General features: G+C 73.5%; 48 protein-coding genes (2 of these 48 cut by a window edge). 11 read left to right on the forward strand and 37 right to left on the reverse strand.

The annotated features are described in order from the left end of the window. The 12 genes in view from IE275_RS24770 to ispH are tightly spaced (at most 46 nt apart) and all read right to left on the reverse strand, a layout consistent with a single transcriptional unit that may run on beyond the window. Positions 1-309: the beginning of an NAD(P)/FAD-dependent oxidoreductase gene (locus IE275_RS24770; protein ID WP_189713596.1), read on the reverse strand. Its footprint begins 1,140 nt before the window's first position; 309 of the gene's 1,449 nt are visible here — the first part of the coding sequence; the start codon lies at positions 307-309; its stop codon lies beyond the left edge, outside the window. A 16-nt stretch (positions 310-325) separates the two neighbouring features. Next, positions 326-1,261 (reverse strand): alpha/beta hydrolase, encoded by a 936-nt coding sequence (locus tag IE275_RS24775; protein ID WP_189713597.1) that lies wholly within the window; start codon positions 1,259-1,261, stop codon positions 326-328. Positions 1,262-1,307: 46 nt separating this feature from the next. Next, positions 1,308-2,465 carry a flavodoxin-dependent (E)-4-hydroxy-3-methylbut-2-enyl-diphosphate synthase gene (gene ispG / locus IE275_RS24780; RefSeq protein ID WP_189713598.1) on the reverse strand — a complete coding sequence of 386 codons (1,158 nt, stop codon included), beginning with the start codon at positions 2,463-2,465 and terminating at the stop codon, positions 1,308-1,310. Continuing rightward, positions 2,465-4,378, reverse strand: coding sequence for a 1-deoxy-D-xylulose-5-phosphate synthase (dxs, locus tag IE275_RS24785; RefSeq protein ID WP_189713599.1), 1,914 nt, complete (start codon positions 4,376-4,378; stop codon positions 2,465-2,467). Before dxs ends, ispG begins: the two co-directional genes overlap by 1 nt. Positions 4,379-4,380: 2 nt before the next feature. Further along, positions 4,381-4,827 carry a DUF6917 domain-containing protein gene (locus IE275_RS24790; protein WP_189713600.1) on the reverse strand — a complete coding sequence of 149 codons (447 nt, stop codon included), beginning with the start codon at positions 4,825-4,827 and terminating at the stop codon, positions 4,381-4,383. Beyond that, positions 4,824-5,750, reverse strand: a complete 927-nt coding sequence (locus IE275_RS24795; RefSeq protein WP_189713601.1) for a Gfo/Idh/MocA family protein — start codon at positions 5,748-5,750, stop codon at positions 4,824-4,826. The genes IE275_RS24790 and IE275_RS24795 overlap by 4 nt, the downstream gene beginning before the upstream one ends. After that, positions 5,747-6,877, reverse strand: a complete 1,131-nt coding sequence (locus IE275_RS24800; RefSeq protein ID WP_189713602.1) for an Ldh family oxidoreductase — start codon at positions 6,875-6,877, stop codon at positions 5,747-5,749. Before IE275_RS24800 ends, IE275_RS24795 begins: the two co-directional genes overlap by 4 nt. Continuing rightward, complete coding sequence (locus IE275_RS24805) at positions 6,874-8,175, reverse strand: M20/M25/M40 family metallo-hydrolase (RefSeq protein WP_189713603.1); 1,302 nt, start codon at positions 8,173-8,175, stop codon at positions 6,874-6,876. Before IE275_RS24805 ends, IE275_RS24800 begins: the two co-directional genes overlap by 4 nt. After that, on the reverse strand, positions 8,172-9,146 hold the full coding sequence (locus IE275_RS24810) for a sugar phosphate isomerase/epimerase family protein (RefSeq protein ID WP_189713604.1): 975 nt from the start codon (positions 9,144-9,146) through the stop codon (positions 8,172-8,174). The genes IE275_RS24805 and IE275_RS24810 overlap by 4 nt, the downstream gene beginning before the upstream one ends. After that, positions 9,136-10,188 carry a Gfo/Idh/MocA family oxidoreductase gene (locus IE275_RS24815; protein ID WP_189713605.1) on the reverse strand — a complete coding sequence of 351 codons (1,053 nt, stop codon included), beginning with the start codon at positions 10,186-10,188 and terminating at the stop codon, positions 9,136-9,138. The genes IE275_RS24810 and IE275_RS24815 overlap by 11 nt, the downstream gene beginning before the upstream one ends. A 16-nt stretch (positions 10,189-10,204) precedes the next feature. Then, positions 10,205-11,236 (reverse strand): polyprenyl synthetase family protein, encoded by a 1,032-nt coding sequence (locus IE275_RS24820; protein ID WP_189713606.1) that lies wholly within the window; start codon positions 11,234-11,236, stop codon positions 10,205-10,207. Next, a complete protein-coding gene (gene ispH / locus IE275_RS24825; protein ID WP_229870528.1) occupies positions 11,233-12,156 on the reverse strand; it encodes a 4-hydroxy-3-methylbut-2-enyl diphosphate reductase in 924 nt (307 codons plus the stop codon). Before ispH ends, IE275_RS24820 begins: the two co-directional genes overlap by 4 nt. Positions 12,157-12,535: 379 nt before the next feature. On the opposite strand from ispH, the gene IE275_RS24830 reads away from it, so the two are divergent. The 7 genes from IE275_RS24830 (at position 12,536) to IE275_RS24860 (ending at position 21,654) form a co-directional block, all read left to right on the forward strand. Next, positions 12,536-13,741 carry a DegT/DnrJ/EryC1/StrS family aminotransferase gene (locus tag IE275_RS24830; RefSeq protein ID WP_373299282.1) on the forward strand — a complete coding sequence of 402 codons (1,206 nt, stop codon included), beginning with the start codon at positions 12,536-12,538 and terminating at the stop codon, positions 13,739-13,741. After that, positions 13,738-14,856 carry a DegT/DnrJ/EryC1/StrS family aminotransferase gene (locus tag IE275_RS24835; protein ID WP_189713609.1) on the forward strand — a complete coding sequence of 373 codons (1,119 nt, stop codon included), beginning with the start codon at positions 13,738-13,740 and terminating at the stop codon, positions 14,854-14,856. Before IE275_RS24830 ends, IE275_RS24835 begins: the two co-directional genes overlap by 4 nt. Before the next feature lie 29 nt (positions 14,857-14,885). Next, complete coding sequence (locus IE275_RS24840; RefSeq protein WP_189713610.1) at positions 14,886-15,701, forward strand: class I SAM-dependent methyltransferase; 816 nt, start codon at positions 14,886-14,888, stop codon at positions 15,699-15,701. Next, the gene (locus tag IE275_RS24845) at positions 15,698-16,654 is read left to right on the forward strand and encodes a UbiA family prenyltransferase (RefSeq protein ID WP_189713611.1); all 957 of its coding nucleotides are present in this window, start codon (positions 15,698-15,700) and stop codon (positions 16,652-16,654) included. Before IE275_RS24840 ends, IE275_RS24845 begins: the two co-directional genes overlap by 4 nt. An 11-nt stretch (positions 16,655-16,665) precedes the next feature. Beyond that, complete coding sequence (locus IE275_RS24850) at positions 16,666-17,967, forward strand: nucleotide sugar dehydrogenase (protein ID WP_229870530.1); 1,302 nt, start codon at positions 16,666-16,668, stop codon at positions 17,965-17,967. After that, complete coding sequence (locus IE275_RS24855) at positions 17,967-19,196, forward strand: benzoate/H(+) symporter BenE family transporter (protein WP_189713612.1); 1,230 nt, start codon at positions 17,967-17,969, stop codon at positions 19,194-19,196. Before IE275_RS24850 ends, IE275_RS24855 begins: the two co-directional genes overlap by 1 nt. Before the next feature lie 190 nt (positions 19,197-19,386). Then, a complete protein-coding gene (locus IE275_RS24860) occupies positions 19,387-21,654 on the forward strand; it encodes an ATP-binding protein (RefSeq protein ID WP_189713613.1) in 2,268 nt (755 codons plus the stop codon). A gap of 97 nt (positions 21,655-21,751) precedes the next feature. Here the strand turns inward: IE275_RS24860 and sigJ are convergent, their stop codons facing one another. From sigJ to IE275_RS24905, 9 genes are all read right to left on the reverse strand, one after another. Further along, on the reverse strand, positions 21,752-22,663 hold the full coding sequence (gene sigJ, locus IE275_RS24865) for an RNA polymerase sigma factor SigJ (RefSeq protein ID WP_189713614.1): 912 nt from the start codon (positions 22,661-22,663) through the stop codon (positions 21,752-21,754). Positions 22,664-22,686: 23 nt separating this feature from the next. After that, positions 22,687-24,414, reverse strand: coding sequence for an AMP-binding protein (locus IE275_RS24870; protein ID WP_189713615.1), 1,728 nt, complete (start codon positions 24,412-24,414; stop codon positions 22,687-22,689). Continuing rightward, positions 24,411-24,893 (reverse strand): ester cyclase, encoded by a 483-nt coding sequence (locus IE275_RS24875; protein WP_189713616.1) that lies wholly within the window; start codon positions 24,891-24,893, stop codon positions 24,411-24,413. Before IE275_RS24875 ends, IE275_RS24870 begins: the two co-directional genes overlap by 4 nt. 121 nt (positions 24,894-25,014) lie before the next feature. Beyond that, positions 25,015-26,541: an MFS transporter gene (locus IE275_RS24880; RefSeq protein WP_189713617.1), complete on the reverse strand. Its 1,527-nt coding sequence runs from the start codon at positions 26,539-26,541 to the stop codon at positions 25,015-25,017. Positions 26,542-26,689: 148 nt separating this feature from the next. After that, positions 26,690-27,340 (reverse strand): mycothiol-dependent nitroreductase Rv2466c family protein, encoded by a 651-nt coding sequence (locus IE275_RS24885; RefSeq protein WP_189713618.1) that lies wholly within the window; start codon positions 27,338-27,340, stop codon positions 26,690-26,692. Positions 27,341-27,354: 14 nt separating this feature from the next. Then, positions 27,355-27,705, reverse strand: a complete 351-nt coding sequence (locus IE275_RS24890) for a DoxX family protein (RefSeq protein WP_189713619.1) — start codon at positions 27,703-27,705, stop codon at positions 27,355-27,357. A gap of 56 nt (positions 27,706-27,761) precedes the next feature. Then, on the reverse strand, positions 27,762-28,808 hold the full coding sequence (locus tag IE275_RS24895) for a methyltransferase (RefSeq protein ID WP_189713620.1): 1,047 nt from the start codon (positions 28,806-28,808) through the stop codon (positions 27,762-27,764). 218 nt (positions 28,809-29,026) lie between these two features. Then, positions 29,027-29,956: an NADP-dependent oxidoreductase gene (locus IE275_RS24900; protein WP_189713621.1), complete on the reverse strand. Its 930-nt coding sequence runs from the start codon at positions 29,954-29,956 to the stop codon at positions 29,027-29,029. Positions 29,957-30,038: 82 nt separating this feature from the next. Then, entirely contained in the window at positions 30,039-30,515 is a 477-nt protein-coding gene (locus IE275_RS24905; RefSeq protein ID WP_189713622.1) for a luciferase domain-containing protein, read from the reverse strand. 171 nt (positions 30,516-30,686) lie between these two features. Between IE275_RS24905 and IE275_RS24910 the strand changes: the two genes are divergently transcribed. Then, positions 30,687-31,052: a winged helix-turn-helix transcriptional regulator gene (locus tag IE275_RS24910; protein WP_189713623.1), complete on the forward strand. Its 366-nt coding sequence runs from the start codon at positions 30,687-30,689 to the stop codon at positions 31,050-31,052. An 8-nt stretch (positions 31,053-31,060) separates the two neighbouring features. Here IE275_RS24910 and IE275_RS24915 read toward each other — a convergent pair whose 3' ends face one another. From IE275_RS24915 to IE275_RS24955, 9 genes are all read right to left on the reverse strand, one after another. Next, positions 31,061-31,381, reverse strand: coding sequence for a chorismate mutase (locus IE275_RS24915; protein WP_189713624.1), 321 nt, complete (start codon positions 31,379-31,381; stop codon positions 31,061-31,063). Positions 31,382-31,424: 43 nt separating this feature from the next. Further along, a complete protein-coding gene (locus IE275_RS24920) occupies positions 31,425-32,855 on the reverse strand; it encodes a class II 3-deoxy-7-phosphoheptulonate synthase (protein ID WP_189713625.1) in 1,431 nt (476 codons plus the stop codon). Positions 32,856-32,972: 117 nt separating this feature from the next. Beyond that, positions 32,973-33,653 (reverse strand): FMN-dependent NADH-azoreductase, encoded by a 681-nt coding sequence (locus IE275_RS24925; protein WP_189713626.1) that lies wholly within the window; start codon positions 33,651-33,653, stop codon positions 32,973-32,975. 131 nt (positions 33,654-33,784) lie between these two features. Then, on the reverse strand, positions 33,785-34,633 hold the full coding sequence (gene pheA / locus IE275_RS24930; RefSeq protein WP_189713627.1) for a prephenate dehydratase: 849 nt from the start codon (positions 34,631-34,633) through the stop codon (positions 33,785-33,787). 9 nt (positions 34,634-34,642) lie between these two features. Then, positions 34,643-35,047, reverse strand: a complete 405-nt coding sequence (locus IE275_RS24935) for a nuclear transport factor 2 family protein (RefSeq protein ID WP_189713628.1) — start codon at positions 35,045-35,047, stop codon at positions 34,643-34,645. A 17-nt stretch (positions 35,048-35,064) separates the two neighbouring features. Next, complete coding sequence (locus IE275_RS24940; RefSeq protein WP_189713629.1) at positions 35,065-35,985, reverse strand: NAD-dependent epimerase/dehydratase family protein; 921 nt, start codon at positions 35,983-35,985, stop codon at positions 35,065-35,067. A gap of 30 nt (positions 35,986-36,015) precedes the next feature. Beyond that, positions 36,016-38,763: a non-ribosomal peptide synthetase gene (locus IE275_RS24945; protein WP_189713630.1), complete on the reverse strand. Its 2,748-nt coding sequence runs from the start codon at positions 38,761-38,763 to the stop codon at positions 36,016-36,018. Positions 38,764-39,420: 657 nt separating this feature from the next. Continuing rightward, positions 39,421-40,101: a response regulator transcription factor gene (locus IE275_RS24950; RefSeq protein ID WP_229870532.1), complete on the reverse strand. Its 681-nt coding sequence runs from the start codon at positions 40,099-40,101 to the stop codon at positions 39,421-39,423. 672 nt (positions 40,102-40,773) lie between these two features. After that, positions 40,774-42,204 (reverse strand): Gfo/Idh/MocA family protein, encoded by a 1,431-nt coding sequence (locus IE275_RS24955; protein WP_189713632.1) that lies wholly within the window; start codon positions 42,202-42,204, stop codon positions 40,774-40,776. Between the two features lie 31 nt (positions 42,205-42,235). Between IE275_RS24955 and IE275_RS24960 the strand changes: the two genes are divergently transcribed. After that, on the forward strand, positions 42,236-43,264 hold the full coding sequence (locus tag IE275_RS24960; RefSeq protein WP_189713633.1) for a TauD/TfdA dioxygenase family protein: 1,029 nt from the start codon (positions 42,236-42,238) through the stop codon (positions 43,262-43,264). Between the two features lie 65 nt (positions 43,265-43,329). Here IE275_RS24960 and IE275_RS24965 read toward each other — a convergent pair whose 3' ends face one another. Genes IE275_RS24965 through IE275_RS24990 form a run of 6 tightly spaced genes read right to left on the reverse strand, consistent with a single transcriptional unit; the run spans position 43,330 to position 50,585 of the window. Continuing rightward, positions 43,330-44,436 (reverse strand): hypothetical protein, encoded by a 1,107-nt coding sequence (locus IE275_RS24965; protein WP_189713634.1) that lies wholly within the window; start codon positions 44,434-44,436, stop codon positions 43,330-43,332. Next, a complete protein-coding gene (locus IE275_RS24970; RefSeq protein ID WP_189713635.1) occupies positions 44,429-46,249 on the reverse strand; it encodes an NHL repeat-containing protein in 1,821 nt (606 codons plus the stop codon). Before IE275_RS24970 ends, IE275_RS24965 begins: the two co-directional genes overlap by 8 nt. Beyond that, positions 46,230-46,958 carry an SDR family NAD(P)-dependent oxidoreductase gene (locus tag IE275_RS24975; protein WP_189713636.1) on the reverse strand — a complete coding sequence of 243 codons (729 nt, stop codon included), beginning with the start codon at positions 46,956-46,958 and terminating at the stop codon, positions 46,230-46,232. Before IE275_RS24975 ends, IE275_RS24970 begins: the two co-directional genes overlap by 20 nt. After that, the gene (locus tag IE275_RS24980) at positions 46,955-47,842 is read right to left on the reverse strand and encodes a phytanoyl-CoA dioxygenase family protein (protein WP_189713637.1); all 888 of its coding nucleotides are present in this window, start codon (positions 47,840-47,842) and stop codon (positions 46,955-46,957) included. The genes IE275_RS24975 and IE275_RS24980 overlap by 4 nt, the downstream gene beginning before the upstream one ends. Continuing rightward, positions 47,839-49,758, reverse strand: coding sequence for a hypothetical protein (locus IE275_RS24985; protein ID WP_189713638.1), 1,920 nt, complete (start codon positions 49,756-49,758; stop codon positions 47,839-47,841). Before IE275_RS24985 ends, IE275_RS24980 begins: the two co-directional genes overlap by 4 nt. Beyond that, positions 49,755-50,585, reverse strand: coding sequence for a hypothetical protein (locus IE275_RS24990; protein WP_189713639.1), 831 nt, complete (start codon positions 50,583-50,585; stop codon positions 49,755-49,757). The genes IE275_RS24985 and IE275_RS24990 overlap by 4 nt, the downstream gene beginning before the upstream one ends. A gap of 208 nt (positions 50,586-50,793) precedes the next feature. Between IE275_RS24990 and IE275_RS24995 the strand changes: the two genes are divergently transcribed. Continuing rightward, positions 50,794-52,338, forward strand: coding sequence for a hypothetical protein (locus tag IE275_RS24995; protein ID WP_189713640.1), 1,545 nt, complete (start codon positions 50,794-50,796; stop codon positions 52,336-52,338). 449 nt (positions 52,339-52,787) lie between these two features. Further along, complete coding sequence (locus IE275_RS46845) at positions 52,788-56,612, forward strand: nSTAND1 domain-containing NTPase (RefSeq protein WP_189713641.1); 3,825 nt, start codon at positions 52,788-52,790, stop codon at positions 56,610-56,612. A 4-nt stretch (positions 56,613-56,616) separates the two neighbouring features. On the opposite strand, the gene IE275_RS25005 is transcribed toward IE275_RS46845, so the two are convergent. Beyond that, positions 56,617-56,883: the 3' portion of a TetR/AcrR family transcriptional regulator gene (locus tag IE275_RS25005; RefSeq protein WP_189713642.1), read on the reverse strand. The gene runs 345 nt beyond the window's last position; the window shows 267 of its 612 coding nt (coding positions 346-612); the start codon falls outside the window, past its right edge; it ends in the stop codon at positions 56,617-56,619.

A 56,883-nucleotide genomic window follows, 5' to 3' on the forward strand; every position in this document is an offset into this window, starting at 1 on the left:
GCCCGCCACCAGGAGCAGCATGTCCTGCGGCATCCGGACCTCGACCATGCCGAGGTCGCGGAGTTCGCCGAGCAGCCCGGGGAAGAGCAGCTCGAGGGAGCGCTGGCCGGCGCCCAGCAGATTGTGGGTGTGCCGGGCCTGGGGCACGCCCCGTCGCCAGCGCGGCTCGTCGGGGTAGCGGTCGCGCTCCACGAGCGTGACCCGGTCCACGTGCGGGGCCAGCGCGGCCGCCGCGCAGAGTCCGGCGAGGCTGCCGCCCAGCACCACGGCGTGGCTGCCGCCGTGCGTGCGGGCACCGAGGTCGGTCATGTCCTGCCCCTTCCTCTCACTCATGGGCCGGGCCGCGGCGGGCGAGCCACTCGTGAGCGGCGGCGTACCAGCTCGGCGCAGTGCGGTGGACGTTGAGGGAGTGGGCGGCGTCGGGGACGACGAACGCCTCCAGGTCGGTGGTGCCGGTGTAGAACTTCCGCTCGTGGGCGACGACGGACGCGGCGTCCTCGGTGGAGACGTCACCGCCGCCGAACAGCCGGTCCTCCTTCCCGACCACCAGCAGGACGGGCACCTGCACCTGGGCGGCCACCTCCGGCTGGTAGATGGCGTCCAGGGTGAAGCCCTCCCCTGCCGTCACGGTCGACTTGGTGTCCTCGTGGTAGGCGGACAGGTCGGGGTCCATGCCGGCCGGGTGTTCGTACAGGGCGGCGCGGCGGCCGGGCAGGGTGGTCAGGTAGTTCTCCGGCGGCTGCGACGGGGCGAGAGTTGCGTCGGCGGAGGCCGGGTAGAGGGCCGGTATCGCCTCCGGGTAGAGCGGGCCGAGGGCGTGCAGCAGGCCCGTGACGATCAGGGCGTCCAGGTCGTGGTGGCGGGCGGCCTCGATCAGGGCGACGCCGGAGCCGAGCGAGTGCCCGACGGCGACCACGTGGCGGAAGGCGGGGCGGCCCGGGGCGCCCTCGCGCAGGGCGGTCACGACCTGGTGCACGGCCTCGACGTTGCTCTCCACCGTGACCTGTTCGGCGGGCGGATGCTCGCTCGCGCCGGTGCCGGGGCGGTCCAGGGCGAGGACGGCGTAGCCCTCGCCGACGGCGTGCCGGGTGTAGTCGAGGGCTCCGGGAGCGGTCCAGTAGCGGCGGTCGTAGGTGAGCCCCGGCAGCAGGAGCTGCACCGTGTCGGGCGGGTCACCGGCCGGGAGGAAGAGTTCCGCGCCGAGCCGCCAGGTGGTGCCGGGGGCGTGCGGAGGGGTCACGTCGAAGCTGACGGAGCTCATACGAATTGCGCCCTTCTGCTGTGCTGGGTTGGCTGCCGCGGCGGCGTCACAGGACGGTGACGTCCGGTTCTCCGGACGGGGTGCCGTCGGCCTGCATCTGCTCGGCGATCTTCATGGCTTCCTCGATGAGGGTCTCGACGATCTTGGACTCGGGGACGGTCTTGATGACCTCGCCCTTGACGAAGATCTGGCCCTTGCCGTTGCCGGAGGCGACGCCGAGGTCGGCCTCGCGGGCCTCGCCGGGACCGTTGACCACGCAGCCCATGACGGCGACGCGCAGCGGCACCTCCATGCCGTCGAGCCCGGCCAGCACCTGGTCGGCGAGCTTGTACACGTCGACCTGGGCGCGGCCGCAGGACGGGCAGGAGACGATCTCCAGGCGGCGCTGCCGGAGGTTCAGCGACTCCAGGATCTGGATGCCGACCTTGACCTCCTCGACGGGCGGGGCCGACAGGGAGACCCGGATGGTGTCGCCGATCCCGTCGGCGAGCAGCGCGCCGAAGGCCACCGCCGACTTGATCGTGCCCTGGAAGACGGGTCCGGCCTCCGTCACGCCCAGGTGGAGGGGGTAGTCGCACTGGGCGGCGAGCTGCCGGTAGGCGTCGACCATGACGACGGGGTCGTTGTGCTTCACCGAGATCTTGATGTCCCGGAAGCCGTGCTCCTCGAACAGCGAGCACTCCCACAGGGCCGACTCCACCAGTGCCTCGGGGGTGGCCCTGCCGTATTTCTTCAGGAGCCGCTGGTCGAGGGAGCCGGCATTGACGCCGATCCGGATCGGTATGCCCGCGTCGGCGGCGGCCTTCGCGATCTCCTTGACCTTGTCGTCGAAGCGTTTGATGTTGCCGGGGTTGACCCGCACGGCCGCGCAGCCGGCGTCGATGGCGGCGAAGACGTACTTGGGCTGGAAGTGGATGTCGGCGATCACCGGGATCTTCGACTTCCGGGCGATCTGCGGCAGGGCGTCCGCGTCGTCCTGGGAGGGGCAGGCGACCCGGACGATCTGGCAGCCGGACGCGGTGAGCTGCGCGATCTGCTGGAGCGTCGCGTCCACGTCGGCGGTGAGGGTCGTGGTCATGGACTGCACGGACACCGGCGCGTCCCCGCCGACCGCCACGGAGCCCACCCGGATCTGCCGTGAGGCGCGGCGGGGGGCGAGCCGGGCGGGGACGGCGGGCATGCCGAGTGCGACGGACGCGGTCATCACACCGCTCCCTTCAGTGGGGGCCGTCCGGTGGCCTCGGCCACCGCTTCCGCGACCTGTGCGGCGATGCCCTCGCTCGTCAGGCCGCACTCCCGGAGCAGTTCGGCGCGGGAGGCGTGCTCCAGGAACCCGGTGGGCACCCCGAGCGTGCGCAGGGCGCGGGGGACGACCCGGGCGTCCCGCAGCGCCGACGCCAGCGTCTGTCCGACACCGCCGGTGCGCAGGCCGTCCTCGGCCGTCACCACGGTGTCGAAGCGGGCGGCCAGGTCCACCAGCGCCCGGGGGACGGGCTTCACCCAGCCGGGGTCGACGACCGTGCAGCCGATGCCCTGCCCGGCGAGCAGGCGGGCGGCCTCCGCACAGGCGCCGCCCAGCGCGCCGACCGCGACGAGCAGGACGTCCTCGCCGGTGCGGGCCAGTACGTCGACGGAGGTGGTGCCGTCCGGGCCGGGGATCCGTTCCTGCGCGGGCAGGTCGGGGGCGAGGGCGCCCTTGGGGTAGCGCAGCAGGGTCGGGGCGTCCTCGGTGTCGAGCGCCTCGTCGAGCAGGCGGCGCAGGGTGGCCCGGTCGCGGGGGGCGGCGATCCGCAGGCCCGGTACGGCCTGGAGCGCGGCCAGGTCCCAGATCCCGTTGTGGGACGCCCCGTCGTCGCCGGTGATCCCGGCCCGGTCGAGGACGAAGGTCACGGGCAGCCGGTGCAGGGCGACATCCATGAGGACCTGGTCGAACGCCCGGTTCAGGAAGGTCGCGTAGACGCACACCACCGGGTGCAGGCCTCCCATGGCCATGCCGGCCGCGCAGGTCACCGCATGCTGCTCGGCGATGCCGACGTCCACCACCCGTGCGGGCAGGGCGCGTTGCAGGGGCAGCAGGCCGGCGGGCTCCAGCATGGCGGCGGTCAGCGCGACGACGTCGGGCCGCCGTTCGGCCTGGGCGAGGAGTTCCTCGCCGAAGGCCGCCGTCCAGCTCGGTCCGCCGGCGGAGCTCGGCTGTCCGGGGGCGGGGGCGGCGCGTACGGCGTGGAAGCGGTCCCGGGTGTCCTCCTCGGCGGGCGCGTACCCGCGGCCCTTCTCGGTGATGCAGTGCACCACCACCGAGCCGCCGAAGGCCCTGGCGCGGCGCAGCGCCGCCTCGACGGCCTCGCGGTCGTGGCCGTCGACGGGCCCGAGGTACTTCAGGCCGAGATCCTCGTAGAGCGCCTGCGGGGTGAGGAAGTCCTTGAGGCCCTTCTTCGCCCCGTGCAGGGCGCGGTAGACGGTGTCGCCGACGGCGGGGACGCCCTGGAGGGTGTACTTGGCGCGTTCCAGGAACTCCTCGTAGCCGCGCGAGGTCCGCAGTGCCGCGAGGTGCTGGGCGAGTCCGCCGACGGTCGGGGCGTAGGAGCGGGCGTTGTCGTTGATGACGACGACCAGCGGACGGCCGGGCGCGGCCGCGATGTTGTTAACGGCCTCCCAGGACATGCCGCCGGTGAGCGCGCCGTCGCCGATCACGGCCACCACATGGCCCGGGTCGCCGCGGGTCTGGCGGGCGTGGGACAGGCCGTCGGCGTAGGACAGGGCCGTGGAGGCGTGCGAGTTCTCCACCAGGTCGTGCTCGGACTCGGCCCGGCTGGGGTATCCGGACATGCCGCCGCGGGTGCGCAGTGTGGCGAAGTCGGCGGCCCGGCCGGTGAGGAGCTTGTGCACATAGGCCTGGTGGCCGGTGTCCCAGACGAGGCTGTCGCGCGGGGAGTCGAAGACGCGGTGCAGGGCGAGGGTCAGCTCGACCACGCCCAGGTTGGGGCCGAGGTGACCGCCGTTGCGGGTCACCCGTTCGATGAGCAGCTCCCGGATCTCGTCGGCGAGCCGGTCGAGCTCCAGGGGGTCGAGGCCGCGCAGGTCGGCCGGAGACTTGAGGCGTTCCAGGAGTTCCAAGGTCAGCTCCTCGTTCCCACGGGCCGGTCGGCGCGGACGTCCGCCGTGATCTGCCGGAAGGACACCGGCGTCTCGGGACGCAGGTCCAGGTCGGGTCCGGTCACCAGGGTGTCGACGGCGATCAGCACGTTGTAGTGGTTGGGGAAGTGGCAGGAGTCGAAGCCGAGCACGGTGCCCGCGCGACGGCCGTCGACCCACACCTCGTCGCCCCGGTCGATCACGCCGGCGCCCTGGATCTCGGCGAAGCCGAGGAAGCCGACCCGGTCGACGCGGGCTCCGGGCGGACTGCCGGCCTGGTCGGTGGTGACCAGTTCGTGCACCTCGCCGGCGCGGACGCAGCGGCTGGTGAACTCCTCCAGCCGCATGCCCCGGTCGTCCCGGCGGTGGGTCAGCACCTTGACGACGGTGGCGTGCACGGCGCGTTTGGCGCCGTCCTCGCGCGGGTTCACCGGACGGCTCCTTCCGCGCGGTAGACCGCGTCGACGAGTTCGAGGGCGGCGAGTCCGTCGCCGGCGGCGTCCCGTCCGGCGCGCAGCCGGGTGTCGAAGTCGGTGAGGACGCCGACGTACTCGTGCCAGAGCGAGCCCTTGAACTCGGGGTGTCCGGCGAGCATGTCGGCGAACAGCCGGGTGCCGTCGGCGAGTTCGACGCTGACGTCCTTGACCTCCCCGTCGTAGGACCAGTCCAGCTCGACCCGGGCGGTGACGCCGAGCGTCGAGCGCAGGGCGACGGCGGCCCGGCGGTCGGTGCCCAGCTCGTCGCGGTGGACGTCGGCCCCGGTCAGTTCGACGTCGCCGAGGAACAGCCGTACCAGGTCGAAGGCGTTGGGGCCGTTGTCGGCCACGCAGCCGCCGCCGCAGCGGTCGGCGTCCAGGTACCAGCGGTCGCTGCCGGCGTGGTCCTCGATGCGTTCCAGGTAGCGGACGGTGAGGGAGCGCACGGGGGCGTCGGCGGCGGCGACCTCCTCCAGCAGCCGCAGGACGGCGGAGTTGTAGCGGCGGTGGAAGGAGGTGAAGAGGGTGACGCCTTGCTCCCGGGCCAGCGCGGCGAGGGCGCGGCCGTCCTCGACGCGGGTGGCGAGCGGCTTCTCCACGCACACCGCGAGCCCCGCGGCGAGGGCGTCGCCGCACACCGCGGCGTGCGCGTCGTTGGGGACGTTCACGACGACGGCGTCCACGGCGGCGTCGGCCAGCAGTTCGGCGTGGCCGGTGTAGCACTTGGCGATGTCGTGGAACGGCTCCAGGGCGGCGGGGCGCAGATCGCACACGGCGGCGAGGTCGACGCCGGGCAGCCGGTCGAAGGCGGCGACGTAGAACTTCGAGATGACACCGAGGCCGATGAGGCCGACCCGGGTCCGCGCGGGCCGGGTCATCGGGCCACCGCCTCGGGGAACGCGAGGCCCCGTTCGGCGGCCAGGGCGGTCAGTTCGGTGTGCTGGGCGGCGGACAGCGGTACCCCGTGTTCCCGGCGCCGCGCGGCGGTCAGCTCCTCGGGCCGGCCGGGGTAGCTCACCGGTCGGGCCGGGTCGAGGGGCGGGCAGTCCAGGAGCGTCCCGAAGAGGCCGTCGGCCTCGGCGAGGAAGTCGCCTCCGGCGCGCAGCGCGCCGGGGGCCAGGACCAGGGCGGTGAGGCCGATGTCGTCGTCCCGTCCGGAGGGCCGCCCGTCGCCGGTCAGGGCCTCCGGGGCGGGGCCGAGTCCCGCGCCGGGCACCAGCGCGGCCAGCACCTCGACCATCAGGCCGAGTCCGTAGCCCTTGAAGGCGCCGGTGGCGGGGTCGCCGCCGAGCCAGCGCAGGAAGCCCTCGCCGGTGTCCAGGGCCCCGGGATCGGTCACCGGGCGGCCCTCGGCGTCCTCGAGCCAGCCCTGCGGTATCGGCTCCCCGGCGCGGGCGGCGGCGCGCACCTTGCCGGTGGGCACCACGGTGGTGCTCATGTCGAGGACGTACGGCGGGCGGTCGCCGGCGGGTGCGGCGACGCTGAACGGGTTGGTGCCGAGCAGTGCGGCCCGGCCGCCCGGCGGGCGGGCGATGCGCTGCCGGCCGCAGTTGGAGGCGAGGACGGCGACCATGCCGCGCCGGGCGATCCGGGCCGTGTGGTAGCCGGCGCAGCCGAAGTGGGTGGCGTCGCGCATGGTCACCAGGGCGACGCCGGTCTGCGCCGCGCGGTCGGCGGCCAGTTCCAGCGCCTCGGTGGCCGCCCACAGCCCGAGGGAGCGGCGTCCGTCGAGGAGGACGGCGGCACCGGTGTCGGTGATCTTCTCCGGTTCGGCGCCGGCGTCGATACGGCCCTCGTCGAGGGCGGGCAGGTACAGCCGGGTGAGGTTGGCGAGGCCGTGCGAGGTGAGCCCGGTGAGGTCGCCGTGGACCAGCGCCTCGGCGGCCGTGCGGGCGCGTTCCCGCGGCACCCCTCGGTCGGCGAAGGCCTCGGCGGTGAAGGCCACGAGGGCGTCGTGGGAGACGGTCACCCCGTCGTGCGGCGGGGCGTCGGTCGACTGGGTCACTGTCGTGTTCCTCCCGTGGCGGCGTGGTGCCGGGCGGCGAAGCGGACGAGGACGCCGCTCACCGCCCCGGCGAAGGCATCGAGGTCGGACAGGTCGGCGTACTCCCCCGCCGCGTGCGCGTGGTTGCGGCCGAGGTCGCCGGGGCCGAGGACGGCGGTGTAGGCGCCGGGCAGGCCGGCCGCCCACAGGGCGTCGCAGGTGAACGCGGGCTCGTCGTCCGGCCACCGGCTCAGCCCGCTCTCCTTCTCCAGCAGCCGGACGGCCCAGGGGTCGTCGGCGGGCGTGAGGGCGGGCAGTCCGCGCTTGTGCCATTCGACGCGGGTGATGGCGGCGGCGTCGGCGGCGGTGCGGGCCAGGTCGTGGTGGCCGCCGTGCAGGGCGGTGAACTCCCGTAGCCCGTCGGCGACCTCGCGCTCCAGACGGGCGGCCAGGGCCCGACCCGCGGCGGAGTCGGGGTAGGAGCAGTTGAGCAGGAGCCGGCCGGTGCCGTACACCCGGTTGTGGAGGTGTCCCGTGTGCAGGCCGGCGACACAGACCTGGCCGCCGCCCGCCCGCTCCGGGAGCCGGGTGGCGAGCCGCTGGGCGAGGTGGCCGAGCAGGACGGTGGCGTTGTGTCCGGCGGCGGGACGGTCGTCGATGGCGTCGTCGCCGTCGACGCGGACGCAGGCGGTCATGGCGGCGGTGGAGCGTGGCAGCAGCCGCATCCCGGTGGGCTCGCAGAACAGGTTGAGCCGGCCGTACCAGCCGCGGCGGATCAGCGGACGGGTGCCGAACACGCCCATGGCGCCGCCCTCTTCGCCGGACACCGCCTGGACGAGCACGCGGGTGCCGGCCGCGAGGGCGGGTACGGCGTCGAGGGCGGCCCGGATCCCCGCCAGCAGGGCCACGGCGGGCCCCTTGGCGTCGATGGCGCCGCGGCCGGTGAACCGCGTCCCGTCGAAGCCGACCGGTTCGGTGCCCGCGACGGTGTCGAGGTGCACGTTGAACATCACGGTGTCCGCCTGCGGCAGCTCGGGGCCGAGCGCCAGCACGAGGGAGGGCTGTACGGCGAGGAAGCGGGGGTCCTCGTCGACGGCCCTGCGCACGGCGAGCGGCACCTGTTCGTCCGTCAGCTCGGCCGGGTCGGCGGCGGCGTGGTGCAGGACCTCGAAGCCCAGCGGACGGGCGGCCTCGGCGTAGGCCCGCTGGGCGTCCCACAGCCGGGGTTCGCCGTCGCCCTCCAGCGGTCCCGCGGTGGGCAGTTCCAGCAGGTGCAGCAGCAGGTCGCGTTCGGCGGGGCGCAGTCCGGCGCCGGTCATGGCGTGGCCTCCCCGGTCAGGCCGGCTGCCAGGGCTTCCAGGGCGCGGCCGTAGCGGACGAATTCGGCGACTCCGTCCCGGCCGGCGTCCGTGCGGCCCTCGTGGGGGCGGACGGTCCGGTGCGGCTCGATCGACCAGGTGCCGGTGTAGCCGTGGTCGAGGAGCAGCCGCAGACAGTCGGCGACCCGGCAGCCGCCCTCGCCGGGCAGGGTGTAGACGGCTTCGCCGGCCTCGGCGCGGGCGTCCTTGACCTGGACGTGGTCCACCCAGGCGACGAGTTCGGTGAGCAGGTCGTACGCCTCGTAGCCGTACGCCACCCCGTTGCCGGTGTCGAAGACGAGCCGGAGCGCCGGGCTGTCGACCTCGGCGAGCAGCCGCAGCGCGCGGGCCGCGTCGGCGCCGGCCCAGCCCGCGCAGTTCTCGTGCAGCAGGACGAGTCCGGCGTCCTCGGCCTGCCGGGCGAGGCGGGTCATCCGGTCGAGGGTGCGGCGGGCCCACTCCGGCTCGTCGAGCGGGGCGGCGGGGTCGTTGGGGTAGGACATCACGCGGATGTGGCGGGTGCCGAGCGCGGCGCACCTCGGGGCCAGGCGCTCCAGTTCGCCGCGGTCCAGCGCGAAGTCGCCGGTCACGGGGCGGGCCCAGTTGGCGATGCGGGAGTCCACGCACACGACGTCCAGGCGCGCCTCGTCCAGGGTCTGGGCGACCCGGTCGAACGCGGCGTCGTCGAGGTCGGCGAGGGCGGTGCCGTCGATGTCGCGCAGTTCCACGGCGGACCAGCCCAGCAGCCGGTGGGCCCGGACCTGACCGGCGAGGTCGGGCGCGGCCTCGTCGCCGATGCCGGCGTAGCGGATGCCGGGCGGGGGCGGGAGCGGGGACGTGGGCAGTGGCGAGGGCGTGCCCGCGGCGGACGCGGGCGGGGGCAGTGGCCCGGGGTCGCCCGCCGTGGACCGGGTTTCCGTGTCACCCCGCATGGCTCACCCGCCGTCCGGTGGGCCCGGCGGACGGGAGGGCGTCCGCCGGGCCGGGCCGCCGGCTCGCCTCCTTGGCGTCGGCGAGCAGCTCCACCACGCGGGAGGCGAGGCGCAGTTGGGGCTCCAGGGCGGTTCCGTCGCGCAGGGCGCGGTAGGTGTCGACGAAGTACGCGGACAGCGCGTCGTCGGGGAAGACCTCCCAGGTCTCGGGGTGGCCGGTGCGGCTGAACCGCAGCTGGGCGTAGTGGTCGTCCTCGGCGCCCGGGTAGTGCGCGACCGCCCGGCCGTCGGTGAACTCCAGCTGGACGCGGCGCTCGCGGACCGGGGCGGTGAGGTCGGAGACGATCCGGCTGGTCGCCGCCTGGTGGCGCACGACCAGTTCGGCGCGGCCCATGCCGGGGATGACGGTGTCGCCGATCCGCATGTCGGTCAGTTCGGCGGTGGCGAGGACGGCGTCCCCGGCGAGCCGCAGACAGACCCCGAGGGAGTGCGGGGGTTCGACGTCGAACGCGGTGGGGTGGCCGCCGTCGGCCAGGGTGCGGCTCATCCGCGGCTTGCTCTGTGTCACGTCGATGGAGCGCAGCTCACCGAGGTCGCCGTCCTCGACGAGGCGGTCGAGCCGTGCGGTCAGCGAGCTGGCCAGCCAGGGGGCGACGATCGCCAGGCTCAGCCGTTCGGCGCGGGCGAGGGCGAGGATGTCCTGGACGGCCCGGCGCTCGACCGCGAGGGGCTTCTCGACGATGATCCGGCGGAAGCCGGCGGCGGCGAGTTCGCGCAGCAGGCCGAGCCGGGCGACGGGCGGGGTGCACAGGTGGACGACGGTGCGCTCGGGGTCCAGCAGGGTGCGGGCCTCGGCGACCGAGGAGACGGGGCGCAGTCCCTCGGCCCGCGGGGGTGCCGAGGGGGCGAGCGGGTCGAAGGTCAGGGCGGGGGCCGGGTCGAAGAGATCGGTGTGCCGCCCGGCGGCGCGCAGTCTGCGCAGGACCGCCCAGTGCAGTCCGAGGCCCGCCCGCCCGAGCCCGATGATCAGTGTCCGCTCCATGCCGGTACGGCTCCTCTCAGCGGTCCCGGTACGCCACACGTGTGGTGAGTTCCGTCAGCTCGGTGCGCCAGCGCGGCACCAGGGGTGCGTCGGCCACGGCCCGGCGGGCCTGGTCGACGAGGTGCGCGATGCGCTGCTCGACCTCGTCGGCGACGCCGGTCACGACGAGCAGTTCGCGCATCCTGGCCGCGCCCTCGGGTCCCGCGGGCGCGGCGGCGAGTTCCCTGATCCGCTCGTCCCGGCGTACGGCGAGGCTGAGCAGGTAGCTCATCTTGAACCGGTCGAAGTCGAGACCGGTGGGCTTGCCGGTGTCCTCGGAGTCGCCGAAGGCGTCGATGAGGTCGTCCCGGAGCTGGAACGCCTCCCCGAGCGGCAGGCCGTACCCCTCGAAGACGTCGGCGAGGTCGGGCCGGCCCGCGAGGGCGGCGCCGAGCTGGAGGGGGCGGTGGATGGTGTAGCGGCCCGACTTGCAGACCGCGATCCAGCGGGAGAGTTCCGGGTCGGCCACCCCTTCGGCGGCGACGGCGATGTCGAGGTACTGGCCGACGGTGACCTCGACCCGGGTCTCGTCCCAGACGGCCCGGGCCGCCGCGGGCAGTGTGCGGGTGAGCCGGTCCGCGTAGACGTGCGCGAGGTCGGCGGCGAGGTTGGCGACGCCCTCGCCGTAGCGGCGGGGTTCGCCGCGCAGCAGGCGTGCCCGGTGGTCCTTGGCGTGCCGTTCGTGGGCGGTGACGGCGCCCCGGCGCAGCGGGGAGTCGTCGAGGACGTCGTCGCGCAGCAGGGCGAAGCTGTGCAGGAGTTCGAGGGCGGCGGCCGCGTCGACGGCCTGGGCCTCGCCGGGGTCGCCGCCGGCGGCGAGATGGCCGAGAAGGCAGAAGCGGGGGCGCAGCAGTTTGCCCTTGGCGGTGGTGATGGCGGTGACGGTGTCGACGAACGCGGCGCAGCGCGGGTCGACGGCGGTCCAGCGCGCGCTCTCCTGGGTCAGGACGGTGTCGATGCGCCGCTGGACGTCGTCCAGCGACCGGGTGAGGACGTCGTCGTCGCTCATGCCGTGCCTTTCAGTGCGGAGGGCAGCCCGAACACGATGTCCTCGGTGGCGGTCCGTTCGACCTCGACGGTGGCGTAGCCCAGGTCGGCGAGGCGGCGCAGCAGGGCGTCCACGAGGGTGCCGGGGGCGCTGGCGCCGGCGCTGACGCCGACCGAGTCCACGCCGGTGAGCCAGCTCTCGTCGAGGTCGTCGGGGCTGGGGAGGAGGTGGGCCGGGGTGCCGGCGTCGCGGGCGACCTCCACCATGCGGACGGAGTTGCTGGAGTTGGTGGAGCCGACGACGAGGACGAGGCCGGTGCGGGCGGCGACGGCCTTGACCGCGTTCTGGCGGTTCTGGCTGGCGTAGCAGATGTCGTCGCTGCCGGGACCGCGCAGATCGTCGAAGCGCTCCTCCATCGCCTCGATGATCTCCTTGGTCTCGTCCAGGGCGAGGGTGGTCTGGGTGAGGTAGGCGACCGGTGCGTCGCGCGGCAGGTCCAGGGCGCGCACCTCCTCGACGGTGCTGACGACCAGGGTGCGTTCGGGTGCCTCGCCGTAGGTGCCCTCGACCTCCTCGTGCTCGGCGTGGCCGATGAGCAGGATCGTGCGGCGGTCCTCGGCGAACCGCCGGGACTCCTGGTGCACCTTGGAGACGAGGGGGCAGGTGGCGTCGATCACCTGGAGTTCGCGGTCGGCGGCGCCCCGGCGGACGGCGGGCGAGACGCCGTGGGCGGAGAACACGCAGAGGGCGCCGACCGGCACCTCCTCCTCGGAGTCCACGAAGTGCGCGCCACGGGACTCGAGGTCGCGCACCACGTGTTCGTTGTGGACGATCTGCTTGCGTACGTAGACGGGCGGGCCGAAGCGTTCCAGTGCGGCCTCGACGATGTCGATGGCCCGTTGTACACCGGCACAGAAACTGCGCGGTTCGGCAAGAACCACGGTTTTCCCGCGGGAGCCCGCCGATTTTTCTGAGGTTCCGGAATTGTCCAGCGATTTCAAGGAGAGCACATCCTCTGTCACCCGCTCATCGGACACGGACTGATGCGGTGCGGCGACGCGACGGCGCTCCGGAAAACCTGCGGTGGGGCGGGTTGCCGTGTCAAGCGTCCGGCGTTCACAGCCGTGTCGCCAAGGTCGCCGACGGCATGTCACACACCCTGTTCGACCTGGTGATTCGTCGCTTTCACGACCTCGGCATGACTGATACTTGCCAGGTCCCCGCCCCCGGCGCTGACAAGGGTTTGCCATTGCCGCCGGGAAAACGAGCCGCTTAGCTTCGCACATCCATATCTCCGCCCGGTACACGGAGGATTACCGCGTGATCTCCCCTACCCGGAGCACCGATCGAAACAGCGAACCGGAAACAGAACACCCGGTTCCGTTCTTCACTCAGGCCGGCACCTTCACCGACTGTTGGCCTGATATCAATCGCCATCTCAACGAGATGTTCGACCGTGGTAAGTACTCTCACGGCCGGCAGGTCGCCGAACTGGAAAAGGCACTCGCCGAATACACCGGAGCACGCCATGTCGTGGCGGTGAACAGCGGTACGGACGCCCTCGTCCTGCTGCTGCGCGCCTGCGGGGTCGGTCCCGGCGACGAGGTCGTCGTGCCCGCCTTCAGCTTCGTCGCCTCGGCCTCCTCGGTGGCGCTGGCCCGTGCCACCCCGGTGTTCGCCGACATCGATCCGGTGACCTACTCGCTGGACCCGGAGTCCGTCGAGGCGGCCCTCACCCCGCGCACCCGGGCGATCATGCCGGTGCACCTGTTCTGGCAGCTCGCGGACATGGGGGCGCTCGGCGCCCTGGCCGCGCGGCACGGCCTGAAGGTGGTGGAGGACAGCGCGGAGGCCATCGGCATGCGCCGCGACGGCGTCCACGCCGGTCTGCTGGGCGACGGCGGTGTGCTGTCGTTCTTCCCCACCAAGACCCTGGGCGCGCTGGGCGACGCCGGGGCCGTCCTGACGGACGACCCGGAGATCGCCGAGCGGGTCGCGATCCTGCGCCACCACGGCCGGATGGGCCGCACGGTGGACCACATCGCCGGGATCTCCAACCTCTCCGGGGCCTCGGGCACCAACAGCAAGATGGACGACATCCAGGCGTCCGTGCTGCTCGGCAAGCTGCCCCGGCTGGACGCCGCGATCGCCCGGCGCGCCGAGCTGGCGACGGCGTACACCGAACTGCTGCGCGACGTGCCGGGCGTCCTCCGGCTGCCGACGGTGGCCGCGCGGGACGTACCGGCCGATCCGGTGTTCTACGTGTACGTGATCGAGGTGGAGCGGCGCGACGCCCTGGTGGAGCACCTCACCCGCGAGGGCATCGGCACCGAGGTCTACTACCCGACCCCGCTGCACCTCCAGCCCTGCTTCGCCGAACTCGGCCACCGCCGGGGCGACTTCCCGCACGCGGAGGCCGCCTGCGAGCGCACCGTCGCGCTTCCCTTCCACCCCGACCTCGGCCTCGACGACGTGCACCGGGTGGGCGAGGCCGTCCGCCGCTTCTACACGGGGGCCGCATCATGAGGACTCTGCCCTTCTTTCCCCCCGATCTCTTCGAGGAGGACCGCGAGGCGCTGCTGTCGGCCGTGCACGAGCTGGGCACGGGCGCGGCCCAGCGGTTCATCCTGGGCGAGCGGACCGCCGAACTGGAGGAGGCGCTGCGCGAGTCGACGGGCGCCGGCCACGCGGTCGCCTGCGCGAGCGGCACCGGGGCGCTGGAGCTGTCCGTGCGCGCGCTGGGCATCGGCCCGGGCGACGAGGTGATCGTGCCGGCCTTCTGCTGCCAGCCGGTGGCCAGTTCGGTGGCGAACACGGGCGCCACTCCGGTGTTCGCCGATGTGGACCCGTGGACCATGGTGCTGGACCCGGACGCCACGAAATCGCTGATCACCGAGCGCACCAAGGCGCTGATGCCGGCCCATGTCTTCTCGATCATGGCGGACATGGAGCGGCTGGGGGCGATCGCCCGTGAGCACGGTGTCGCGCTGATCGAGGACGCGGCGGTCGCCCAGGGCGCCGTCCTGGACGGCCGGCCCGCCGGCCGCTGGGGCGATCTCGGGGTGTTCTCCTTCTTCCAGGTCAAGGCGTTCGGCACGGCGGGCGAGGGCGGGGTGGTCCTCACCGACGACCCCGAACTGGCCCGGGCCGCCCGGATGCTGCGCAACCACGGGCAGGACGGCGTGCACCGCTTCCTGCACCACCGGATCGGCCAGAACAACCGGTTCGACGAGGTGCTCGCCGCCTTCCAGCTGCACCGGCTGCCCGGTTTCCCGGACCGGCTGGAGCGCCGCGCGCGGATCGCCGACTACTACACCGAGCGCTTCGAGCCGCTGCGCGAGCGCGGCGTGCTGGCCCCGCCCGCCGGGCGCAACGGCCGCTGCTACTACGTCTACTCGCTCCTCGTCGACCGCCGCGAGGACCTGCGCGCCTATCTGACGGAACACCAGATAGGCAGCCACATCTACTACCCCGTGCCGCTCCCCCGGCAGCCCGCCTTCGCACCGTGGGCGGCACCGGACGGGGCCTGGCCGAACGCCGAGCGGGCCTCGGCGCGCAATCTGGCCATCCCGATCTGGCCCCATCTGACCGACGCCGAGGTGGAGTTCATCGCCGACACGGTCTGCGAGTTCTACGCATGAGCACGCGAGAGCAGTCCAGGGAGACCGTCATGACGAGTGCGCCGGCATCGCAGAGTTACGTGTTCGACCCGGTCTGGGAGAAGGAGACCGAGCGGCTGCGGACCAACGAGGCGATCTGGGACCCCGGCACCCTGGAGCGCCTGGCCGCGCTCGGGGTGGGCCCGGGCTGGAACTGCCTGGAGATCGGGGCCGGTTCGGGTTCCGTGGCGAGCTGGCTCGCCGACCGGGTGGGCCCCGACGGCCGGGTCCTGGCCACCGACCTCCAGACCGACCGGCTGGGCGCGCTGGCACGCCTGCCGCAGGTGGACGTCGTACGGCACGATCTGCGGGAGGAGGAGCTGCCCGAGGCGGCCTTCGACCTCGTGCACTCCCGGATGGTGCTCCAGCACCTGCCCGACCGGGCCGCCGCCGTCGCCCGGATGGTGCGCGCGCTGCGGCCCGGCGGGGTGCTGTTCCTGGAGGACACCGACTCCTCCACCCTCTTCCGTTCCTTCCTGTCCGAGGACTTCCTCCAGGACGTCCGGGCCGCCGGGTACGGGCTGATGCGCGAGTCGGGCCACGATCCGCGCGGTGGTCATGTCGATCTCCAGCTGGTCCTGGCCGCCGGTCTGGAGGCGACGGCGGAGGGCCGGGCGGTGATGGTGCGCGGCGGCTCCGACCAGGCCCGGCACTACATGCTGTGGCTGGAGTTCATGCGGCCGCGCATCGTGGGCGCCGGGCTCCTGGACGACGCCCGGATCGACGCGGCCCTGGCGGATATGGCCGACCCCGCCCACCACTGGCTGAGCCAGGTGCTGATCAGCACGGTCGGCCGCAGGGCGGGCGGGGCGGAGCCGGGGCGATGACGGCGACGACCTCGGCGGCGCCGCGCCCGGGCGTACGGGAACGGGCGGGCGCCTACGCGAAGCTGGCGAAGCTCTCGTTCTTCGACTACTACCTGTGCGTCCTGGTGGTCCTGGCGCTGCTGCCCACCGCCGCCTGGGACGAGCCGCGCACCTGGTGGGTGCTGGTGCTGTTCGACGCGGGCTGGGTGGGCGTCGTGGCGGCCACGGTCGCGCTGGACGACGTCACCGGACTGCGGGACGGCAGCGACGCCCGCAACTACGACCCGACGCAGGCGCTGCGGGCCCGGGACCGCAAGCCGCTGCTCGACGGCCGGCTCACCCTGCGGCAGGCGCTGCGCTTCGGCTGGGGCTGTGCCGCCGCGGGCAGCGCACTGTGGGCGCTCACCGCGCTGGTCGCACCGCACCGGCCCTGGTGGGCGCTGGTGGCCGCGGGCTTCTCGGTGGTCATCAGCGTGCAGTACTCCTACGGCCTCAAGCTCAGCTACCGGGGCGGCCAGGAGGCGGTCATCTGGCTGAGCACCGGCCTGTGCGTGCTGGTCCCCTTCGCCCTGCTGAACGGGGAGATGACCGGCGCGGCCTGGCTGGAGTGCTTCCTGTTCGGGCTGTGGAGCCTGATGGTCTCGGTCTACTCCAACATCAACGACGTGGACGGCGACCGGGCGGCCGGCCGCCGCAACCTGGCCACGAGCGTCTCCCCGGGCCTCTACCGGGGCTTCATCGCCGGGCTCTCGCTCGCCGAGACCGGCGCGATCGTCCTCGCCGCGGCGGTCGGCGCGGTGCCGTGGTGGTTCTGCGCGTTCCTGCTGCCCGTGGTGGGGATGCGTGCCCGGCAGGCACGCGCGGGGCTCGTCGCGGGTGAGGTGCTGTCGGCCCGCAAGCAAGGCGTCACCATCCACCGCTGGGGCGTCGTCCTCCTGATCGCGGCGAACCTGCTTCTCGTGCACAACGGCTGAAAGGGCACACCATGTCCCAATCGATGAACGGCGACGCCCCGCGGCGCACGGGCCGTCGGGTTGCGGTGGTCGGCCAGGGGTATGTGGGTCTGCCGCTGGCGGTACGGGCGGTGGAGGCGGGGCACACGGTCGTGGGCTACGACGTGGACGCCGGCCGGATCGACCGGCTGCGGTCAGGCGACTCCTACGTGGAGGACGTGGACGAACGGCGGCTGGCCAAGGCGCTGGAGTCGGGGGCCTACCACCCCACGACCGACCCCGGCGAGCTCGCCGGCTTCGACGTGGCCGTGGTCACCGTGCCCACTCCGCTGCTGGACGACGTACCCGATCTGACCTGCATCGAGGAGGCGGCGCTGACGCTGGCCGGGCATCTGCGGCCGGGCGCGCTGGTGGTCCTGGAGTCCACCACCTATCCGGGCACCACCGAGGACGTGTTCGGGGCGCTGCTGGAGAAGGAGAGCGGGCTGCACCCGGGCACGGACTTCCATCTCGGCTACAGCCCCGAGCGCATCGACCCCGGCAACCAGCGCTGGACCCTGGAGACCACGCCCAAGATCGTCTCGGGGGTGGACGCCGCGTCCCTGGAGCGGGTCGCGGAGTTCTACGGGACGGTGGTGGAGCGGACCGTGCCGGTGCGCGACCCGAAGACCGCCGAGCTGGCCAAGCTCCTGGAGAACACCTACCGGCACGTCAACATCGCCCTGGTCAACGAGATGGCGGTGATCGCGCGCGAACTCGGCGTGGACGCCTGGGAGGCGATCGACGCGGCCTCCTCCAAACCGTTCGGCTTCATGCCGTTCACGCCCGGCCCCGGGGTGGGCGGCCACTGCCTGCCGGTCGACCCCCGCTATCTGTCCTGGCGGGTGGAGCGGCAGCTGGGCCGCCGGTTCCGGTTCGTCGACCTCGCCAACGACGTCAACAGCCAGATGCCGCACTACGTGGTGCAGCGCCTGGTCGAGGCGCTCAACCAGCTCCAGCGTCCGGCGAACGGCTCGCGGGTGCTGCTGCTGGGGCTGGCGTACAAGCGCAACAGCGGCGACGCCCGTGAGTCGCCCGCGCTGCGGGTCGCGGAGCTGCTGCTGCGCACCGGCGCGCAGGTGCACGCCGTGGACCCGCACGTACGCGAGACCGCCCCGCTGGACGCCCGGGTGCGCCGGGTGGCGCTGACCGAGGAGGAGGTGGCCGCCGCGGACGCGGTGGTGCTGCTCACCGATCACGACGACTTCGACTACGACGTGGTGCTGCGCGGCGCGCGGCATGTCCTGGACTGCCGGCGGCGGCTGCGGCCGGCCGCCAACGTCGAGATTCTCTGATGGCGGAGGTCTTCGCCGGCCGCGCCCGGCAGGTGTGGCGGGACGCGTCCCTGTCCGCGGTCGTCGCGGGGGCCGTCGCGGTCGTGGTCTCCTTCGCGGGACCGCTGACCATCGTGGTGCAGGCCGCGCACGCCGGCGGGCTCGACGAGGCCCGGCTCTCCTCGTGGATCTGGGCGGTCGCCGTGGGCAGCGGGGTGACCGGGTTCGTCCTGAGCCTCAGGCACCGCGCGCCCGTCGTGGCGGCCTGGTCGACACCGGGCGCGGCCCTGCTGGTCACCCAGCTGGACGACGTGCCGTACGCGACGGCGATCGGGGCGTATCTGGCCGCCGCCGCGCTCACCGTGCTGGTGGGGGTGACGGGCTGGTTCGACGCGCTGATGCGGCGGATTCCGGCGGCCGTCGTCTCCGCCGTGCTGGCCGGGATCCTGCTGCGGTTCGGCCTGGACGCCTTCGGGGCGCTGGAGGACGGCCCCGCCGTGGCCGGGGTGATGCTCGCCGGGTACGTCGTCCTCCAGCGGGTGGCGCCCCGGTACGCCATCGCGGCCCCGCTCGCCGCGGCCGTGGCGGTGGCGGCCGTCACCGGCACGCTGTCCCTGGGCGGCACCCGGCTGTCCCTGGCGACCCCGGTGTTCACGATGCCGGCGTGGCCGGCCGAGGCGCTGGTGAGCCTGACCCTGCCCCTGTTCCTGGTCACCATGTCGGCGCAGAACGCGCCGGGGGTGGGGGCGCTCAGGGAGGCGGGGTACGCGGTGCCCTCGGGGCCGCTGGTCCGGGACACCGGTGTGGCGTCCGCCGTCTTCGCGCCGTTCGGTGCGCACGCCCTCAACCTCGGCGCGATCACCGCGGCGATCTGCGCGGGGCCGGACGCCCATGAGGACCGTGACCGGCGTTATGTGGCCGGATTGAGCTGTGGGGTGCTGTACATCGCGGTGGGCCTGTTCGGGACGACCGTCGCGGGGCTGTTCTCGGCACTGCCGCCGGCCCTGATCTCGGCGGCCGCGGGCGTCGCCCTGCTGGGTGCCCTCGGCGGCAGTCTCTCGGGAGCGTTCACCGAGGCACACAACCGCGGCGCCGCACTCGTCGCGTTTCTCACCACCGCCTCCGGTGTGACCCTGCTGGGACTCGGGGCGGCGTTCTGGGGTCTGGTCTTCGGGACGGCCTGCCGCGTGATACTGAGGCAAACAAAGCAAAATACGAATTCGACCAAGGAGCCCGTGCGGCGCGAATAAGCCAAACAATTCGGCCGGTAAGTACCCCGAGGACTGTTGGCCGTATGCTTTACCTTGCAGTTCACGCAAGGTAACGGACGGGGGATATCGTGCCGAGCAACAGAATTCAATCACCTCGACGCAAAAAGTCCACGATCGGGAAATCCCAGTGACGGCCGGGGCGATCGGCTCCGGCAAACTGTGCCCGCAATTGATCATCGACTCACCGTCCCGTGCGCCCGGCCACCGCACCACGCTGGTGGGACGCGATCTCGAGGTCCTCACCCTCTCCGCCCAGCTCGGCCGGGAGGAGCACCGGCTGATCACCCTCACCGGCCCCGGCGGTGTCGGCAAGAGCCGGCTGGCCTGCGCGGCCGTGGCCGACGTCCCGATCGCCCGGGTCGCCTATCTCGACCTGCACGAGACCGTCGGCGGCAGCGGGCTCGCCGAGACCCTGGCCGCCCGGCTGCCCGACGAGCCGAGCCTGCTGGTCCTCGACGGCTTCGAGCAGGCCGCCGACGCCACCGCCGACGCGGCCGACACCCTGCTGAGCCGCTTCCCCCGGCTGCGCATCCTCACCACCAGCCGCCGGCCGCTGCGCCTGTACGGGGAGCGGCTCTTCCCCGTACTCCCGCTGCCGGCCCCGCCGCCGCCGTACCGCCAGGACGCCCTCGAACTCCAGGACTACGCCGCGGTGGAGCTGTTCGTCGACCGGGCCCGGGCGATCGACCCGTCGTTCGCGCTGACCGCGCAGAACGCCCAGGCCGTGGCGGAGATCTGCACCCGGATGGACGGGCTGCCGCTGGCGATCGAGCTGGTCACCGAGAAGCTGCGGCTCTTCCGGGTGGACAGTCTGCTGACCCGGCTGCGCGAGGGCCGTCCGGTGCTGGGCGGCGACCACGCCGCACGCTCGCCGCTGCACCGCAGCGTCCGCTCGATCACCGAGCACAGCTTCCGGATGCTCGACGAGGAACAGCGCGCCCTGCTCACCCGGCTGTCGGTCTTCACCGGCAGCATGAACCTCACCACCGTCGAGGTGTTCTGGGACCTCCCCACGCACCGCACGGAGCAGGTCGTGGAATCGCTGGTCGGCCTCCATCTGCTGCGGGTGACGCCGGGTGGCGGGGAACCCCGGTTCACGATGTTCAACACCGTCCGCGAGTTCTGCCTGGAGCGGCTGACGGCGACGGGTGAGCTGCCGGACGCCCGGCGCCGGCACGCGGAGCACTTCCTGTCGCTGGCGCTCCAGGCCGAGGACCGGCTGACGGGTCCGCAGCAGGCGCAGTGGCTCCAGCGGCTGGCCCCGCTGCACGAGGACCTGATGGCCGCGCTGACCCATCTGGAGGCGAGCGGCCGCCGGACGGACGCCGCCCGCGCCGCCCTCGCCCTGCACCGCTTCTGGCTGGTGCGCGGCCATCTCACCCTCGGTGAGGAGTGGCTGGCCAAGGCGTCGACCGCGTTCCTCGCCGCGCCCGGGCACGGGGAGCTGACCGCGCGGGCCGAGGCGGCACGCGGCCAGCTGGCCCTGGCCCGCGGCGACGCACGGCTGGCGGCGGACTGCTTCCGACACGCCGCGCGGGCCTTCCACGAGGACGGCGACACCGTCCACGAGCACGCCGCACTGGCCCGGCTCGTGGTCACCCACCAGCCCGCCGGCCCCTCGGCGGTCCGCAAGGCCGCGGTGCAGCTGCTCCACTCGGCGGCCGGCGAGGGCGCGAGCGTCGAGGTGGCGAACGCCGCCCTGGCGCTGGCCACCGGGAGCCGGCTCATCGACGCCAAGCTCGCCGCCGACCTTCTGGAGACGGCGAACGCGCTGTTCATGCGGGCGCGGGACGTCCGGGGCGAGGGGCTGGTGCTGGCCCTGCGCGGCGCGCTGGCCGACTCGCGGGGCGACCAGGCGCTGGCGGAACGGCTGCTGTGGGAGAGCCTGCACCGGCTGCGGTCCGTCGGGGAGCACACCATGCTGCCGACCGTCCTGGAGGGCCACGCGCTGCACCTGTGGCACCGGCTGCCGCACCAGGGGCACCGGGTGGCCCGGCTGCTGGCGGCCGCGTCCGCCCTGCGGGAGGCGACCGGCGCCCATCCGCTGCTGATCGCCGGCGAGGTGACGGCCGCCCTGCGCGAGGCGCGCCGGCTGCTGTCCGGGCCCGAGTACGAGGCGGCCCGGCGGGAGGGGCGCGTGCTCTCCGCCGACGCGGCGGCGGGTGAGGCGCTCGCGGTCGCCCCGCCTGCGGCCGAGCCCGCGTCGGCGGTGTCCCGTCCGGTGCAGCTCACGGCGCGCCAGTACGAGGTGGCCATGCTGGTCAGTCAGGGGCTGACCAACCGCCAGATCTCCCAGCAGCTGCGGCTGTCGGAGTGGACCGTGGTGAACCACGTCCGCCAGGTCATGCGCCGGCTGGACGTGCCGTCCCGCATCCATGTGGCGCAGTGGGTGCTGAACCGCCAGCGCCGCAACGGCCTGGGCAGCGTCGCGGAGTGAGGGGCCCCCGGCGGCCGTCCGGCGCGCCGGGCCCGGTCACCGGCCACCCCCGGACGGGCGGGCCCGGGACCCGCCGGCGCGCGGCCGTGCGGGCCGTTCAGGGCGTCGCCGGGATCCGGTCCAGTTTCTCGGGGTTGCGCACGGCCCGTACGGCGGTGATCCGGGGCTGTGCGCCGGTCAGGTCGATCTCCGCGACGACCACGGCGAACACGCCGGCCGGGGTGGCGAGGACGGCGGCCGGCTCGCCGTCGTACTGCTCGTGCATCCGGACGACCAGGCCGGCCGGGTAGCGGCCCGCCGTGGCCGCGAAGTACTCGGCGATGGCGGCGGCGCCGTGCAGCGGCACGCGCGGGGTCTCCGCCTGGCCGTTGCCGTCGGCCCACATGGTCACGTCGGGGGCCAGTACCGCCATCAGCGCCTCCACGTCGCCGTCGAGACAGGCGGCGAGGAAGCGTTCGGTGATCTCGCGGGCCTGCCGGCGGTCCGGCTCGAAGCGCCGGTGGCGCAGCCGCACATGGCGCCTGGCCCGGCTGCCGAGCTGCCGTACCGCCTGCTCGCTGCGGTCGACCGCCTCGGCGACCTCGGGGAAGCTGAAGCCGAACACCTCGTGCAGCACGAACACCGCGCGCTCCAGCGGGGAGAGCGTCTCCATCATCACCAGGACCGCCATGCTCAGCGACTCGCCGAGCAGCGAGGACTCCACCGCGACGTCGGACGAGACCAGCAGCGGCTCGGGCAGCCACGGCCCCACGTACTCCTCGCGCCGGGCCCGGCTGCGGCGCATCTGGTCGATGGCGGTGCGGGTGACGGCCCGCACCAGATAGCCGCGCGGATCGGCCACGGCATCCCGGTCGACGCGCCGCCAGCGCAGCCAGGTCTCCTGGACGACGTCCTCGGCGTCGACGACGGTACCGAGCATGCGGTACGAGATACCGAACATGAGCTGCCGGTACCGTTCGAACGGATCCGCGGTCCCGGACCGTTCGGAGACGGCTGTCGCCTCGGCCATGACTCCCCGTTCCCTCAGTTCCCTCAGGGTCGGCGCTCGTCGCGATCGCTCGCCAACTGCCCTGCCGAGTCTACAATCATGGCCTTCAGCCGCTCGTACCGAATCTTGCCGTTCTCGTTGCGCGGCAGCTCCGGGGACACCTCGAGCAGCCGGGTGGGCAGATACCACCGGGTCATGCCGCGTTCGACCAGGATGCCCACCAGTTCGGCCAGGGTCGGGCAGCGGTCCCCGTCGGCCACCACCACCGCGCACGAGCTCTCGTGGCCCGGCTCCTCCTCGTAGCCGACGATCACCACCTCGCGCACCCCGGGATGGCGGAGTATCTCCTGTTCGACCTCGGCCACCGGGATCATGAACGTGCCGCCGACCCGCCGGCTCGCCCGGCCGGCGAAGCGGATGCCGCCCCGGCCGTCCTCGCGGACCAGGTCCCCGGTGTCCAGCCAGCCGTCGTCGCAGCTCCACGTCTCGTGGAACGGCTCGCCGGAGCCCGGCTTCCAGAACCCGACGGCCAGCGAGGCGCCCCGGACCAGCAGCCGGTGGATGCCGTCGTCGCCGGGGCCCGGGAGCAGCCGCATCTCCAGCCCGGGCATCGGCGAGCCGTCGCTCTTGGCGGCCCAGTCGCAGGGGTCGTCCTCGCGGGTCCGAAAACCCATGCCCGCCTCGGTCATCCCCCAGCACGAGCGCACCAGGACCCGCAGCTCGTCGTGGATCGCGCGGGCGAGGTCCGCCCGTACCGGAGCGGCGCCGGTCATCACGAACCGCAGCGAGGGCAGCGAGCGGGGGCGCTGGCGCTGCTCCTCGAGGAGCTGCTGGACGAAGGAGGGGGCCAGGAAGGTCTGGGTGACCGAGGCCGCCGACAGCAGTTCGAGATACCGCTCCGGTGCCCACACGTCCTGGTAGGCGCCGGTGCCCCCGGCGAGGATCGGGCCCCACACGCAGTACAGCAGGCCCGCGGGACCGGTGACGGGGTGCGGGGTGCTGAACACCTCGCGGGCCGCCCAGCCCCGCTCGACCGTGCTGGCCCCCGCCCCGGTGCCCGCGTACAGGGTGTTCTCGGTGTGCAGCACCGCCTTGCGCTCCCCGGTGGTGCCGGAGGTGAACAGCAGCATGCAGACCCGGTCGAGGGCCTCCCCGGTCGGCAGGCGCGGTGGCGCGAGGCGTTCCTCGTGCGGGGTGCGCAGGAAGTACTCGCGGAAGTCGACCGCCCAGGGCGGGACCCGCTCCCCGTGGACGACGCCGTGCCGCAGCCAGGGGAGCCGGGGCGCGATCTCCTCCAGCGCGGCCACGCAGTCGTAGCCCTCCCAGGTGTCCACGACGACGCACACCTGGGCGCGGGCCGCCGCCAGCATGCGCTCCAGCTCCAGGGCGCGCAGCGTGGGCAGCAGGGGGACGGCGATCGCGCCGGTCCAGCAGCAGGCGAGGGTGAGGGCCGCCACCTCCCACCAGTTGGGCAGCTGGAACGCGACGCGGTCGCCCCGGCGCACCCCGAGGGAGGTCAGGGCGGCGCTGAACCGGCGGACGTGGAACGCCAGCTCGGCGTAGCGCACGGTGGTCGTCCGGCCCTCCTGCGCGCTGTAGACGACGATCGCCGGGGCGTCGGGGCGCTCGGCGGCGACCCGGAGCAGATCGTGCAGGACGGAGGTGTTCCGCCACCATCCGCGCTCGCGGAACCGCTCGGCGACGTCCCCCGGCACCCGCAGCCCGGCGGCGGCCTCGATGGACCAGGGGTGCTCGACGAGCGGCTCGGTCACGGGCGGCTCTCCGCCCGGGGAGCGGAGACGATCTCGGGGGCCGGGTCGACGGCGTCCGTCACGTACGCCACCCCCCACGCCTCCTTCTGGAGGAAGTGCAGCCCCAGCGTGCTGACGCCGACCACCTGCTCGACGATCCGCCCGTCCTCGATGCGTACGGTGTGCTGCTCGATGCTCGACCCGCTCTCACCGGTGGGCGCGTTGCCGAAGTACGAGCCGGTGTTGTGCCAGTGGAGCGCGAACCGGAACGCCGCCCGGGTGCCGTCGGCGCTGAAGAACTCGTCGTGCAGGACGGCCCGGATGCCGGGGTGGGCGTGGTGGATCTCCTGGCAGAATTTCAGCAGGAATTCCACACCCGTCACCCCCCAGGCGGTGGGCGCGTACATCGTGACGTCCGGGGCGTACAGCTTCTCCAGGGCGGCCCAGTCCTGATCGCCGAGCGCCGTGATGTAACGCTGGATGACAGTCTTTTCCGACATGGGAATTCCTCCTCGGGAACAGTGCGAGAACGGGGAAGACGGGAATCCACGAATACGGGATTCCGGGATTCCGGGAGTCCGGTAGTCCGGGAAAGGGGACGGTGGGTGAGGGGGAATTCCGTCAGTCCAGGGCCTGGGCCACGTCCGCCCCCGCGCGCGGTGCCGCGGGCTTCTCCGCCTCCGGCTCCGGGGCCGGGGCGGGCGGCGGCAGGAGCAGTGCCAGGGCGGCGGCGACGACGGCCACGGCGACCGTCAGGAACAGCCCGTAGCGCACGGCGTCGGTGAGGCCGTCGGCGTACGCCGTGTCCGTGAGCCGGCCGGCCTGCTGCCGCACCTCCTCCGGTACGCCCTCGGCGGCGAGCCGGTTCTGGAGCAGCGCGCCGACCGCGGCCGCGCCGACGACGGCGCCGATCTGGCGGAACGTGGTGAACATGCCGGAGGCGACGCCGGTCAGCCGCGGCGGGATCTCCTGCATGGCGAGGGTGCTGGTGGGCGCGAAGACCAGGCCCATGCCGATGCCGAACACGATCTGGCCGGGGATGACCGCCCAGACGCTGGAGTCCGCCTCGGCCAGGACCGCGGTCAGGGCGATACCGGCGCCGAAGACCAGCAGTCCGGGGACGAGGATCTTGCGGCCGCCCAGCCTGCCGACCGCGTTGCCGGCCACCGGCGCCACGAACAGGGAGACCAGCGGTCCCGGTACGAGGGCGAGACCGGCCTCGCCCGCGGAGAGCCCGAGGACGGACTGGAGGTAGAGGGTGAGCGGCAGCAGCACACCGATGGAGCCGAAGAGCAGCAGCGCCCCGAGCGTGGCCGAGACGGTGAACGCGCGGCTGCGGAACAGCTCGAACGGCACCAGCGGGCCGCGGTCCTGGCGGGCGCGCTGGTGCAGCGCGAAGACCCCGAGGAGTGCCACGCCGAGCACCAGGACCAGCGGGATGCTGAGGAAGGACTCGATGGTGCCCCAGTCGTAGCGCTCGCCCTCGATCAGCCCGTACACGATCAGGCTGAGGCCGGCCGTGGACAGGACGGCGCCCGGCAGGTCCAGCGAGGTCTGCCGCCCGGTCCGGATGTCGGGCACCACGACGACGGCGCCCACCAGGGCCGCCACGCCGATCGGTACGTTGATGAAGAAGATCCAGCGCCAGTCCAGCCCGGAGACCAGCGCGCCGCCGACGGTGGGGCCGGCGACCGTGGCGAGGCCCGCGACCGCGGACCACACGCCGAAGGCCGCCCCGCGCCGCTCCGCCGGGAAGACGGCGCTGATCAGGGCCAGCGTCTGCGGCATCATCACCGCGGCGCCGAGCCCCTGGACCGCCCGGGCGGCGATCATCTGCCCCGGGGTGTCGACGAAGCCGCACACCGCCGAGGCCACGGTGAAGACCGCGAGCCCGGCGGTGAAGGTCCGCTGTGCCCCGAACCGGTCGCCGAGCCGTCCGGAGAGCAGCAGCAGCGCCGCGAAGACCAGCATGTAGGCGTTGGCGAACCAGAGGATGTCGTCCAGCGAGGCGCCGAGCCCCGCCGCCATCTCGGGAATGGCGATCGTGACGATCGTCGTGTCCAGGAGCGTCATGAAGAAGCTCGCGCAGAGTACCGCCAGCACCAGCCAGGGGTTGCGCTGCCCGGCTTGCGGTGCGTCCGTGCCCATCCCGTCGCCTCTCGTTCGTAGTCGTGTGGGGTGTTTCACCAGGACCGACGCAGCCGGGCGCGCGACTGTGACATGGGTGGGGCCCCGGGTGCGCGGATCGCCCGGGACACAGGGTCCCGGGAACGCCGCCCGGCCCGGGGCCGCGCCCTCACTCGAAGACGGGACCTCCCGAGCGGGCCCGCTTCAGTTCCGCGAAGGCCGGGACCGAGGCCGCGAGCAGAAGGGCGTCCCAGAGCCGGGCGGCCTCCTCGCCCCGGGGGATGGGGGTGACCACGGGGCCGTTGAAGGCGCGCCGCTCCCCCGCGGCGCCGGGGACCGCGACGACCGGGCTGCCGGACTCCTCGCCCACCGCGGCCTGGGACCGCTCGTGGGAGGCGCGGACCTCGGCGTCGTAGGTGTCGACGTCGGCGTGGCGGATCAGGTCGGCCGGGAGGCCCGCCGCCGTCAGCGCGGACTCGATGGCCTCCAGCGTGGGGCTGGGTCCCTCGCCCTCCTTGTGGAAGCGGGTGCCCAGTTCCGTGTAGAGCCGGGCGATCGCGTCGGCGTCGTGCTCCTGCTGGGCCGCGACGATCACCCGGACCGGGCGCAGGCCCTTGGGGCCCACCAGTTCGTGGAACTGCTCCGGTATCTGCTCCAGCCGGTCCTCGTTCAGGATGGCCAGGCTCATGACATGCCAGCGGATGTCGAGGTCGCGCGAGCGCGCGGCCTCCAGCAGCCAGCGTGACGTCATCCACGTCCACGCGCACAGCGGGTCGAACCAGAAGTCGACGGGCGTCGGGGACTTCACCGTGTCGGTCATGTGTTCTCCTCCGCTCAGACCGTCGCGATGCCGAACAGGAGCGGCGCCGCCGCGACCACCATCAAGGCCGCCGGCATCGGCAGACCCTTGGTGTCCTTGGCACGCAGGTGCGTGGTGATCGCGCCGATGAAGTAGACGATGATCCCGACGCTGGCGGCAATGCCCAGCGGCCGGTAGAAGATGCCGGCGAGCAGACCGAGCGCCCCGGCGATCTCCAGGGCGGACAGCCGCGGGAACCAGCTGTCGGGTACGCCGATCTTGTGCATCCCCTCGGTGACCTTCTCGTCCCGGACGAGCTTGGCTCTGCCGGAGCCGATCAGGACCACGGCGAGCAGGCTCGCGACGACGACATAGGCGATGAACACGGGTGACTCCTAGTGCGCGGTGAAAACGGGGACGTGGAAGACGGGATGAGGGGGCGTCAGGCCTGCGGCACCGGGACGGCCTCGACCACGCTGCTCGGGGAGCGGGTGGGGAGGATGCGGGTGAGCGTGAAGCCCGCCGCCGAGAGGAGCCGGCGGAACTCCTCGGCGGTGCGTTCCTGGCCGCCGCTGAGCACCATCATGTTGAGGTCGATGATCTTGCTGGGCGAGAAGCCGTCGCCGTCCGGGACGACGGTGTCCACGACGAGCAGCCGCGCGTCCTCCCCCATCACGCGCCGGCAGGACCTGAGGATCTCGATGCAGGACTCGTCGTTCCAGTCGTGCAGGACCCACTTCATCGTGTAGAGGTCGCCGCCCTCGGGGACCTTCTCGAAGAAGTCGCCGCCGACGAGTTCGCACCGGTCGGCGAGGCCCGCGTCCGCGATCCGCCCATGGCCGTTCGCCACGACGTGCGGCAGGTCGAGGACGACGCCGTGCGCCTCGGGGTGGGCAGTGAGGATCGAGGCGAGGAAGCCGCCCTCGCCGCCGCCGACGTCCACGATCCGCTCGTAGGGACCGAAGTCGTAGACGTCGAGCACGGCGTCGGCGACCATCGCGGTGAGCCCGGTCATCGCCTTGCCGAGGTGGGCGTTCATCGCGGGGGTGTCCTCGAAGAACTGCCAGATCTTCTTGCCCACCGCCCGCTCGAAGACCGGTTCGCCCGACCGTACGGAGTCGGCCAGCAGCCCCCAGGTGGCGTGATGGGCCTCGCCCAGTTCCATCTGGACGAAGGACGCCAGGGAACCGGGGACGTCCGAGCGCAGGGCGTCGCCGAGCGGGGTGGTCGTGTAGCGCCCCTCGGCGTCCGAGCGCAGCACGCCCACGCCGGCCAGGGTACGCAGCAGCCGGGCCAGGGAGCGGGGGTCGGTGCCGGTGGCGGCGGCCAGGTCGGCGGCGGTCCGGGGCTCGTGCGCCACCTGGTCGGGGAGGCCCAGCGCGGTGGCGGCGTGGACCGCCCGCGCCACCCAGAAGCTGGTGACGATCTGGAACATCCCGTCGAAGTCGGGCTGGGTACCGGCGTCGTCGGGGCGTGCGGTGGCGTCCATGGAGGTCTCCGGGCGGCTCGGCGGTGAGGGCGGCGGGAAGGCGGTACGGGACGGCGGTGCGGAAGGGCGGTGCTGCGGCGGCAGTGCCGGAAGGCGGTGCTGCCGCGGCGGCGCGGGAAGGCTGCGGCGCGGGAAGGCTGCGGTGCGGGACGGCGGTGCCGGGGCGACCGCTCCGGCCGTGCGCGGCACGGGTGCCGCGCACGGCCGTCGGCGTCGGGTCAGACGACGGAGACGGCGATCTTGCCGACGGTGCCCGCGCCGAACGCGCCCACCGCCTGGGCCACCGAGTCCAGCGCGTAGGTCTCGGCGATCGGCACCCGGAGCGCGCCCGTGGCGGCGGCAGCGGCGAGCCGGTCGAGCGTGGCCGTGTCGGGGTTGGCCATCACGGAGGTGACCGTGATGTCGCCGCGCCCGGCCTGCTCGGGGCCGAAGCCCAGGGTGGAGGCGAGCCGGCCGCCGTCGGCCAGCAGCTCCACGAGCTGCGCGGGGTCACCGGCCAGGTGCACCGCGGCCGTCACGCCGTTCGGCGCGATCGCGCGGACCTGGGCGGCGAGGTCGCCGGTGTGGTCCACGACGTGCGCCGCGCCGAGGCCGCCGACGAACTCCGTCTCGGCGCCCGGCTTCGCGGTGGCGAGGACCGTCGCACCTGCCGCCACGGCCAGCTGGACGGCGTACGCGCCCACCCCGCCGGTCGCGCCCACGACGAGGACCGTGTCGCCGGCCTTCGGCGCGATCGCGTCGACGGCGTTCGCGGCGGCCGTGCCCGCCAGGCCCAGCGCCCCGGCCCGGTCGAGGTCCAGGCCCTCCGGGACGGCGGCGACGCCGTAGCCCTCGGCGACCACGACGTACTCGGCGAAGGCGCCCTCGGAGACCACCGGCTTCATCACCACGCCGAACACCCGGTCGCCGGCGGCGCGGGTCACGCCCTCGCCGACCGCCTCGACCGTGCCCGCGAAGTCCTTGCCGAGCGTGACCGGGAACTTGTGCTCCAGCATGTCCTTGAACACGCCGTAGATCACCGCGCCGTCGAAGCCGTTCAGCGACGAGGCGTGCACCTTGACCAGGATCTCGCCCGGCCCCGGCTCCGGCTTGGCCACCTCGGTCACCGCGGGGGTGGTACCGAAGTCGTCGATGGTTACTGCGCGCATGGAGTGTTCTCGCTTCCCTGTGAAATGTCGGAACTCTGGTGCGGTCGAGCTGTGGACGCGCGGTGCCGCGCCCGCGCGTGGGCTACCGGACGGCCTGCTCGTACGACGCCCGCATCACCGTCGCGACGACCTCCAGCTCGTCGGCGTCGCGCGGGGCGTAGAGCATGACGATGCTGCTGGGGAACTCCGGCCGCCGGGAGATCGGATGCGGCTCGACCCAGCCCAGCTCGGTGAGCGGGCCGAGCGACTCGATCGGCACCGTCAGGTGCATGAACCCGGAACCGTGGATGTGCCCGAACTCGTCGACCGACGGGTGCAGGAACGCCTCGAAGGCCCGCTCCGTCTTGTCCAGGCGCAGTGCCAGGGAGGACGGCTCCGAGACCTGGCTCTGGGTCATGAACACACCCGGCAGCGCCTCCGCCCGGGCGATCAGCGCCTCCCGGATCTCCGGCGGGGAGAAGTCCTCGAGCTGGTCGTGCGGGATCTCCCGGCCGGTGGTGGCGGGCCGGGGCCCCTTGCGGGGAGGCAGAGCGCTCAGCGCGCTCGGTTCGACGGCCATGATTCTCCTCGGTCCTCGGGGCCTCGGGGGCTCGGCTCCGCCTCGCGGCGACGGTCCACGGCAGGCCGAAGTCACGCACAAACGGTGCGCTGGTCACTTCTTGTTCTCAGGGGAATTTTGGGCGATCCTCGTGGGGTGGCAGAAGACGGCACCTCAAAAAGCGCTACGCACATGGATGTTCCTGACCAGGTCAGCGAGGCTCTGACCACCTGCCGGCTGCGGGACGTGCTGGACCGGGTGGGGGACAAGTGGAGTGTTCTGATCATGGCGCTGCTCGGCGACGGACCACGGCGCTACTCGGATCTGCGGCGCTCCATCGACGGCATCTCGCAGCGGATGCTCACGCTGACACTGCGCAGCCTGGAGCGTGACGGCCTGGTCATCCGGACCGTCACACCGACCACTCCGCCCCGGGTGGACTACGAGCTGACCCCGGTCGGGCACACGCTGTCCAAGGAGGTGAGTTCGCTCATCCGGTGGTCCGAGCGGCACCGGGAGTACATCGGCATGTCGCGCCGCAGTTACGACGCCCGGTAGCCGCCGCCTCACCGGCTCAGCGCGATCGTCTCGTGGTGGCGGATCACCTCGGCGATGATGAAGGTGAGCAGCTTCTCCGCGAACGCCGGGTCCAGGTGCGCGGATTCCGCGATGTCCCGCAGCCGGGCGATCTGCCGGGCCTCGCGGGACGGGTCGGAGGGCGGCAGCCGGTGGACCGCCTTGAGCCGGCCGACCCGCCGGGTGTACTTGAAGCGTTCGGCGATCATGTGCACCACGGCGGCGTCGATGTTGTCGATGCTCTCGCGGAGCTGGTCCAGTTCGGCGCGCACGCCCGTGTCGTCGTCCACCGCGTTCTCGGTCACGGTCATCCGGTCGTCAACTCCCCTGCTGTCCTTGATCCGTGACGTCGCGTCAGACCGCGAGGCCGTCGAGCACCGGGCGGACGTCGTCCAGGAACCCCGCGACGAGGAAGGCCAGATCGAGGGACTGGCCGCGGTTCAGGCGCGGGTCGCACGCCGACTCGTAGCGGTGGAAGAGGTCCGGGAAGCCGAGGTCGTGCCCGCCGCCGAGGCACTCGGTGACGTCGTCGCCGGTGAGTTCCACATGGATGCCGCCCGGGTGGGTGCCCAGGGCGCGGTGCACCTCGAAGAAGCCGCGGACCTCGCCGAGGATGTCGTCGAAGCGGCGGGTCTTGTGGCCGGAGGGTGCCTCCAGGGTGTTGCCGTGCATGGGGTCGCAGGCCCAGACGACCTGGGCGCCGGAGGCGGTGACCTTCTCCACCAGCGGGGGCAGCACCTCGCGCACCCGGTCGACGCCGAGCCGGACGACGAAGGTGAGGCGGCCCGGTTCGCGGTCCGGGTCGAGCCGGTCGATCAGCTGGAGCGCGGTGTCGGCGGTGGTGGCCGGGCCCAGCTTCACCCCGATGGGGTTGTCGATCCGTGAGAAGTACTCGACGTGGGCGCCGTCGAGGTCGCGGGTGCGCTCCCCGATCCAGAGCATGTGCCCGGAGGTGGCGTAGGACCGGCCGGTGCGGCGGTCGCGGCGGGTGAGCGGGCTCTCGTAGTCGAGCAGGAGCCCCTCGTGGGAGACGAAGAACTCGGAGTCGTCGAAGTCCTGCGGGCGGGCGCCGGTGGCCCGCATGAAGTTCATGGCGCGGTCGATGCCGTCGGCGATGCCCTCGTACCTGGCCCGCAGCGGGGAGCCGGCGATGAAGTCGCGGTTCCACTCGTGGACCTGGCTGAGTCCGGCCCGGCCGCTCGCGGTGAACGCCCGGACGAGGTTGAGGGTGTGGGAGGACGCCTGGTACATCCGCAGCAGCCGCTCCGGGTCCGGGACCCGGGAACCGTGGGTGAAGTCCGGGCCGTTGACCGCGTCGCCCCGGTAGACGGGCAGGGTGACCCCGTCACGGGACTCGGTGGGCTTCGAGCGCGGCTTGGCGTACTGGCCCGCGAGCCGGCCGACCTTCACCACCGGCATCGACACCGCGTAGGTCAGGACCGCGGACATCTGCATCAGGGTGTTGAGCTTGCTGTGCACGGTGTCGACGGAGACCCGGTCGAAGGTCTCCGCGCAGTCGCCGCCCTGGAGCAGCAGCGCCTCCCCGCGGGCGACGGCCGCCAGCCGGTCCCTCAGCCGGTCGCACTCCCCGGGGAGGACGAGCGGGGGCGCGCCGGCCAGTTCGTCGGTCACGCGGCGCAGGGCCGCCGGATCCGGGTAGGCGGGCTGCTGCCCCGCCGGCAGGGCGCGCCAGGTGTCGCGCGGCCCGGGACCGAGCGCGGGCCCCAGCCCGAGGGCCGCCGGCTTCGACGCGCCCGCTGTGTCCGTGGTGTCCGTGGTGTTCATGGCAGAACCTCAGGATTCGGAGTGGGTACGAGTGGAGTGCGGTGCCTGGAGCGGGGGTGACGGGGATGCGGGGGGTGAGGGATTCCGGGGGGTGAGGGATTCCGGGGGGGCCGACCCTCAGACGCGGACGCGCTGCGCCTGGAGGCGGGCTCCTTCGAGGGCCTGTTTGAGGGAGGTGGCGGCCACGCCCTGGAACCCGGCGAGCCGCGGCACATGCCCGGACTTGGTCATCTCGGCGTGCAGGAAGGTGAGGTCGTCGGCGAGGGCGACCATGCCGAACGCGGCCTTGAGGTAGGGCTCCTGGAAGTCGTACGCGTACCGGGGCGTGCCCGGCCCGTAGGCGCCGCCGCGGGCCGTGACCACGACGACCTGCTTGCCGGAGAGGGGACCGGTGCCTGTGGCCGGGTCGACGACCAGCGGCGGGATCACGATCCGGTCGAACCACGCCTTGAAGGTGGAGGGCAGCGAGAAGTTGTGCATGGGCAGCCCGAGGAGCAGCGTGTCGGCGGCCCGCACCTCCTCGACGAGGTCCCAGGTGAGCGCCCAGCTCGCCTTCTCCTCCGGGGTGATCGCGGCGTCGCGGGCCTGGTCGAGGTCGCGCACCTCACCGCTCTCCAGCCGGTGCATCACCGCGATCTGTTCGGCGTCGACATGCGCCACGGGCCGCGCCGCCAGGTCCCGGTAGACCTGTGTCCCCTCCGGGTTGGCCGCCCGCCAGGACGCGGCGAACTCGGCGGTGACCCGCCGTGTGGTCGATTCGATCCGCGGACTGGTGTCGATGTGCAACAGGGAAGGCACGAGGTCACGCTCCTGTGTGGGTCGCCGGACGGTGGGCCGGTCGGACGGGTGGGGTGGGGTGGGGTGGAGAGGCGGACGGGAGTGGTGGGCGAGGGGAGGCCGCGCCGGGCGCCGCGTACCGGGACCGTCCCTCAGACCGGCTCCTCCGTCCGCCGCCCCCAGCGCGGATAGCTGCCCAGGAAACGGGCCCCCGCTCCCAGCCCGGCGATCGCGGACATCGCCTCGCGTACGGGCGGGTTCTCGATGTGGCCGTCGATGTCGATGAAGTAGCGGTAGCTGCCGAGGCGGTCGCCGGTGGGCCAGGAGTGGAGCCGGCTGACCTCGATGTCCCGGGAGGAGAACTCGGTGAGGATGTCGAGCAGCCGGCCGGGCCCGTCGTCGCCGGGGTTCACCATCAGGGAGGTGCGGTCCAGCCAGGTCCGCGCCGGCGGGAACCATGCCGGGGCGACCGAGACGAACCGGGTGACCGCGCCGGCCCGCTGGCCGATGCCGGTGGCGAGGGTCGCGAGGCCGTACAGGTCCGCCGCCAGAGGGGCCGCGACCGCGGCGACCCCCGCCGCCGACGCCGTCCCGGCCACCTCGCGCGCGGCCGCGGCGGTGGAGTCCGCGGGCCGCACGCGTGCCTCGGGCAGATGCTCCGCCAGCCAGCGCATGCACTGGGCGAGCGCGTGCGGATGGCTGAGCACCTCGGTGACGGCGGGGAGTTCGGTGCCGGACCGCGCCATCAGCGCGAACGTCACCGGCACCTCCACCTCCGCCGTGATGTGCAGCTCCGCCGAGACCAGCTGGTCCATGGTGACGGGCACCACGCCCTTCACGGAGTTCTCCAGCGGCACCACCGCCGCCTCGCAGTCCCCGCGGCGCACCGCGTCCAGCGCCGCCGGGACCGTGGGGAACGGGCGGCCGCGCCCGGCGGGCACCACCCGGCGCAGCGCCGCCTGGGTGAACGTGCCCTCCGGGCCCAGATAGGCGTACGTCATGACGGACCGTCAACTCTCTATCAAGCGGTGGAAGAGGACGGTGTCGAAGATGTCCTCCATCCGGACGGCCCGGCCCTCCCGCATGGTCCAGGAGTGCACGAAGTCCAGGCTCTCGGTGTGCCCGGAGTGCGAGGTGACGTCCCGGACGCCGAAGACCACGACCCGTTCGCCGGACTGGACGAACTCCATCGGGTGCAGGCGCATGCCGCCCAGCACGGTGGGCACATGGGCCAGGAACTCCTTGACACCGGCATGGCCCACCTTGGTGCCGCCGAGGCCGTACACGTTCATGCCCTGCGGGTGGATCCACTCCACGTCCTCGGACAGGACGGCCAGCAGCGCGTCCACGTCCCGGGCGTGGAACGCCTGGTACGCCGCGTGGATCAGATGGAGGTTGCTCTCCTGCGTCTTCACCGGGCTGTGGCTCCTTCTCACTTCGCGTACTCGGGATACAGGGACTCGACGGTGCGGCGGATGCCCTCGCGCCAGCCGACCTTGCACGGGCCCGTCAGCCGCCTGCGCAGCGTGGGGTCGAACTGGTACGTCTCACGGGTGACCTCGCTCGGCAGCAGCTTCGCCTCGACGCCGGTCAGCTCCTCCAGGTAGCGGACGCAGTCGGTCATGCCGACCGGCTCGTCACCGCCCCAGTTGGTGAGCGTGACGGGCACCGACGCGGCCTCCCACAGCCGCGGCACCTGGTCGACCAGGTCGTCGGTGTGGATCAGGGAGCACCAGTTCTGGCCCTCGACGGGCACCGGGATGGGCTCGCCCGCCAGCATCCGCTTGAAGTAGAGCATCGGCACCCCGCCGTAACCGCCGGGCCCGTAGGCGATGTTGAGGCGGGCGATGACGGTCGGCAGGTTCAGGGTGCGGGCGTACGCGCGGACCACGCCCTCGGTGGCGATCTTGGCGACGGGGTAGACGGGCAGCCAGTCGGCGACCCCGTCGACCGGGTCGTCCTCGGTGTACGCGTGGTCCAGGGTCTGGCGCTTGTACAGGGCTCCGGTGGAGACGTACAGGAACGCCTCGGCGGTGCGGCAGTGGGTCATCAGACGGCCGGTGGCCACCGTGTTGACCTCGACGGCGGTGTTGAAGTCGCCGTCCTCGCCGCGCCGGACGGCGGAGTGGATGACGTGGGTGAAGTCCTCGGGCAGGCCCTTGAGGGTGTCGTCGCCGGTGTCGTCCATGTCCCAGCGGAAGGTGGTGATGCCGTGGTCGCCGAGCGCCTTCTCGGAGCCGGGGGTGCCGAACCGGCCCAGTGCCCAGACCTCGTTGTCCTGGGCGAGGGCCTTCGCCACTGGTCCGGCGACCTGTCCGGTGCCCCCGGTGACCAGGATCTTCTTGCCGTTCATCGTGCTCTCCTCCAGGGTCGGGGTCGGGGGTCAGCCGGCGTCGCCGAGCGCGCGGTCGAGTTCCTTGCGCAGGATCGACTGGAAGACGGCCACATGGTTCGGGCCCATCAGGGTGTAGTGCTCGCCGGGCACGTCGAGGTAGCGGACGTCGGGGCAGTGCTCGTCCCAGCGGCTCAGCTCGTTCTTCAGCCAGTCCTCCTTGGTGCCGCGCAGCGGGATGGCGTAGAAGACGGACATCGAGCGGACCGAGCCGCCGGGCGCGTAGGTGCGGCCCAGGTCGGTGAGTCCGTCGGCGAGGGTGGCCCAGGCGGTGAACTTCTCCAGGGTGAGGTCGAGTTCGGCGAGCCGGGCCTTCGGCGCGAGGTCGACGAAGTGCGCGAGCTGCTCCTCGCGGCTGAGGTGGCGCAGCTGCCCGGGCAGGTCGAGGGACTGCTTCTTGTCGATGAGCGCGAGGAAGAACGCCAGGTTGGCGGCGGTCTCGACGAAGTCCAGTTCGTTCATGCGGTACTTGATGTGCGGGGGCAGGTTGAAGCTGCCGACGAAGTCGACCCGCTCGCCCTGGCCCTCGAGCACCTTGGCTATCTCGAAGGCCACGGCGCCGCCGTACGAGTACCCCGCGACGGCGTACGGGCCGTGCGGCTGCTTGGCGCGGATCGCCTCGACGTAGGTGGAGACCATCTCCTCGAAGCTCTCGAAGGGCTTCTCGCCCGGGTTGAAGCCGCGGGCGCGCAGCGCGTAGAACGGCCGGTCGCCGACGAAGTACTTGGCGAGGTTGACGAAGACGAGGACCTCGCCGACGCCCGGGTGGACGCAGAACAGCGGGGTCTTGTCGCCGACGACCTGCATCGGGACGATCGGGTCGTACGGCCGTGCCGCCGAGGCGTCCTCGCCCAGCCGGGCGGCCAGCTCACGGACGGTGGGGGCCATCAGCACGGTGATGATCTGGAGGTCGTGCGCGCCGAGCCGCTGGGCGACCATGCTGCGCAGCCGCAGGATGTCCAGCGAGGTGCCGCCCAGGTCGAAGAAGTTGGCGGTGGCGCTGAGCTTCTCCGGAGCGGTGTCGAACATCTCCGCGTAGATCCCGGCGAGGACGCGCTCGGTGTCGCCCTCGGGCGCGGTGTAGCCGCCGAGGCGGCGCAGCACGAGGTCGGCGACGGACTCGGTGACCTGCTCGTAGGCCCCGGCCTCCAGCTTCCGGCGCATCAGGGAGCGCTGGATCTTGCCGAGGCTGGTCTTCGGGAAGGCCTCCTTGGGCAGCGGCAGGATCAGCGAGGGGCGGAAGCCCCAGTGCATGACGACACCGGAGCGTACGGCGGACAGCACCCGGTACAGGGCGAGTTCGTCGCCGTCCTCGGTCTCCGGGTGGAAGGCGACGACGAGTTGCTCGGTGTCGCTGCCCGGGGCGCGGGTCGGGAACGCGGCGACATAGGAGCGGGCGACGCCGTCCAGCTGCTCCAGCAGGGTCTCGATCTCGTGGCTGAAGTAGTTGACGCCGTTGACGATGATGCTGTCCTTGCTGCGGCCGACGAGGGTGAGGCGGCCCTCGTCGAGCCGGCCGAGGTCGCCGCTGCGGAACCAGCCGTCGGCGGTGAAGGCGTCCCGGGTGGCCTGCTCGTTGTTGTGGTACCCGGGGGTGATCATGGGCCCGGTGAGCTGGAGTTCACCGGTCTCGCCCTCGCCCAGCTCCTGGTCCTGTTCGTCGACGATGCGCAGCCGCAGGCCCTCGACGGGGGTGCCCAGGTTGGCGAACTCCTGGCCCTGGTCGGCGGCCGGGAACGCCTGGGAGTAGATGGATCCGGCGCAGGTCTCCGTCATCCCGAACGCGGGCCACAGCGCCTCGGAGCGCAGTCCGTGGCGTGCGAAGCGGCGCAGGAAGGTCTCGCCGGTGGTGCGGACCACGGCCTCGCCGCCGCTGATGATGTGGCGCAGCCGGGACAGGTCGACGGGCCCGGTGTCGTCGAGCCGGTCGGCGGACGCGTTCAGCAGCCCCAGCAGGAAGTTGGGGGTGAAGGTCATGGTGACGCCGTGCCGGGAGATCAGCCGCAGGAACTCCAGCGGCTCCCCGAGGACGACGGCGGCCTCGACGTGCAGCTGGGTGGCGCCCGCGTACAGGGGCAGCAGGTGGCACTCCAGGAGGGCGGCCACATGGTCGAAGGAGACCCAGTTGAGGGAGACGTCGTCCGGGCCGAGGCGGTGGTAGCCGTTCTTGCCGGCCATGGAGGCGAGCAGGTTGGCGTGGGTGAGCCGGACGGCCTTGGAGTTGCCGGTGGAGCCCGAGGTCAGCACCAGGAGGGCGGTGTCCTCCGGCGCGGCCGCGTGGAGCAGGTCGGCGGGCTCGGCGGCGTACAGGCTCGACAGGGGCGTGACGCCGAGACCCGCCACGTGCGGCAGTTCGGCCGCGAGGGACTCGGTGGTGACGACCAGCGGCTGGTCGAGGAGGGTGTTCACATGGCCGAGCTGGGCGGCCCAGCGCTCGGGGTCGCCGCCGAGGGGTGCCATCGGGACGGGGACGAGCCCGCCGAGCAGGCAGGCCCAGAAGGCGGGCAGGAAGTCCTGCGGGCGCTCCAGGAGCAGGACGACCTTGTCCTGCGGGGCGAGGCCCCGCTCCCGTAGTCCGGTGAGCACCCTGCGGGCCTCGTCGACCAGTTCGGGGTAGCGCTGGAGGTGGGAGCCGTCGGGGCCGGGAGCGCCCTGCTGGTAGAGGAGGCCGGACTCGGGGTGCTGCTCGGCGGCCCGCAGGAGGAGGTCCGCGATGTTCCGGGTCGATGAAATGGCCATGGTCATGTCGATGCCCTCTCTTCTCGTTCGCGAGGAGACGCGCGCCACGGGGCGGTGGTCGGGCGCGTCACGGGTGACGCCGGCGGCCGCGGTGGCGGGCGGCCGCGCACCTGTGGTCGGGGAGGATCCGTCAGTGCGGCGTGGACTCGGGGCCGTGCGGCGGGCCGGCGGCCAGGGACGGCCGGTGGCGTTCCGCGACGGCGGACTCCGAGGTGGACGGACAGCGCAACACGCGGCTCCCTGGTTCCCGGCAGTTGATGACTGGGTGGTCGACCGAGCCCCCGTTGCGCGAAGAAAGTCGGCGCACAGGGCCTTGACAACAAGCCTCTGTGGGGCGGGTCCCCGGTTTCAACAGACCTGGTTTCAGGGCTTCGTCAGGTTTCACAAATCGAGCGCGGGTGTGTCGGTTCCGGCTCAGATCCATGTCAGAGGAACGTCAGATGCCCAGGTCGGGCGGGGGGCGGTCGCCGACGGGCGCGGACTGGACCACTGGGGGCGGAGCGGGGGCGCGGGGCCGCGGGCAGCACTGAGGGCGGAGCGGCACTCCGCCCCGCCCCGCGCAATTATCTGTTCCTATTCGGTTGGCCGGGCGTCAGTTGTTTCCCTCGACGACCGTCGAACGGAAATACTTCACGCCGCGGACGGTCGATTCGGAATTCACCCGTTGCCGAGCCTGAACCCGACTCCCCGGATGGTGATGATCCAGTCACTGGCACCCAGTTTGTTGCGCAGACTGCTGACATGTGTGTCGACAGTCCGCCGGGACCAGGAATCTCCCCACACCTGCTGCATGAGTCGATTTCGTGGAATCACACTTCCCGGATGGGAAGCCAGAAGATGCAGGAGATCGAATTCCTTGCGAGTGACGACGACCGGCCTTCCGTAGAGGCTCACCTCGCGCGAGCCGGCGTCGATCCGCAGGGGTCCGTGCGAAATGACCTCGGCCGGCCGCGGCGCGGGCCGGGCCCGCCGCATCACCGCCTGCATCCGGGCCATCAGTTCCCGGAACCCGTACGGCTTGACCATGTAGTCGTCCGCCCCGGCCTGGAGTCCGAGGACCCGGTCCAGCTCGGTGCCCCGGGCGGTGAGGGCGATGATCGGGATGTCGGAGACGGTCCTGATGGCCCGGCAGACCTCCAGCCCGTCCAGGTCGGGCAGTTCCAGGTCGATGAGGACGAGATCGGCGTCCGCGTACACCTGGAGCGCCATACCGCCGCACTCGACCACGTCCACTTCATGTCCATGTCGGCGCAAACCGTGGATCAGGGACTCCGCGTACTGGACATCGCTTTCCACCACGAGCACCCGCCACGCCCCGGTCGCCACCGCCGGTGGCATGACGGCCGTTCTGGTCCCCGCGGCGATCCCGGTATTCGCCAGAACGGCCACTGGCACTTCCGGTGCACGCTGACTCATCGTCTCCCCCAAGACTCGTCTAGCTCTCAAGACCCCCGACCGGGCAGGGCCACAGCACTCGGCGAGTCTAAAAACCCCTTCTTCCGACTGTCAAAGATCCATGGCGTAAACGAGCTATGTCCAACGAGTCAAGGGGAATTCCGCATTCCGTTTGCGGACCCTTGGAGAATACCGGACGAACGGACGCGTCCAACTTGCGCGGATCAAGCCATTCTTGAAGCCCTCAACCAGCGATTCGTCCCTTCTCGACCGACCGCTCCTCATCATGTGACGGATACTCAGAGGATCACGCCACGCCTCCCACATGTACACGATCGGACAAGACCCCGTCCCACCCCCACCGCTGGCCGGAACCAGGTGGTCAACGGCGTGCGCGGCACTCCCGCCGTCTTGTACGCAATGACCTTGTCGCCACCCTCCCACCCCCGGGGAAGAGACGCATTCCGATGCCAGGAAGGCCGAAAAGAGGTACGAACACGCGTGTTCCCAGCGCACCCGGAAGTTCCCTCGCGCGGAAAATTCCCGAGCGGGTGCCGAATTCTACCGACCAGGAGAATATTACGATTCTTTTACCGCCGATCGGGAACACCGCTGTCATTCGGCGCGATGCCACTCCCGTACCGAGGGATCCAGCGCGACCACGGACCGTCCGCTTCCGCCCCGCGCGGCCCGGACGACCCCGGCGACCGCGGCGGCGAGCACCCGCACCGTGGTCCCGTGCAGCGCGAGTCCGCTGCGCCGGCCGTCCAGGGCCAGGAAGTCCCGGAAGAGCTCCTCCCTGGCCCGGTTGTTGAGGCTGTCCGACGCCGCGTCCGACGCCGCGTCCGGAGTCCGCATCCTGACCCGGCTGACGGCCTCGCCGCCGATGAGCCCGCGATTGCGGTACACCACGACGTCGAACGGGCTCCGCCCGCCGCCGGGCCGGGCGTCCTGGCAGGAGTCGACCCGGATCGTCATGAGCGGACCCACCTGGAGCGTCACCCGCTCGTGCCGGACCCTCCCGTTCCCCTTGTAGGTGTCCTCGGGCAGCTCCAGCCCGCTCCGCGCGGACAACGAAGACTGGAGGAGCGTGAGCACCGCCGTCGTGACGACGTCCGGGCCGTGCATCAGCCGGGCCAGCAGCACCACGTCGGTCTCCCCCCAGAGCTGCTCCGGCACGGAGGCCGGCCGGGGCAGACCGCTGAACCTCCCCCACCGCTCGCGGCCGAAGAGCCGCGCGTAGGCGGCGTCCGTCAGCTGGGCGTCGACGCCGCGGGCGTCCACCGCGCTGACGTCGAGGCCGAGCCGGTCCGGCGGCCGCGCGCAGCCGCGGTTGACCTCGGTCAGCCAGCAGAACAGGTCGACGAAGTGGTACCCGGAGTGCAACAGCTTCCCATAACCGTACTTATAGGGGTGACCGTCGCGCGAGACGAACTCCCAGGGCATGTTCCAGGTGCCGTCGGAATGGTGGATGTCCAGATAGGTGACCGGTATTCCGTATTCACCGACGACCTCGGCGAGAATCTCCTTCACCATCAGGTACGCCGGATGCGCCCGACGCTGGGCCTGGACGACGACGGTCACGCCGTTCTTTTCGGCGAGTTCGGCCAGAAAAAGCTGGTCCTCCACCATTCGCAGCGCTTCCTCGGGCCCTTCCTCCCGTAGGTCGCGGGCCGTCACCGGCTTTTCCAGGAGAACGTGCATACCGCGCCGGACCGCCCATTCCGCATAGGCCCGGTGCGCGCGCGGCTCGGTCGCCACGATGCAGCCCCAGGCTGGGGTTTCCCGCAGGGGATCGGCTCCGTCGAGGGCGTCCGTGAGCGTGCTGGAATCCGCCGCGTCGGGGACCAGCACCACACGGCGGGGTTGCAGGGAACGGCCCGCGAGATACTTTTCGACAATGTCCCGCTGCGACTCCAGATCCACCACCGTGTCTATGGTGAGGCGACCGGCCGACTGGTACCTTTCGAGAAGGGGGTAGTACATGGTCCGGGAATAAGGACCCAGACCTGCCAGCACTATCCGCTTGGCGGGCGCACCGGGCATGGCTTTCTCCCTTCAGGGAGGGGATCGATTCATGAGTCAGAATGCGCACGGAAATCCCGCGGACATTCAGGTCTCTCCGGCCTCCGGGTATGTCGGTGCCCACGTCCGCGGAGTCCGGCTGGGAGACTCCCTGGACGAGCCGACGTTCACGGCCGTCCGCCGGGCGCTGGACCGCTACCGCGTGCTGTTCTTCCGCCGCCAGTTCCTGACGCACGCGCAGCAGACCCGGCTGGCACGGCGGTTCGGCCCGCTCGCCCCGCCGCACCCCTGGCAGCCCCCCGCCCCGGACCACCCGTTCGTGCACCGCCTGATCACGGGCGCCGGCACGCCTCGGACCCCCGAGGAACGCCACCGGGCCCGCTGGCGCAGTCCCGGCTTCCTCTCCGGCTGGCACGCCGACATCACCGCCGCCGTCGACCCGCCGTCCCTGTGCGTCCTGCGCGCCGAGCGGGTCACCTCCCGGGGCGGCGACACCACCTGGGCGGACCTGGTCACCGCCTACGAGCAGCTGTCCGCGCCGCTGCGCCGCCTCGTGGACGAACTGACCGCCGAACACCGCTATCTCGTGGGGTACGTGCCCTTCGGCGTCCTGGACACCGCCGCCCGGACCGCGCTGGACGCGGGCCTGGTCGCCCACCATCCGGTGGTGCGGGTCCTGCCGGAGAGCGGACTGCGCGCCCTGTTCGTGAACCCGGCGTTCACCAGCCACATCAACGAACTGACGCCGCCGGAGAGCCGGTACGTCCTCGACCTGCTCTTCGCCCATCTGACCCGGCCCGAGTTCGGTGTCCGGCACCACTGGGAGGCCGGCGACGTGGCGATCTGGGACAACCGCGCCACCGCGCACCTCGCCCCGGAGGACCACGAACACCTCGGGGAGGAACGCGAGATGTACCGCGTCTTCGTGGCCGGCTCCCCCGCGGTCGGCCCCGACGGCCGGACGTCGGCGGCCCTCTCCGGCGAGCGGTACCAGACGGCGGTCCCGCCGGAACACCAGGCCGCGGACGATCCTGCCGAACAGGCCCCGGACGCCTCGGCGGACCGGCCCGCGGGCGGCTGAACACCGCCCCGGCGTCGGGCGCTCCTCCCCCGGGCCGGCCCTCCCCCGCACCGCGAGCGGCCCGGTCATCCGGTGAGCGGCAGCGGCCGCACCGGCCACCGCGGGCCGTAGGAGGGAATGAGCAGGACGTCGCCGATGTCGGCCGGCACCGGGCACGCCGTGAACTCGACCCGGTCCCCGTCACGGCAGAACCCGAACGCCTTCGAGTGGCTCACCACGGTCGCCGTCCCGTACCGCGCGCCCGCCTCGGACCGCACGTCCCGCACCCCGAACACCGCGGGCAGGTCCAGCTGCCCGGGTGGTCCGTCCTCGACGAAGACCCCGCGCATCCGGGCCGGCGGTCCGGGCGGCCGGCACGGCACGGGAGCCGCCGGAAAGCGTTCGGCGCGGCCGCGCGAGTGGTACGAGACGGAGACGCGCAGCCCCCGGTAGCGCAGGTTGAACCGGTTTCTGCCGTCGGCCTCGAAGGCGGCGTACATCGTGTGCTGCGCCGCGCCCGGATAGGCCGCCCGCCACACGTAGAAGAGGTTCGTCTGCTCGTCCGGCGGCCAGCGCCGGCGCCAGCCGAAGGCTCCGTCGGCGAGCAGCCGGGGGATCGCGCGCGTCGTCGCGGCGACGGCGTCCGCGCCGTAGACGTCGAGGTCGACGTCGGAGCGGTCGCAGGCAAGGCCGCAGGCGTACGAGCCGTTCAGGCCGACCCGCGCCGGATCGGTTCCCGCGGCCTCGGTCAACGACCGCACCAGCTCACCGACCAGGCGTTCGCGCGCGGACCGGGGCTGTTCGACCGCACGCCGGGCCGCGTCCTCCGGGACGATCGGGGCCGCGATGTCGTCGGGGCCGAGAAGTTCGAAGCGGCGGGCGTGGAAGGGCACGTCGACGAAGGGCAGCCGGCGGCGGACGGGGGTGCCGTCCGGCCAGCGGTGGTCGCGGACCTTGACGAGTCCCGCGCGCTGCTCGAAGTCGCCGCGCGGCGCGTCGCGGACGGGGGCCCAGTCCGGGACGGCCAGCACGCCGTTCTCCGGATGGTGGTCGCCGACCGCCTTGTAGACCCAGCCGTCCCGGGTCCAGAACTTGTCGGCGTACCGCACCCCCCGGTCGGCGAACGGCCCGACGGCGGGCACCGGTGCCTCGGGTTCCCAGCGGGGCGCGTCGACGGTCCACCCCTCAGCCACCGCACACCTCCTCCAGCAGGGCGCGCAGGCCGACGAAGACGAGGCGCGAGTTGTCGAAGTCGCTCAGGAGCAGCGTCTGTCCGCCGGGGTCCACGGCCACGTGCCGGGGAAAGAACAGGCTTCCCACCAGCCGGTCCAGCGCCGGGGACAGCGAGCGGACCCGGCCGTCGGGGCGGACCAGCAGGACTCGGTGGTGTCCGGTGTCGACGACCAGCAGGGCGCCGCCGCGCAGCCGGGCCATCGAGCGGGGCCGGTGCAGCGGGGTCCCGGTGTGGGCGCGTACCCGCTCCGCGTCCAGCCAGGTGGTGCGCCGGCCGTCCGGGGCGATGCGCAGCAGGCGGTCGGCGCCGGTGTCGCACACCAGGACGCCGCCGTCCGGCAGAGGCAGGGACATGTGCGGATCGGACAGGCCGGTGTGCCACCGGTCGGCCACCCCGCTCCGGTCGACGCGGCCGACGGTGCCGCTCTCGCTGTCGGTCACCAGCATCCGGAACGGGGACACCGAGGTCACCACGACATGGTGCGGGTCACCGAACGGCCGGGGGGCGGCCGCCCCGCGCGGGCGCCACGCCGTCAGCCGCCAGCGCGGGGCGCCCGACCGGTCCAGGCACAGCAGCCGCCCCCGACGGCCGTCGGCCACCAGGGTGCCCTCGGCGGTCGTCGTGGCGAACCGCGGCCAGTCCAGCGCCTCGGGTCCGGCCGGCGTCGCGGGAAGCACCCGGCGCACCCGCCCCGCCGGGGTCACGTCGAGCACCCGGTCGTTGTGGCAGTCGGCCACCAGCACCCGGTCCGGGCCGGTGAAGTGGGCGCCCCGGGGCTGGATCAGCTCGGTGGCGGCGATGTCGCACCGCCCCAGCAGCACGGTGGACGTGTCCCCGTCCCCGAGCCGCAGCAGCCGGTCGCCACGCCCCTCGGCCACCAGCACGGTTCCGTCCGGGCAGGCCACGGCCGTGTTCGGATGCCACAGCCGCAGCGCCGAGCCGGTGTGCGCGTCGGTCCGCCCCCACGTCCGTACCACCGCGCCGCCGGCGACCTCGAGCACCCGGTTGTTCTTGGTGTCCGCGACGAGCACCGCGCCCGAGGCGGTGACGCAGGCGTGCCGGGGCGCGTTGAGCAGGCCCGGCCCCTTGCCCGCGCGGCCGATCCGGCCGTGGACACGGCGGACGGGCCCCGCCCCTGAGGCGCCGGCGACATGGAACACGCCGTGCGCCCGCGCGTCGGCGACCAGGAAGCCGCCCCCGTCCGGATCGACGGACACGCCCACGGGCTCCGCCAGCCCGTCCCCGGCCCCCAGCCGGCGCCGGATCCGGCCGCCGGGCGTGACGACGAGGACCTCCCCCAGACGCGGCAGGGCCAGCACGAGGTCCCCGCCCCCCAGCAGGCCCGCGCCGGTCGGCGGCCAGGCCCGGGCGGGCAGCCGCCGGGCGTCGAGCAGCGGTGTGCCGGTGCCGTCCGGCCGCCGCAGCACCACCCCGGCCGGCCCGGTCACCACCAGGCCGTCGGGGTGCGCGGCGGCCGACGTCACCCGCGCCGCCCAGGCCCCTGCCGGCCGGACCCGGCCGTGCGTCAGGATCCGCAGGCCGTGGTCGCGGTGGACGGTCACGACGGCGCCGTCCGCCGTGCCGAACCCGCAGGCGAAGCCCGAGCCGTCCAGCGGATCGCGGCGCACCTGTCCGGGAACCGAGAGCCGCCGGCCGAGTTCCCACGCCGGGACCGGCCCCGTCGCCAGCGTCTCCAGCGGCAGGCCGGCGGGGGCCGGCACCGTCGCGCCCGGGGCCGCCGGATCACGCGCGTCACCAGGGATGCGGATCACCCGCTCTCTCCACGAAGGGCGGAAGCCTCCGCCGGGGATCGGTCAGCACGAGCCGTACGAGGTCGGCGGCGGCGGTCGCGGGATCGTCGGCGGCGTCCCGGGTGCCCATGGCCGTGCGCAGGGAGCCCGGGTGGACGGCCACGACCCGGATGTCCGCGCCGGCGAGTTCCTGGCGGAGGCTGAGGCTCAGCATGTTCTGGGACGCCTTGCCGATCCGGTAGGCGTAGTGCCGGGCACCCGGGCCGTCGTCGCGCGCGGCCCGCGCGAACGAGCCCCGGCGCGAGGAGACGTGCACGACGGTGGCGTGCCGGGCGCGGCGCAGCGCGGGCAGCAGGGCCTGGGTGAGCCGCAGCGGCCCGAGACAGTGGGTGACGAACGAGTCCAGCACGTCGTCCGCGCGCAACTCCCCGAGGACGCTGGGCGGATGGGCCACCCCGGCGTTGTGGACCAGCAGGTCGACCGCTGCGCCGCCGACGATCTCCGCCACGTCCCGGCCCACGGCCGCGTCCCGCACATCGGCCACGACCGGGTGCGCCAGGGTGCCCAGGACCGCGCGGAGCGCCGGGGCGGCGGCGGGGTCGCGGACGACGCACAGGGTGCGGTAGCCGCGCAGGCACAGTTCGTGGGCGGTGTGGAGGCCGAGTCCGCGGGCGGCGCCGGTGACGACGGCCATGGGCGGGCGGGCGCCGGCGGCGGGCGGGCGCGTCACCGGGGGACGCCCGACGCGTCGGGACGCCTGAGCGCCTCCTCGCGCGGCACGGCGGGCGCCACCGCGTCCCGGTCCGGCGTCCGGGGCAGCGGCGGCGGGCCGGGCGCGCGGTCGTTGCCCCGGTACAGGTGGCCGCCGCTCACCACGATCTGACGCCCCCGGTCGGGGTACCGGTCGAGTTCGTCGGCGCTGCGGAAGCCCAGCACCAGGCTCATCCGGCCGCGGTCGCTGGTGTTGGCGCTGACCGTGTGGAAGGCGAGCGAGTCGAAGAGCAGCACCCCGCCGGCCGGCACGGGCACCGGCAGCGCCTGGTCCAGCAGGTCGGCGAACTCGGCGTGCTCGTCCATCCAGGTGCCCCCGCCGTCGGGCTGCGGCACTCCGACGAAGGGCAGGAACTGGGAGCCGGGGACGAGGTGCGTGCAGCCGCTGGCGACTGTGGACTCCTCCAGGTAGACGACGGCCGTGACCAGGCCGCGCGACCACTGCAAAATGTCCCGGTGCAGGCGCGGTTGGGACGTGCCGGGGCCGTTGACGGCCGCCTGGTTGTGGCGGTTGAGCACGTAGACGACGTGGGGGCCGAGGAGCGAGCGCAGCGCGCCGACGAGCCGGGGTGTGGTGATCAGCTCGCCGACCAGCTCGGGGTCGCGTTCGTACAGCCGGTACAGCTTGGGCAGGCCGCCCGGGGCGTCGGTGGCGACCCGGGTGCCGGTGGTGAGCCGCGTGTCCGTGGTGAGCCGCGTGTCCGTCGCGGCGGGAAGCGACGGGGCGACCTCGTCGCGGACCAGCCGGCGCAGCCGGGCCGCGAGCGGCTCCGGGACGACGCCGGGCAGCCGGAGGTAGCCGGAGTCCCTGAAGTGCCGTGTCTGCTGGGCGGTGAGGCTCATCGCGTACTCCGTCCGAGTAGGGTGCGTCGGCCCGCTCCGGCCGCCCGGTGGCGCAGCCGGCGGGGCAGGTACCAGGCGAGCAGCCGGAACCGGTGCCACCAGCCGTACTGGAGCGTGGCCAGGGCGAAGAGGTACTCGCGCACCGCGAACACCCGGTGGGCGCCCGGCAGCAGAGCGACCCGCCAGGCTCCGGCCCGCGACCCGAGGAAGAGGTTGGCGGTGAGGAGCTGCTCGTAGCGTTCCCGCAGCGCCTCGTCGGTGACGGCGGCGTCGTCCGCCCGGTAGCCGTCGCGCAGCGCGCGGTGCCGGTAGCTGAGCATGCCCTGGAGATCGCCGGACTCCCGGAACCAGGTCGTCGACCGGTCCGCGTGGGTGTGGTCGTCGCGCGGTCCCCCGCGGCGCAGGGCGTCGAGGCTGTCACGGACGTCCTGGAGGGCCCGGAACGCGGCGACGCGCCGCAAGCGGTTGTCGTCCCGCGCCGCTTCCGCCGCTCTCGTGTCCGGCGTCTCCTGCATCTCGCCCGTCTCCTGCGCGGGCGGGGTCCCGGCGGGCTCCGGGGCGGCCGGCATCCGGGCGAGCAGCCGGCGGGCGAGGGGGCGCAGGTCGGGGGTGCGGTGCATGTGCTCGACCACCCGGTTCAGGGTCTCCTCCAGGGCGTACGCCTCGTCCGAGCCCTCGGCGACCCCGGACCGCTGCCGGCGCAGCCACAGCCAGGCCGCGAGCAGCCGTCCCTGGGCCCACAGACAGGCGCCGATGCGCTCGGCGCGCACGGACCGGTCGGGGGCGTCGGCGGGGGCACGCCGCCACATCCGGCGCAGGCTGCTCCAGGCGCCGGCCTCCCACAGCAACTGCGAGCGGACGGAACGCAGTTCGACGGGATCGTCGGCGCCGGTGCCGCCCTCCTCGAGCAGTCGGCGGACCTCGCGGTGCAGGCCCAGCGAGCGGTACAGCAGGAACGTCGCGCGGTGGCGTTCGGCGTCGGTGACCGTCAGCCGCGGTGCGGCGGGCGTGCGAGGGCGCGGGGCGTCCGGCGGCGGCAGCCCCCAGCGCCGGGCGAGTTCCGCCAGCAGCAGGTCCGTAGGGCCGCAGACGACGCGGACGTCGGCGCCCGCCGTGCGCAGCAGGGACTGGAGCGGGATCGCGGACTCGGCCGGCACGTCCGGCAGGTGCGGCGGGTGGGCCGAGTGCAGCGCCCACAGCACCCGCAGCCCGCGCAGGTCGTCCGCCGGAAGCGCGGCGACGAGCCGGTCGACGTCGAAGTAGTCGCTGCCGCTGTAGCCGAGGACGATCACCGCGCGCGGGGAGCGCAGCAGGGCCCGCATCCGCGTGGCCTCCGCCGCCGGGAAGCCGGTCCTGATGGCGCTGAGCGTCGCGCCGAGTTCCTTTCCGTCGGGCGAGTCGGCGAAGGAGAGGTGGAAGTGGTGGACGGCGTCCGGGGGCACCGGACGGCCGTGGCGCGCCTCGTGGGCCCGTTCGACGCAGGTGTCGAAGTTCGCGGTCACATGCCGGCCGCCTCGCGCGATGTGGTCGGCGGCGAAGGCGTGCAGCCGGTTCGGCACGGCGACACGGACGTCGTCCAGGATGTCGAAGGTGTCCGGGAAGGCGTCCGGGCGGGCCCGGGCGGCGGCGTCGAGCGCGGTCTCCAGCCGGGGCAGCCGGGCGGCGGGCAGGCCGGTGTCGCGCTCGCACAGCGGGGTCGTGGTGAGGCCGACCACCTGGTGGTAGGTCAGCACCCGGGCCAGCGCGCCGGGTTCGAAGAAGGTGTCGAAGACCCGGCTGGTCAGTTCGGGGCCGCTGGGCAGGCTGGTGGGCCCCTCGACGGAGATGCCGGCGCCGGACCAGAGCAGCACCTCCTCGGGCCCGATCCCGTCGAGCAGGGCCATGGCCTCGGCGACGGCAGGGTCCGGGGCGGTCATCGCGGCACCGCCTGCGGGTCGCCGTCGTCGGCCGGCGGCAGAGCGGGACCGGGCACGGACGGACCGGAACCGGGACCGGTATCGGTATCGGGCAGGGCCGGTCCGGAACCGGGCAGCGCGGCCGCCCAGAGGGCTTCGAACCGGCCCAGCCAGTACGCGTACCAGTGCGGCGAGGTCCGCCGGTCGAGGAAGAGGTGCATGCGTTCGTTGATGGTGCCGTCGCCGAAGCCGTGGAACTCCACGACGAGTTTCCCGTCGGGGCTGTCGCCGTCGACGACGAGCAGACTGAAGCCGGGGTTGAAGGGCAGCCGCCGGCACGCGAAGCCGGGCTCCCCCTCCAGCCGGCGCAGGGCGCCGAGCGCGCTCTGGAGCGCGGCGCCGAGATCGAGGTTGTCGTCGAGCTGCGCGGCCGCGTGGGCGACGGTCCGCGGCGCCGGGTCGAGCAGCACGAAGCGGACGGTGCCGCCGCGCCGGAGGATCTGCCGGCGCAGGTCCTCGGCGCCGGCCAGCACATTGATCGCGGTGGGTCCGTAGACCCGCAGGTCGCGGGCGCCGTCGAGGAGCAGGGACAGCGGGCCGAGGTCCTCCCGGCGGCGCAGCACCTCGTCGGGCGAGGCGGGCGGCGGCTCGGGCGGCGCGGCCGTCCGGAAGACCAGCAGCGCCAGGGCGCCCACGGTGAACTGGGCCATGCCGCGGGTGCCGACCAGGTCGAACAGACCCAGTCCGACCAGGGCGGCGCCCAGGAGGAAGAACACGTACGCCTCGATGTGCCGGCCGTGACGGATGTCGTCCACGACGCGGTCGACGCGTCGACGCAGGGAGTCCACTCGCGTGCTCTCTTTCGCTCGTGCCGTGTTTCGGCGGTGCCGTGCCCGGGGCGGGCCCGCACCAGGGGTGACCGTCCCGACTGAAGCGGCCCGCGCCGGGCGGCGACAAGGCGTGTTCGTGTCCGATTCGGATCTCGCTGTATCCGGGGTGCGGCGGAGCGGGTTTCGCTAGTCTCCGGGCGGTGGCCCGGAAGCCGAGGAGACGTGGATGGCGCGGTGGCGGGGCGCCGGTTCGGGTACGCCCGACGGCATCGACCTGTGTCTGACGGCCCTGCACCAGCGCGGTGTCTCCGGGACGGTGGCCGTGGTGCACGTGTTCCGCGCGGCGAACCCCGAGTACCCGTGGTCCGACTCCCTGGTCAGGTCCATGCTGAACGGCGCCCGTGAGCCCAAGCCGGACTTCGTCCATCTGCTGGCCCGGCTCGCCGAGGTGCCGGTGACGCAGGTGTTCGCGCAACTGGGCTGGTTACCGCCCGAGGAGGCGTCCGCGCCGAACGTGCCGCAGCTGATGCGGCAGTTCCGTACCGGCATCACGGCGGCCGGCCGGCTAGCCGCGGACGTGGAGGAGCCCTGGTTCGACCGGGCGCCGGCGGCGGCCGCGGCGGCGGTCCTCGCCAGTGAGCACGGTGCCCGCCGGTTCACGGTGTCGCTGTCCGCGGTGGAGTCGGGCGGCCGCTATCCGGCGGCGCTCATGGACGTGGCCGAGTTCCGGCTGCGCGCCGGTGCCGAACCGCTGCCGCTGGACCGGGCCGTCGACCTCGCCGACGGCGGCCCGTTGCGCGAGGCGCTGGCCATGGCGCGGCGCGCGGAGGCGAGCGGGGATCCCGGCTACTGGGCGGTGCGGCTGGAGCTGACCGCGCTGACCCACCGGGCCCTGCGGCCCCGCGGCGAGTACAGCTGGCAGGGCCAGCCGGGCAGCCGGGTCTGGCTGGACGCCGGCGACGGCCACCGGCCGCGTCAGCTGCTGGTGCAGGACCGGATCGCGGGGCTGCGCCGGGAGCCGGTGCCGGCCGTGGCCGCGCGCTGGGCGGAGCGGGGCGTGGCGCCGATCGTGGTGATCGGCCACCGTCCGCTGGCCGGCGGGGCCGCCGCGCTGCTCGCGGAGGCGCTGGGGCTTCAGTACGTCCTGCCGCGCTCGGGCGAGGAGATCGTGGACGGGCTGTTCGTGCCGGTGCTGCGCACCCCGGTGCAGGGCCGGGTGGACGCGTGGCTGTCGATCGTCCGGCATCTGCGCAGCCGGGCGGCGGACGGGGACCCGTGGCCCGCGATCGTCCTGACGCGCCCCTATGTGTTCGCGGAGCAGGACGACGACGGGGAGTCGGTGCTGCGCGAACTGCGGCGGCTGCCGGCCCATGTGGTGTGTGTGCGGCCCGCCGTCGGGATGCTGCGCTGGTGGGCGGAGCGGCGCGCGGGCGCGGGTCCGGGCGACGGTTTCGACGCGGCGGCGTGGGTGGAGCGCGAGCTGGGTGTGTACGAGCGGATCGAGCGGGCGCTCGGTGAACGGCAGGCGCGGCGGACGACGCTGATCCGGGTGCCGGAGCCGGACGGCCCGTTGCCGGCGCTCGGCCGGGGCTGGCCGGACGCGGTCGCCGATCTCCAGCCGCGGCTGGCCTGGGCGGTGCTCGGCGCGCTGGACCGGACGGTCAACCGCGGGGGCCCGAAGCTCTCCGGACTGCTGCGGCCGGGGTTGCTGGCGGAGTGGGCGCCCACTCTCGCCGAGGACCCGGGGGTGTCCGCGCTGTCACCGCACTGAGCGGGGCGCGGCGGGCGGTCCGGACGGTGCCGGCGGTCCGGCAGGGGCCGAAGACCCGGGACGTGCCGGCGTTACGGCAGCGGCCGAAGGCCCGGGACGTGCCGGCGGTCCGGCAGCGGCCTTGAGCCCGGGATGGGCCGGCCGCTCAGACGATGTCGTCGGGCTCCTCCGGATCGGTGGCGCCGGCGGCGTACGCAGCGTCCATGGGCTTCCCCTCCCTTCGGTTCCCGGTGGTGCGTCGGTGACGGGGGCACGGCGCCGGATGGCCGCCCGGCGGTGGCTCCCCTCGGTGCCGGGCGGCGCGGCGGCCCCCGGAACGAGCAAGCCATGCGGGAACGGCGGGTGACAGCCTGTTGCCCAATGCCCGGACGAGCCCCGACAGTGGTCGGACAAAGCCGGACAGGCCACGACAGGGCCTGCCACCGGCACACATACCGGTGGGGGGACGGATGCCCGAGGGATCCAGCAGGCACCATCGACGTCATGAGGACTCCGGCCCGAGGGCGATCGCCTCGGTCACGGACTTCGCCCATCAGCTGACGCAGGTCCGCCTGCGGGCGGGGCTCACGGTCCGCGAGGTGGCACGGGCGGTGCGGGTCGCGCCGAGCACGGCCGGGGACTACTTCTCGGGCCGCCATCTGCCTCCGGTGCGGGCACCGCAGCTGCTCACCGCCATCCTCACGGTGTGCGGCATCGACGCCCCCGACGCGCTGGAGCAGTGGCACGAGGCGCTGGTGCGGGTGCGGATGGCGCCGGGGCGGCCGCCGGCCGGAGCGGTCGCCCCGTACCGGGGCCTGCGGGTCTTCGAGGAGGAGCACGCGGACTGGTTCTTCGGGCGGGAGGAGCTGACGGGCACGCTCACCGGTCGGTTACGGTCGCTCGCCGCCTCCGGCGGCGGGCTGCTCGCCGTGGTCGGGCCCTCGGGTTCCGGCAAGTCCTCGCTGCTGCGGGCCGGGCTGCTCCCGGCGGTGCGCGGCGGCGCGCTCGACCATCCCGCGGGGGCCCGGCCGCCCGTGGTGCTGATGACGCCGGGCCGCACTCCGGCGGACGAACTGGCCACCCGGCTGCGGGCGGTGGACTCCGCGCCGCCCCTGGTGGTGGTCGACCAGTTCGAGGGGCTGTTCACCATGTGCCCCGAGCCGGCCGCGCGGACCCGTTTCACCGACGCGCTGGGCCGGCTGCGGCCCGGTCTGGTGGTCATCGGGCTGCGGGCCGACTTCTACGCGCAGGCCCTGCGGTTCCCGCTGCTGGCCGAGGCCCTGGAGAACCACCAGCTGGTGGTCGGCCCGCTGACCCGCGACGAGATGCACCGGGCCATCACCGGTCCGGCCCGCAAGGCCGGCCTGGAGATCGAGAGTGGCCTGGTGGAGCTGCTGCTCAGGGACCTCGCCCCGCGCACCGTGCCCGGCGGCACCGACGGCGGCGGTCCCGCCCACGGTCCGGGCGCCCTGCCTCTGCTCTCCCACGCCCTGCACGCCACCTGGCAGCGGGCCCCCCGGGGCCGGCTCACCGTCGAGGCCTACCGGGACAGCGGCGGTATCCACGACGCCGTGGCGCACACCGCCGAGGCCGTGTTCGCCGAACTCTCCGACGTGCAGCGGGACGTCGCACGGCTGATCTTCCTGCGGCTGGTGCATGTCACCGACGACACCCTGGCCGCCCGGCGCCGGGTGCCGCTGGGCGAGCTGCTCGACCCGGCGGACGGGGAGCAGGCGGCGGAGCCGACGGCCGTGCTGGCCGCGTACGTCGAGCAGCGGCTGATCACCGCCGGGCAGGACGCGGTGGAGATCTCCCACGAGTCGCTGCTCACGGCGTGGCCGCGGCTCCAGGAGTGGATCGGCGCCGACCGGGACGGGCTGCGGATCCACCGCCGGCTGACCGAGGCGGCGCGCGGCTGGAAGGAGTCCGGGCGCGACCCGGGGCTGCTGCTGCGCGGCACGGCCCTCGCGCTGACCGGCGAGTGGGCGGCCGACGCGGCGCACCGGGACGCCGTCAACGCCGACGAGCGGGCCTTCGTCGAGGCGTCGTCGCGGCACGAGGAGCAGGAGCGGCGGGCGGCGCGGAACCGGACGCGCAGGCTGTACCAGCTGCTGAGCGCCGCGCTGGCCCTGCTGCTCGTGGCCTGCGGTCTGGCGCTGTACGCGCAGACCCAGCGGGACCGGGCGGACCGGGCCCGGACCGAGGCGGAGTCGCGGCAGCTGGCGGCCGAGGCGGGCCGGGTCGGGGCCCACGATCCGTCCGTCAGCGCCCAGTTGGCGCTGGGCGCGTACCGGACGGCCCGGACGCAGGAGGCGCGGGCGCGCCTGATGGACTCCTCGGCGGCGCCGTCGGCCACCCGGCTGACCGGGTTCACCGGGCTGGTGCAGTCGGTGGCGGTGGACAGCGGGCGCCGGCTGCTGGCGGCGGGTTCGTCGGACGGCACGGTGCGGCTGTGGAGCACCACCGACCGCACCCGGCCGCAGCGGCTGACCCGGCTGCGGGTGTCGAAGCGGCTGGCGGTGTTCGCGGTCGCGCTGAGCCCGGACGGGCACACGCTGGTGGTGGGCGGCGGCCTGGGGCTGCTGCACCGGTGGGACGTCTCGGACCCGCGGCGGCCGAGCCCGCTGCCCGATCTGCCGGGCAGCCCGGACGCCACCGTGTACGCGCTGGCGTTCGCCCCGGACGGCCGGGGTCTGGCCGTGGCGGGCGCGGACCGCACGGTACGGCTGTGGGCGGACGGGACGTCGGCGGGCGCCGGGGCGCCGGTGGTGTTCCGGGGCGGCGAGGGTTTCCAGCAGGCGGTGGCCTTCAGCCCGGACGGTTCGCTTGTCGCGGCGGCGAGCCAGGACGGCCGGGCCCGGCTGTGGCGCACGCGGGGTGCCGGCCGGGAGGTTGCGGTGGCCACGCTGGGCGGGTTCGAGGGGGCGGCGCTCGGGGTGGCGTTCAGCCCGGACGGCCGGCAGCTCGCGGTGTGCAGCCAGGACCGCACCACCCGGTTGTGGGACGTCTCGGACCCGGAGCGGCCGAAGTCCGCGGGTTCGCCCGGCGGGAAGGCGACGAGCTGGGTCAACGCGCTGGCCTACGGCCCGGACGGCGACGCGCTCGCGATCGGCGGGAGCGACGACGCGGTGCGGATGTGGGACCGGGGCGCCGGTCATGTGACGGCGACCCTGCCGCATCCGGGGGCGGTCACCTCCGTGCTCTGGTTCGACCGGCGGACCCTGGTGACCGGCTGCGCGGACGGCGTGCTGCGGCTGTGGTCCCTGCCCTCTCCGGTGCTGACGTCGGAGCAGGGGGTGAACGCCCTCGCGTACAGCCCCGACAGCCGGCTGCTGGCGGTGGGCACGCTGGAGCTCAGGCTGTGGGACCTGGTGCGGCACGAGCCGGTCGGCGAGCCGTGGAAGCCCGGGGACGACGCGTTCGTGCAGTCGGTGGCGTTCTCGCCGCGCGGCAGGGTGCTCGCGGTCGGCTACAGCGACGCGATGGTGCGGCTGATGTCCTACACGCCCACCGGTGAACTCACCCCGCTCGGGGGGCCGTTCCGGGTGGCGAAGAGCGGCACGGTGGAGTCGCTGGCCTTCAACCGGGCCGGCACGGTCCTGGCCTCGGGCGCCGACGACGCGACCGTACGGCTGTGGGACACCTCCCGGCCCGGCCGGGTCCGGGCGCTGGGGACGCTCGCGGGGGCCACGGACGCGGTGCTGTCGGTGTCCTTCAGCCCGGACGGGCGGCATGTGGCGGCCGGCAGCATCGACCGCGCCGTGCGGGTGTGGGCGGTGGACGGGACGGGGAAGCGGCCGCTGGTGACCCTGGACGGGCCGACCGGGTATGTGTGGTCGGTGGCGTTCAGCCCCGACGGGCGGCTGCTGGCGGCCGGCAGCGCGGACCGCACGGTGCGGATGTGGGACGTGGGCGACATGGGCCGTCCGGTGCGGGTGGGCCCGGAGCTGACGGGCTTCACCAGCTATGTGTACTCGGTCGCGTTCAGCCCGGACGGCGCCACGCTGGCGGCCGGCAGCACCGATTCCACGGTGTGGCTGTTCGACGTCACCGAGCCCCGCTCGCCCGATCTGCGGGCGGTGCTGACGGCCGCCTCCGGGCATGTGTACGCGGTCGCCTTCAGTCCGGACGGCTCGACGCTGGCGGCGGGCGGCGAGGACCACACCGTACGGCTGTGGACCACCGACACGGACGCGATCGCCCGTCGGCTGTGCGAGACCCGCGGGGATCCGCTCACGGCGTCGGAGTGGAGCCGGTTCCTGCCGTCGCTGACGGGTGCGCCGACCTGCGCGTGAGCCGTCAGTCCGGGGATCCGTCGGGGGCCTGGACCAGTCCCGCGATGTGCGCCGTCACCGTCTCCAGGATGTCCTTCCAGGCCGCCGCGTCCCCGAGCACCAGGTAGTTGAGGGTCAGCCCGTCCGTCATGGCGGCCAGATAGCGGGCGAGGACGGAGACGGGGATCCGCAGCCGGCGGTCCATGTCGTGGCAGAGCTGTTCGATCAGTTCGGCGTAGGCGTCGCCGTACAGCTCGTACTGGCGGCGGGCCAGGTGCTCGAACCCGGGCTG

It is taken from the genome of Streptomyces phaeofaciens (genome assembly GCF_014648915.1).
Classification (GTDB): Bacteria; Actinomycetota; Actinomycetes; order Streptomycetales; family Streptomycetaceae; genus Streptomyces; species Streptomyces phaeofaciens.

Excerpts from the sequence above, each read along its gene's own strand:
- IE275_RS24905 (WP_189713622.1), bottom strand. The coding sequence starts at position 30,515 with ATGGCCGTCGAACCGAGCGCGCTGAGCGCTCTGCCTCCCCGCAAGGGG.
- IE275_RS24805 (WP_189713603.1), bottom strand. The coding sequence starts at position 8,175 with ATGACCGGCGCCGGACTGCGCCCCGCCGAACGCGACCTGCTGCTGCAC.
- IE275_RS24820 (WP_189713606.1), bottom strand. The coding sequence starts at position 11,236 with ATGAGCGACGACGACGTCCTCACCCGGTCGCTGGACGACGTCCAGCGG.
- IE275_RS24775 (WP_189713597.1), bottom strand. The coding sequence starts at position 1,261 with ATGAGCTCCGTCAGCTTCGACGTGACCCCTCCGCACGCCCCCGGCACC.
- IE275_RS24910 (WP_189713623.1), top strand. The coding sequence starts at position 30,687 with ATGGATGTTCCTGACCAGGTCAGCGAGGCTCTGACCACCTGCCGGCTG.
- IE275_RS24840 (WP_189713610.1), top strand. The coding sequence starts at position 14,886 with ATGACGAGTGCGCCGGCATCGCAGAGTTACGTGTTCGACCCGGTCTGG.
- IE275_RS24950 (WP_229870532.1), bottom strand. The coding sequence starts at position 40,101 with ATGCCACCGGCGGTGGCGACCGGGGCGTGGCGGGTGCTCGTGGTGGAA.
- IE275_RS24960 (WP_189713633.1), top strand. The coding sequence starts at position 42,236 with ATGAGTCAGAATGCGCACGGAAATCCCGCGGACATTCAGGTCTCTCCG.
- IE275_RS24810 (WP_189713604.1), bottom strand. The coding sequence starts at position 9,146 with ATGCGGGGTGACACGGAAACCCGGTCCACGGCGGGCGACCCCGGGCCA.
- sigJ (WP_189713614.1), bottom strand. The coding sequence starts at position 22,663 with ATGGCCGAGGCGACAGCCGTCTCCGAACGGTCCGGGACCGCGGATCCG.
- ispG (WP_189713598.1), bottom strand. The coding sequence starts at position 2,465 with ATGACCGCGTCCGTCGCACTCGGCATGCCCGCCGTCCCCGCCCGGCTC.
- IE275_RS24850 (WP_229870530.1), top strand. The coding sequence starts at position 16,666 with ATGTCCCAATCGATGAACGGCGACGCCCCGCGGCGCACGGGCCGTCGG.
- pheA (WP_189713627.1), bottom strand. The coding sequence starts at position 34,633 with ATGACGTACGCCTATCTGGGCCCGGAGGGCACGTTCACCCAGGCGGCG.
- IE275_RS24815 (WP_189713605.1), bottom strand. The coding sequence starts at position 10,188 with ATGGAGCGGACACTGATCATCGGGCTCGGGCGGGCGGGCCTCGGACTG.
- IE275_RS24995 (WP_189713640.1), top strand. The coding sequence starts at position 50,794 with ATGGCGCGGTGGCGGGGCGCCGGTTCGGGTACGCCCGACGGCATCGAC.
- IE275_RS24900 (WP_189713621.1), bottom strand. The coding sequence starts at position 29,956 with ATGCGCGCAGTAACCATCGACGACTTCGGTACCACCCCCGCGGTGACC.
- IE275_RS24915 (WP_189713624.1), bottom strand. The coding sequence starts at position 31,381 with ATGACCGTGACCGAGAACGCGGTGGACGACGACACGGGCGTGCGCGCC.
- IE275_RS24795 (WP_189713601.1), bottom strand. The coding sequence starts at position 5,750 with ATGACCCGGCCCGCGCGGACCCGGGTCGGCCTCATCGGCCTCGGTGTC.
- IE275_RS24895 (WP_189713620.1), bottom strand. The coding sequence starts at position 28,808 with ATGGACGCCACCGCACGCCCCGACGACGCCGGTACCCAGCCCGACTTC.
- IE275_RS24845 (WP_189713611.1), top strand. The coding sequence starts at position 15,698 with ATGACGGCGACGACCTCGGCGGCGCCGCGCCCGGGCGTACGGGAACGG.
- IE275_RS24875 (WP_189713616.1), bottom strand. The coding sequence starts at position 24,893 with ATGTCGGAAAAGACTGTCATCCAGCGTTACATCACGGCGCTCGGCGAT.
- IE275_RS24855 (WP_189713612.1), top strand. The coding sequence starts at position 17,967 with ATGGCGGAGGTCTTCGCCGGCCGCGCCCGGCAGGTGTGGCGGGACGCG.
- IE275_RS24945 (WP_189713630.1), bottom strand. The coding sequence starts at position 38,763 with ATGGCCATTTCATCGACCCGGAACATCGCGGACCTCCTCCTGCGGGCC.
- IE275_RS24880 (WP_189713617.1), bottom strand. The coding sequence starts at position 26,541 with ATGGGCACGGACGCACCGCAAGCCGGGCAGCGCAACCCCTGGCTGGTG.
- IE275_RS24920 (WP_189713625.1), bottom strand. The coding sequence starts at position 32,855 with ATGAACACCACGGACACCACGGACACAGCGGGCGCGTCGAAGCCGGCG.
- IE275_RS24835 (WP_189713609.1), top strand. The coding sequence starts at position 13,738 with ATGAGGACTCTGCCCTTCTTTCCCCCCGATCTCTTCGAGGAGGACCGC.
- IE275_RS24885 (WP_189713618.1), bottom strand. The coding sequence starts at position 27,340 with ATGACCGACACGGTGAAGTCCCCGACGCCCGTCGACTTCTGGTTCGAC.
- IE275_RS24955 (WP_189713632.1), bottom strand. The coding sequence starts at position 42,204 with ATGCCCGGTGCGCCCGCCAAGCGGATAGTGCTGGCAGGTCTGGGTCCT.
- IE275_RS24980 (WP_189713637.1), bottom strand. The coding sequence starts at position 47,842 with ATGAGCCTCACCGCCCAGCAGACACGGCACTTCAGGGACTCCGGCTAC.
- IE275_RS46845 (WP_189713641.1), top strand. The coding sequence starts at position 52,788 with ATGCCCGAGGGATCCAGCAGGCACCATCGACGTCATGAGGACTCCGGC.
- IE275_RS24940 (WP_189713629.1), bottom strand. The coding sequence starts at position 35,985 with ATGAACGGCAAGAAGATCCTGGTCACCGGGGGCACCGGACAGGTCGCC.
- IE275_RS24985 (WP_189713638.1), bottom strand. The coding sequence starts at position 49,758 with ATGACCGCCCCGGACCCTGCCGTCGCCGAGGCCATGGCCCTGCTCGAC.